At 32.0% G+C, this 57,671-nt stretch carries 53 protein-coding genes (2 of these 53 cut by a window edge); 30 read left to right on the top strand and 23 right to left on the bottom strand.

Features of this window, described 5'->3' with window-relative positions; all coding sequences use genetic code 11:
• From BUB65_RS07265 to mreB, 8 genes are all read left to right on the top strand, one after another.
• On the top strand, positions 1 to 749 hold the 3' portion of the coding sequence (locus tag BUB65_RS07265) for an ABC transporter permease subunit (RefSeq protein WP_073073676.1). The gene continues 46 nt to the left of window position 1, outside the view; the window shows 749 of its 795 coding nt (coding positions 47-795); the start codon falls outside the window, past its left edge; the stop codon is at positions 747 to 749.
• Positions 750 to 851: 102 nt separating this feature from the next.
• Positions 852 to 2,858, top strand: a complete 2,007-nt coding sequence (locus BUB65_RS07260; protein ID WP_073073675.1) for an alpha-amylase family protein — start codon at positions 852 to 854, stop codon at positions 2,856 to 2,858.
• A gap of 13 nt (positions 2,859 to 2,871) precedes the next feature.
• The gene (gene pulA, locus BUB65_RS07255) at positions 2,872 to 5,403 is read left to right on the top strand and encodes a type I pullulanase (protein ID WP_073073665.1); all 2,532 of its coding nucleotides are present in this window, start codon (positions 2,872 to 2,874) and stop codon (positions 5,401 to 5,403) included.
• 56 nt (positions 5,404 to 5,459) lie between these two features.
• On the top strand, positions 5,460 to 5,819 hold the full coding sequence (locus BUB65_RS07250) for a response regulator (protein WP_073073663.1): 360 nt from the start codon (positions 5,460 to 5,462) through the stop codon (positions 5,817 to 5,819).
• Positions 5,820 to 5,924: 105 nt separating this feature from the next.
• On the top strand, positions 5,925 to 8,657 hold the full coding sequence (gene ileS / locus BUB65_RS07245; RefSeq protein ID WP_073073660.1) for an isoleucine--tRNA ligase: 2,733 nt from the start codon (positions 5,925 to 5,927) through the stop codon (positions 8,655 to 8,657).
• 48 nt (positions 8,658 to 8,705) lie between these two features.
• Positions 8,706 to 9,212, top strand: coding sequence for a TIGR00725 family protein (locus BUB65_RS07240; RefSeq protein WP_073073658.1), 507 nt, complete (start codon positions 8,706 to 8,708; stop codon positions 9,210 to 9,212).
• A gap of 1 nt (position 9,213) precedes the next feature.
• Positions 9,214 to 10,077, top strand: coding sequence for a DMT family transporter (locus BUB65_RS07235; protein WP_073073656.1), 864 nt, complete (start codon positions 9,214 to 9,216; stop codon positions 10,075 to 10,077).
• A complete protein-coding gene (gene mreB, locus BUB65_RS07230; RefSeq protein WP_073073653.1) occupies positions 10,070 to 11,077 on the top strand; it encodes a rod shape-determining protein in 1,008 nt (335 codons plus the stop codon). Before BUB65_RS07235 ends, mreB begins: the two co-directional genes overlap by 8 nt.
• 52 nt (positions 11,078 to 11,129) lie before the next feature.
• Here mreB and BUB65_RS07225 read toward each other — a convergent pair whose 3' ends face one another.
• The 3 genes from BUB65_RS07225 to BUB65_RS07215 form a co-directional block, all read right to left on the bottom strand.
• The gene (locus BUB65_RS07225; protein WP_143606726.1) at positions 11,130 to 12,374 is read right to left on the bottom strand and encodes a Glu/Leu/Phe/Val family dehydrogenase; all 1,245 of its coding nucleotides are present in this window, start codon (positions 12,372 to 12,374) and stop codon (positions 11,130 to 11,132) included.
• A gap of 178 nt (positions 12,375 to 12,552) precedes the next feature.
• Positions 12,553 to 14,427, bottom strand: a complete 1,875-nt coding sequence (gene mnmG / locus BUB65_RS07220; protein ID WP_073073649.1) for a tRNA uridine-5-carboxymethylaminomethyl(34) synthesis enzyme MnmG — start codon at positions 14,425 to 14,427, stop codon at positions 12,553 to 12,555.
• 733 nt (positions 14,428 to 15,160) lie between these two features.
• Positions 15,161 to 16,915 (bottom strand): ABC-F family ATP-binding cassette domain-containing protein, encoded by a 1,755-nt coding sequence (locus BUB65_RS07215; protein WP_327192019.1) that lies wholly within the window; start codon positions 16,913 to 16,915, stop codon positions 15,161 to 15,163.
• Between the two features lie 108 nt (positions 16,916 to 17,023).
• Between BUB65_RS07215 and BUB65_RS07210 the strand changes: the two genes are divergently transcribed.
• The 12 genes from BUB65_RS07210 (at position 17,024) to BUB65_RS07155 (ending at position 25,082) form a co-directional block, all read left to right on the top strand.
• Positions 17,024 to 17,836 carry an Mrp/NBP35 family ATP-binding protein gene (locus BUB65_RS07210; RefSeq protein ID WP_143606718.1) on the top strand — a complete coding sequence of 271 codons (813 nt, stop codon included), beginning with the start codon at positions 17,024 to 17,026 and terminating at the stop codon, positions 17,834 to 17,836.
• Positions 17,837 to 17,851: 15 nt separating this feature from the next.
• Positions 17,852 to 18,622, top strand: coding sequence for a 5'/3'-nucleotidase SurE (gene surE / locus BUB65_RS07205; RefSeq protein WP_073073645.1), 771 nt, complete (start codon positions 17,852 to 17,854; stop codon positions 18,620 to 18,622).
• A complete protein-coding gene (def, locus tag BUB65_RS07200) occupies positions 18,600 to 19,097 on the top strand; it encodes a peptide deformylase (protein ID WP_073073643.1) in 498 nt (165 codons plus the stop codon). Before surE ends, def begins: the two co-directional genes overlap by 23 nt.
• A complete protein-coding gene (locus tag BUB65_RS07195; protein WP_073073641.1) occupies positions 19,094 to 20,647 on the top strand; it encodes a DEAD/DEAH box helicase in 1,554 nt (517 codons plus the stop codon). Before def ends, BUB65_RS07195 begins: the two co-directional genes overlap by 4 nt.
• 26 nt (positions 20,648 to 20,673) lie before the next feature.
• A complete protein-coding gene (locus BUB65_RS07190; protein WP_234946846.1) occupies positions 20,674 to 21,144 on the top strand; it encodes an OmpH family outer membrane protein in 471 nt (156 codons plus the stop codon).
• A gap of 2 nt (positions 21,145 to 21,146) precedes the next feature.
• Entirely contained in the window at positions 21,147 to 21,854 is a 708-nt protein-coding gene (lptB, locus tag BUB65_RS07185; RefSeq protein WP_073073637.1) for an LPS export ABC transporter ATP-binding protein, read from the top strand.
• Positions 21,854 to 22,603, top strand: coding sequence for an NHL repeat-containing protein (locus BUB65_RS07180; protein WP_084728068.1), 750 nt, complete (start codon positions 21,854 to 21,856; stop codon positions 22,601 to 22,603). The genes lptB and BUB65_RS07180 overlap by 1 nt, the downstream gene beginning before the upstream one ends.
• Positions 22,596 to 23,204 carry a TIGR03936 family radical SAM-associated protein gene (locus tag BUB65_RS07175; protein ID WP_073073632.1) on the top strand — a complete coding sequence of 203 codons (609 nt, stop codon included), beginning with the start codon at positions 22,596 to 22,598 and terminating at the stop codon, positions 23,202 to 23,204. The genes BUB65_RS07180 and BUB65_RS07175 overlap by 8 nt, the downstream gene beginning before the upstream one ends.
• 38 nt (positions 23,205 to 23,242) lie before the next feature.
• Positions 23,243 to 23,800 (top strand): elongation factor P, encoded by a 558-nt coding sequence (gene efp / locus BUB65_RS07170; protein WP_073073630.1) that lies wholly within the window; start codon positions 23,243 to 23,245, stop codon positions 23,798 to 23,800.
• A gap of 14 nt (positions 23,801 to 23,814) precedes the next feature.
• Positions 23,815 to 24,165: an Asp23/Gls24 family envelope stress response protein gene (locus BUB65_RS07165; RefSeq protein ID WP_073073627.1), complete on the top strand. Its 351-nt coding sequence runs from the start codon at positions 23,815 to 23,817 to the stop codon at positions 24,163 to 24,165.
• A 1-nt stretch (position 24,166) separates the two neighbouring features.
• Positions 24,167 to 24,595: a transcription antitermination factor NusB gene (nusB, locus tag BUB65_RS07160; protein WP_073073624.1), complete on the top strand. Its 429-nt coding sequence runs from the start codon at positions 24,167 to 24,169 to the stop codon at positions 24,593 to 24,595.
• Positions 24,596 to 24,677: 82 nt separating this feature from the next.
• Positions 24,678 to 25,082, top strand: a complete 405-nt coding sequence (locus BUB65_RS07155) for a hypothetical protein (protein WP_143606716.1) — start codon at positions 24,678 to 24,680, stop codon at positions 25,080 to 25,082.
• A 54-nt stretch (positions 25,083 to 25,136) separates the two neighbouring features.
• Here BUB65_RS07155 and BUB65_RS07150 read toward each other — a convergent pair whose 3' ends face one another.
• From BUB65_RS07150 to BUB65_RS07135, 4 genes are read right to left on the bottom strand one after another with little or no spacing between them, the layout of a single operon-like run.
• On the bottom strand, positions 25,137 to 25,958 hold the full coding sequence (locus BUB65_RS07150; RefSeq protein WP_073073621.1) for a purine-nucleoside phosphorylase: 822 nt from the start codon (positions 25,956 to 25,958) through the stop codon (positions 25,137 to 25,139).
• Positions 25,959 to 26,007: 49 nt separating this feature from the next.
• The gene (gene pduL / locus BUB65_RS07145; protein WP_073073618.1) at positions 26,008 to 26,595 is read right to left on the bottom strand and encodes a phosphate propanoyltransferase; all 588 of its coding nucleotides are present in this window, start codon (positions 26,593 to 26,595) and stop codon (positions 26,008 to 26,010) included.
• A 4-nt stretch (positions 26,596 to 26,599) separates the two neighbouring features.
• Positions 26,600 to 27,682 carry a ribosome biogenesis GTPase YqeH gene (gene yqeH / locus BUB65_RS07140; protein WP_073073605.1) on the bottom strand — a complete coding sequence of 361 codons (1,083 nt, stop codon included), beginning with the start codon at positions 27,680 to 27,682 and terminating at the stop codon, positions 26,600 to 26,602.
• 2 nt (positions 27,683 to 27,684) lie between these two features.
• Positions 27,685 to 28,965, bottom strand: a complete 1,281-nt coding sequence (locus tag BUB65_RS07135; protein ID WP_073073603.1) for an ArsB/NhaD family transporter — start codon at positions 28,963 to 28,965, stop codon at positions 27,685 to 27,687.
• Positions 28,966 to 29,238: 273 nt separating this feature from the next.
• Here BUB65_RS07135 and iorA point away from each other — a divergent pair, with 273 nt between their 5' ends.
• Together iorA and BUB65_RS07125 are read left to right on the top strand one after the other, a co-directional pair.
• Positions 29,239 to 31,173 (top strand): indolepyruvate ferredoxin oxidoreductase subunit alpha, encoded by a 1,935-nt coding sequence (gene iorA, locus BUB65_RS07130; protein WP_073073602.1) that lies wholly within the window; start codon positions 29,239 to 29,241, stop codon positions 31,171 to 31,173.
• On the top strand, positions 31,166 to 31,771 hold the full coding sequence (locus tag BUB65_RS07125) for an indolepyruvate oxidoreductase subunit beta (protein WP_073073599.1): 606 nt from the start codon (positions 31,166 to 31,168) through the stop codon (positions 31,769 to 31,771). Before iorA ends, BUB65_RS07125 begins: the two co-directional genes overlap by 8 nt.
• A 33-nt stretch (positions 31,772 to 31,804) precedes the next feature.
• On the opposite strand, the gene BUB65_RS07120 is transcribed toward BUB65_RS07125, so the two are convergent.
• Positions 31,805 to 32,614: a PHP domain-containing protein gene (locus BUB65_RS07120; protein ID WP_073073597.1), complete on the bottom strand. Its 810-nt coding sequence runs from the start codon at positions 32,612 to 32,614 to the stop codon at positions 31,805 to 31,807.
• A gap of 96 nt (positions 32,615 to 32,710) precedes the next feature.
• Between BUB65_RS07120 and BUB65_RS07115 the strand changes: the two genes are divergently transcribed.
• Genes BUB65_RS07115 through mutL form a run of 3 tightly spaced genes read left to right on the top strand, consistent with a single transcriptional unit; the run spans position 32,711 to position 36,226 of the window.
• Positions 32,711 to 33,190 (top strand): metallophosphoesterase family protein, encoded by a 480-nt coding sequence (locus BUB65_RS07115; RefSeq protein ID WP_073073594.1) that lies wholly within the window; start codon positions 32,711 to 32,713, stop codon positions 33,188 to 33,190.
• Between the two features lies 1 nt (position 33,191).
• On the top strand, positions 33,192 to 34,559 hold the full coding sequence (locus tag BUB65_RS07110; RefSeq protein WP_073073591.1) for an alpha-amylase family glycosyl hydrolase: 1,368 nt from the start codon (positions 33,192 to 33,194) through the stop codon (positions 34,557 to 34,559).
• The gene (mutL, locus tag BUB65_RS07105) at positions 34,559 to 36,226 is read left to right on the top strand and encodes a DNA mismatch repair endonuclease MutL (RefSeq protein ID WP_073073588.1); all 1,668 of its coding nucleotides are present in this window, start codon (positions 34,559 to 34,561) and stop codon (positions 36,224 to 36,226) included. The genes BUB65_RS07110 and mutL overlap by 1 nt, the downstream gene beginning before the upstream one ends.
• Here mutL and BUB65_RS07100 read toward each other — a convergent pair.
• The 11 genes from BUB65_RS07100 to BUB65_RS07050 all read right to left on the bottom strand — a co-directional run bounded on the left by BUB65_RS07100 (position 36,223) and on the right by BUB65_RS07050 (position 48,638).
• Positions 36,223 to 36,999, bottom strand: a complete 777-nt coding sequence (locus tag BUB65_RS07100; RefSeq protein ID WP_073073586.1) for a metallophosphoesterase family protein — start codon at positions 36,997 to 36,999, stop codon at positions 36,223 to 36,225. The two genes, mutL and BUB65_RS07100, sit on opposite strands and share 4 nt — an antisense overlap.
• Positions 36,996 to 38,045, bottom strand: a complete 1,050-nt coding sequence (gene arsB, locus BUB65_RS07095) for an ACR3 family arsenite efflux transporter (protein WP_073073583.1) — start codon at positions 38,043 to 38,045, stop codon at positions 36,996 to 36,998. Before arsB ends, BUB65_RS07100 begins: the two co-directional genes overlap by 4 nt.
• A complete protein-coding gene (locus BUB65_RS07090) occupies positions 38,020 to 38,394 on the bottom strand; it encodes an ArsR/SmtB family transcription factor (protein WP_073073581.1) in 375 nt (124 codons plus the stop codon). The genes arsB and BUB65_RS07090 overlap by 26 nt, the downstream gene beginning before the upstream one ends.
• A gap of 499 nt (positions 38,395 to 38,893) precedes the next feature.
• A complete protein-coding gene (locus tag BUB65_RS07085) occupies positions 38,894 to 40,975 on the bottom strand; it encodes a glycoside hydrolase family protein (protein ID WP_073073578.1) in 2,082 nt (693 codons plus the stop codon).
• Positions 40,976 to 40,980: 5 nt separating this feature from the next.
• Complete coding sequence (gene aglA, locus BUB65_RS07080) at positions 40,981 to 42,402, bottom strand: alpha-glucosidase AglA (protein WP_073073576.1); 1,422 nt, start codon at positions 42,400 to 42,402, stop codon at positions 40,981 to 40,983.
• Between the two features lie 4 nt (positions 42,403 to 42,406).
• Positions 42,407 to 43,291, bottom strand: coding sequence for a glycoside hydrolase family 130 protein (locus BUB65_RS07075; RefSeq protein ID WP_073073574.1), 885 nt, complete (start codon positions 43,289 to 43,291; stop codon positions 42,407 to 42,409).
• Between the two features lie 22 nt (positions 43,292 to 43,313).
• Positions 43,314 to 44,138 (bottom strand): carbohydrate ABC transporter permease, encoded by an 825-nt coding sequence (locus BUB65_RS07070; RefSeq protein ID WP_073073573.1) that lies wholly within the window; start codon positions 44,136 to 44,138, stop codon positions 43,314 to 43,316.
• On the bottom strand, positions 44,135 to 45,013 hold the full coding sequence (locus BUB65_RS07065; RefSeq protein WP_073073572.1) for a carbohydrate ABC transporter permease: 879 nt from the start codon (positions 45,011 to 45,013) through the stop codon (positions 44,135 to 44,137). Before BUB65_RS07065 ends, BUB65_RS07070 begins: the two co-directional genes overlap by 4 nt.
• Positions 45,014 to 45,023: 10 nt before the next feature.
• Complete coding sequence (locus tag BUB65_RS07060) at positions 45,024 to 45,998, bottom strand: LacI family DNA-binding transcriptional regulator (protein ID WP_073073570.1); 975 nt, start codon at positions 45,996 to 45,998, stop codon at positions 45,024 to 45,026.
• A 61-nt stretch (positions 45,999 to 46,059) separates the two neighbouring features.
• Positions 46,060 to 47,370, bottom strand: a complete 1,311-nt coding sequence (locus tag BUB65_RS07055; protein ID WP_073073568.1) for a hypothetical protein — start codon at positions 47,368 to 47,370, stop codon at positions 46,060 to 46,062.
• 14 nt (positions 47,371 to 47,384) lie between these two features.
• Positions 47,385 to 48,638, bottom strand: coding sequence for an ABC transporter substrate-binding protein (locus BUB65_RS07050; protein ID WP_073073566.1), 1,254 nt, complete (start codon positions 48,636 to 48,638; stop codon positions 47,385 to 47,387).
• 238 nt (positions 48,639 to 48,876) lie between these two features.
• Here BUB65_RS07050 and BUB65_RS07045 point away from each other — a divergent pair, with 238 nt between their 5' ends.
• On the top strand, positions 48,877 to 50,604 hold the full coding sequence (locus BUB65_RS07045) for a phospho-sugar mutase (RefSeq protein ID WP_073073564.1): 1,728 nt from the start codon (positions 48,877 to 48,879) through the stop codon (positions 50,602 to 50,604).
• A 29-nt stretch (positions 50,605 to 50,633) separates the two neighbouring features.
• On the opposite strand, the gene BUB65_RS07040 is transcribed toward BUB65_RS07045, so the two are convergent.
• Complete coding sequence (locus BUB65_RS07040) at positions 50,634 to 51,854, bottom strand: TrpB-like pyridoxal phosphate-dependent enzyme (RefSeq protein ID WP_073073563.1); 1,221 nt, start codon at positions 51,852 to 51,854, stop codon at positions 50,634 to 50,636.
• A 323-nt stretch (positions 51,855 to 52,177) separates the two neighbouring features.
• Between BUB65_RS07040 and BUB65_RS07035 the strand changes: the two genes are divergently transcribed.
• A complete protein-coding gene (locus BUB65_RS07035) occupies positions 52,178 to 53,500 on the top strand; it encodes a transglutaminase-like domain-containing protein (RefSeq protein WP_073073561.1) in 1,323 nt (440 codons plus the stop codon).
• A 15-nt stretch (positions 53,501 to 53,515) separates the two neighbouring features.
• A complete protein-coding gene (locus BUB65_RS07030; protein ID WP_073073559.1) occupies positions 53,516 to 54,547 on the top strand; it encodes an L-Ala-D/L-Glu epimerase in 1,032 nt (343 codons plus the stop codon).
• A 136-nt stretch (positions 54,548 to 54,683) separates the two neighbouring features.
• On the opposite strand, the gene BUB65_RS07025 is transcribed toward BUB65_RS07030, so the two are convergent.
• Together BUB65_RS07025 and BUB65_RS07020 are read right to left on the bottom strand one after the other, a co-directional pair.
• Complete coding sequence (locus tag BUB65_RS07025; protein ID WP_073073557.1) at positions 54,684 to 54,890, bottom strand: hypothetical protein; 207 nt, start codon at positions 54,888 to 54,890, stop codon at positions 54,684 to 54,686.
• 209 nt (positions 54,891 to 55,099) lie between these two features.
• Positions 55,100 to 55,978, bottom strand: coding sequence for an aldo/keto reductase (locus tag BUB65_RS07020; RefSeq protein ID WP_073073555.1), 879 nt, complete (start codon positions 55,976 to 55,978; stop codon positions 55,100 to 55,102).
• A 138-nt stretch (positions 55,979 to 56,116) separates the two neighbouring features.
• Between BUB65_RS07020 and BUB65_RS07015 the strand changes: the two genes are divergently transcribed.
• Positions 56,117 to 56,491, top strand: a complete 375-nt coding sequence (locus tag BUB65_RS07015) for a CoA-binding protein (protein WP_073073553.1) — start codon at positions 56,117 to 56,119, stop codon at positions 56,489 to 56,491.
• Between the two features lie 115 nt (positions 56,492 to 56,606).
• Complete coding sequence (locus BUB65_RS07010; RefSeq protein WP_073073552.1) at positions 56,607 to 57,158, top strand: prepilin-type N-terminal cleavage/methylation domain-containing protein; 552 nt, start codon at positions 56,607 to 56,609, stop codon at positions 57,156 to 57,158.
• A 9-nt stretch (positions 57,159 to 57,167) separates the two neighbouring features.
• Here the strand turns inward: BUB65_RS07010 and nagA are convergent, their stop codons facing one another.
• Positions 57,168 to 57,671, bottom strand: the end of a protein-coding gene (gene nagA, locus BUB65_RS07005; protein ID WP_073073549.1) for an N-acetylglucosamine-6-phosphate deacetylase. The gene runs 558 nt beyond the window's last position; 504 of the gene's 1,062 nt are visible here — the last part of the coding sequence; its start codon lies beyond the right edge, outside the window; it ends in the stop codon at positions 57,168 to 57,170.

Here is a 57,671-nt window from a genome sequence, read left to right as displayed (position 1 = left end):
TCTGGACTTTTGTTTTATTCTTTTTTGCTGCCCTTATAGCTCCATTCATAAATGGAGTCATGGAAGATGCTGATTCTTTAAAAGATTTTATCAATTCTCTCCCAAAATTTATGCTAAATTTGCTTAATATATCAGAAAATTTTATAACTCCGGAAGGATTTTTTAGTGCTAAAGTAATGTTCATGGCAGAAATCTTTGCGGGAATTTTTGCGATTATTCTCGCCGTTAATGTTTTTACATCTGAATATGAAACAAAAACAATAGAATATCTCTTGGTGAAACCCCTTACCAGAAATAAAATATTTTTCAAGAAATTTTTAGTACTATTCGTTTACTACACTATTTTTGCGTCTGTTTTTTGCTTGAGTGTTTTATGGCTTTTTAAAATTTATGTTCACTACGAATACAATTCTTCTATCCTTGCAGGTTTTGCTTTGTATTTATATGTTATTGAAATTTTTTTTGGAGCTCTAACTGTACTTTTTTCAGTACTGTTTCAAAAATCATTTATTACTATTTCTCTGTCATCAGGAATTTTTTTAATCATGTTCATCGCCGATATATTTGGAAACGCTATGAAAAAACTAGAATGGATAAGGTATTTTACATTGTTCAAGTACATCTCACTTGGTGATACTATTCAATATGAAAAAGTTTATATACTAAACTCGCTTTTTTTTATTTTAATTGGGCTTGCAGTCTTTCTTTTGGCAAGCAAAATTTTTAAAAATGAAGATATAATAATTTAAATAAAAATGTTGGAACTTTCATAACCTCTCCTTCAATAATTATACTTTGTATGTTATAATTTTTTTGAGTTTCATTGGAACCGTTTCAACGGAGGTGGATTTGTGTTAAAAGAGTTGGAAAGTTACTTGAAATCGAAAATAACTAACAAAAGAAATTATGCTATTCCAAAAATTTGGGTAAAAGGTTATGAAAAAATCTATGGAGATATTTTTGATGAAAAAAACGGGATTTACTATGTAGATCCCTACCTCTTTTTTTCAAAAGTTATCTCTTACATTCTTGAAAAATCGGGCAACATCGATTATTCCAAGCCTCTTTCTCATATAAAAAGAGAAACAAATTCTAACTGGATAAAACAGGCAGTTATATATGGCTCCTTACCGAGAATGACATCTGCTTTCAATCATAAAGGCTTTGGTACATTTGAAGAAATTGATATTTTAGGCTATAAAGAATCAGGAACATTTTTAAAAATGATTGCTCTTCTCCTATATCTGAAATCTTTTAATATCAACACTCTATACTTGCTCCCCATAAGTAAAACTAGTAACTTATTTAAAAAAGGAAGTATTGGTTCACCATACGCCGTTAAAAATCCACTGGAGATAGATGAATGTTATCATGATCCTTTACTTGAAAGTTTTAACGTAGAGGATGAATTTAAAGCACTTGTAGAAGCAGCACATATCTTGGATATTAGGGTTATCCTAGATTTCATTCCCAGAACTGCTTCAAGAGATTCTGATATTATTAGAGAACACCCTGATTGGTTTTATTGGATAAAAATCGAAGACCTTGCAACGTATAACCCCCCAAAAATAAAAGAACTTCCATTTAAAATCCCTGATGAAAAAGATCTAGAAATAATCTACAGAAACTTAGAAGTTAGAAAACATCTAAAAAAATTCGTAGACTCTCCAAATAAACTCAATCCACAAAAATGGGAAAAAGTAAAATCTATGGATGGAAATATATTAGTGAATATTATTAAAGAATTTGGAATAGTTACTCCTCCTGGTTTTTCTGATTGGGTAAATGATACACAACCTACGTGGGATGACATTACCTTCTTAAGACTGTATCTTGATAATCCCATTGCTTCTAAAAATTATGTTTCAGAAACACAAAAACCATATATTTTATTTGATGTAATTAAAGCAAGTAAATTTCCTGGCGAAAAGCCAAATACTGAATTATGGGAGTATTTATCAAACATAATTCCCAGTTACCAAAAAAGGTTTGGAATAGATGGGGCAAGAATAGATATGGGACATGCTTTACCCTCTAAGCTTCAAGAAATGATCATTAGTAAAGCAAAAGATTACGACCCTTCATTTGTGTTTATTGCTGAAGAACTTGAAATGAAAAATGATGAAAAAGCAAAAAATGATGGGTATCATATGATTTTAGGAAATACCTGGTACTCAGTAGCCCGAAGAGAAAAGTTTTATAAACTTGTTGAGGAAACTTCTGTCAATATGAAGCTTCCTTTCCTTTCATGTGTAGAAACGCCAGATACACCTAGAATTTCTGCCAGGGAATTTGGAGATAAATTGAAATTCCTTGCTACTTTTCTACTTTATTTCTTGCCAAATGGTGTACCGTATATAAATTCAGGACAAGAAATCGGAGAAATTCAGCCAATGAACCTTGGTTTAGATAACACAATTTGGGGAAAAACAGTTCTTTCACCAGATGACGAATTTTATGGAAAACTTGCCTTCTTCGACCATTACGTACTTCATTGGAATTCACCTGATAACAGTATTTCTGATTTTTTGAAAAGTTTGATGAAGGAAAGAGAAAAATACAAAAAGTTTATAAATGAAGGATATTTTAAATATGTTTATTTTAACTATCAAGATGGATTTTTAGCGAACTATTCATATTGGATTGATGACAAAGGGATCATAATAGTAGGAAATCTTGATTTGTCTTGGGAAAGAGAATTTGAGATTTATTTAAATGAAACATATGGAAAACAAATAAATGTTTCAACAATAAAATTATGGAAAAAAGATGGAGAATTTCCTATCTTTAGCCATAATAATGTTATTAAAATGAAGTTGGCACCTGGTGATTTTGCTCTTATAAAAATTAATATTTAAGGGAGGAAGTAGTATGAAAAAGTTTGTGTTTTTTTTATTTATCTTACTTTCATTAACTCTATTTGCAGAAACAACTATCATTGTTCATTACCATCGATTTGACAATAATTACGATGGTTGGAATTTATGGATTTGGCCAATGAAGCCTGTAGCCATGGAAGGAAAAGCCTATCAATTTACTGAAAAAGACGATTTTGGAGTGGTTGCAAAAATCGTACTTGATATGGATTTAGAACAGGTGGGAATTATTGTTAGACTTAATGAATGGCAAATGAAGGATGTGGCCAAAGATAGATTTATAGATATAAAAAATGGAAAGGCGGAGGTGTGGATTTTGCAAGGTGTAGAAGAAATATACACAACAAAACCTGACACAAGTCCAAGGGTATTTTTTGCTGCAGCTAAATCTAAAAATACCATTGAAGCATATCTTACAAATCCAATCGATACAAAAACATTCAAAGATATAAAAGTTACAGTTGATGGAGTTGAAAGGAAAGTACTAAGTATTGAAAAAGCCGATCCTACTGATATTTCAAAAACAAATTACATCAGAATTACTCTCAAGGATCAACTCACAGAAGATGATTTGAGAAAAAATGTTCAACTACACATTAAAGGATTCAAACCAGCAACGGTTTACATGTTAGATATATTAGATGATTATTACTATGATGGTGAACTCGGATATATCTATACACCTGACTATACTATATTTAGAACATGGTCTCCCGTTTCAAAGAAAGCCAGTGTATTATTATATAAAACCGGAGAAGATGAAACTCCATATCAAATAATTGATATGAAATACATAGGAAATGGTGTTTGGGAAGCAAAAGTAAACGGAAATCTTGATGGTGTGTTTTATAAATACAGATTTGAAAGTTACGGAAAAATAAGAGAAACAATCGATTATTATTCAAAAGCTGTTTATAAAAATTCAGCAAAAAGTGCTGTTATAGATCTTTCTAAGACTAATCCTCCAAACTGGGAAAAAGATGTAAGACCTTATATGGAAAAGCTAGAAGATGCAATTATCTATGAAATTCACATTGCTGATATGACTGGCCTTGATAATTCTGGTGTTAAAAACAAAGCTACTTACATTGGTTTAACAGAAGAAAACACTAAAGGACCTGGTGGAGTATCAACTGGTCTATCACATCTAGTTGAACTGGGAGTAACACATGTGCACATACTTCCAGTGTTTGATTTTTATACTGGTGATGAAGCAGAAAGAGATTTTGAAAAAAGCTACAATTGGGGTTATGATCCCGTACTCTTTACAGTACCAGAAGGAAGATACTCAACAAATCCTTACGATCCTTATGTAAGAATAAAAGAGGTAAAACAAATGGTCCAAAAATTTCATGAAAAAGGGTTGCGTGTCATACTTGATATGGTATTTCCACATACATTTGGCATAGGAGAACTTTCTCCATTTGATCAAACAGTCCCATACTACTTCTATAGATCAGATAAAACTGGTGCGTACTTGAATGAAACAGGTGTGGGAAACGTTATAGCCTCTGAAAGACCTATGATGAGGAAATATATAATTGATACCGTATTATACTGGATAAATGAATACCATATTGACGGCTATAGATTTGACCAAATGGGATTAATTGATAAAAAGACAATGACAGAACTAGAAAAAGCCGTACATGCAATTGATCCAACAATTATTCTGTACGGTGAACCTTGGGGAGGTTGGGGTGCCCCAATTAGATTTGGTAAAAATGATGTTGCAGGTACACATATTGCTGTATTTAATGATGAATTTAGAGATGCCTTAAGAGGTTCTGTATTTAACGCAAAAGTTAAAGGATTCCTACTTGGTGCTATAGGTAAGGAAACAAGAATTAAAAGAGGAGTAGTAGGAAGTATACACTACGATAACAGAATAAAAAGTTTTGCATCAGATCCTGAAGAAACAATAAACTACGTTGCAGCTCATGACAATCATACTCTCTGGGATAAAAATTATCTTGCTGCTCAACAAGACAAAAAATATAACTGGACAGATGAAATGTTAAGAAACGCTCAAAAGTTAGCTGGAGCCATTATTCTCACTTCTCAAGGTATTCCATTTATTCATGCTGGTCAAGATTTTGCAAGAACAAAAAAATTCAATGATAATTCTTATAACGCCCCAATTTCCATAAACGGTCTTGATTATCAGAGAAAATTAGAATACATTGATGTATTCGAGTATTATAAAGGGCTTATAAAGCTAAGAAAAGAACATCCAGCTTTTAGATTAACTTCTGCTGAAGAAATTAGAAACCACTTGAAATTCCTAAAAAGTAAAACTAGGCGTGTAGTATCATTTATGATTACTGGAAATGCCAGAAATGATAGTTGGAAGGATATTTTAGTAATATATAATGGAAATGTAAAACCAATAGTTTACGAACTTCCTTCAGGAGAATGGAATGTAGTAGTAAATGGTAAAAAAGCAGGAACAGATGTCATAGAAAAAGTATCCGGAACAATAACATTAGAAGGAATTTCTGCATACGTACTATACAAGAACCAATAATTTATGTTATAATGTGTTTAGTAATTCCTCTTCTAGAAGGAAAGGGGTGAAATATTATGAGTAAAAAAAGAATACTCGTTGTTGAAGATGAGGAAAATATGAGACTTTTAATAAAAGAAGAGCTTGAAGAGTCTGGATATGATGTTGACGAAGCAAAAAATGGCGAAGAAGCCTTAAAAATGTTTAGAGAAAAAGAGTATGATTTAGTTACTATTGACATTGAAATGCCCGGGATGAATGGCCTTGAAGTCGCTGGAAAAATTAGAGAAATAAAGAAAGATGCAAAAATTATAATTTTAACGGCTTACTCTCACTATAAAAATGATTTAGCCTCATGGGCGGCAAATGCTTATGTTGTTAAAACCTCAGATCTCACTGAATTAAAAGATACTATTTCAAAATTAATTAATAGCTAGGTCATGCCCTCCCGTACAACAAAAAAGGTGGCGGGAGGGCCACCTTTTTTATTAATAATGTTGATTAATGTTAAAATAAAAAGAAAAGATAACGGAGGTGATTAAATGGACTATAAAGAAACGTTGAACTTACCTTTAACAAACTTTTCCATGAGAGCTAAATTAGTTGAAAAAGAACCTAAAATGCTTGACCAATGGCAAAAAATTGATGATTATAACCTTGCTTTAAAAAGTAGAGAAGGAAGACCTAAATTTGTACTACACGATGGACCTCCATATGCAAATGGAAATATTCATATCGGAACTGCCACTAACAAGATTTTAAAAGATATTGTTATACGCTACAAAACAATGAGAGGATATTTCGCACCTTATGTTCCTGGATGGGACACTCATGGACTACCAATAGAACACAGAGTTTCCGTGGAACTAGGTGAAAAAATAAAAAACATGTCTCCAGTTGACATCAGGAAAAAATGTAAAGAATTTGCTTTACATTTTGTAGATGTTCAAAGAGAACAATTTAAAAGACTTGGAATAAGAGGTGACTGGGACAATCCTTATCTCACTCTAGATCCAAAATATGAAGTCCATATTTTAGACATATTTAAAACTCTTGTAAAAAACGGAAACATATACAGAGGAAATAAACCAGTATATTGGTGTCCTACTTGTAAGACGGCTCTTGCAGAAGCTGAGGTTGAATATCATGATCATTCTTCCCCGTCAATATATGTAAAATTCAAATTGGAAAAAGAGGAAAACACATATATCATCATCTGGACAACCACTCCTTGGACCCTCCCTGCAAATGTAGCAATTGCGGTGCATCCAGATTTTGATTATGTAAAGATTAAAGTTGAAAACGAATATTGGATTGTTGCCGAAGGACTTTTAAATAAATTTACCTCGGAAATAGAAGTTGACTACACAGTTGTAGATAAATTTAAGGGAAAAGATTTAGAATATAAAAAAGCTCAACATCCTTTCATTGATAGAAAATCACTCATTGTCCTTGCTGATTATGTTACTCTTGAAGATGGTACGGGATGTGTCCATACAGCTCCCGGACATGGTGCTGAAGACTATTTGACAGGTATAAAATATAACTTGCCAATTCTTTCACCGGTAGATGAAAATGGAATATTTACAGAAGATGCAGGAAAATATGCTAATTTGAAAATTTGGGACGCAAATAAAATAATAATAGATGATTTAAGAAAATCTGGTGCTTTAATAAAAGAAGCAAAAATAGAACATAGCTATCCTCACTGTTGGAGATGTAAAAATCCAGTTATCTTTAGGGCAACTCCCCAATGGTTTATATCAGTAGATGCAAATAATTTAAGAAACAAGGTATTAGAAGAAATTAAAAAAGTAGAATGGCATCCAAAATGGGGTGAAAATAGAATCACAGCAATGGTTAAGGATAGGCCAGATTGGACAATATCAAGACAAAGGGTTTGGGGAACACCTATCCCAGCTATTAAATGTAAAAAATGCGGAGAAGTTTTTCTTGATGAAACAGTTATCGACAACTTTATAAACGTAGTAAGTGAAAAAGGAACAGATGCTTGGTTTGAACTGTCTGAAAAAGAGCTTATACCTGAAAGCGTGAAATGTCCAAAATGTGGTAATAACACTTTTGAAAAAACATATGATACCCTTGACGTTTGGATCGATTCTGGATGTTCATTCGAAGCAGTAATTAGATCAAAAGGAGAAAAATTTCCCGTCGATCTTTACTTAGAAGGTGACGATCAACACAGAGGTTGGTTCCAAAGCTCTATCTTCATGTCTGTAGCCAAAACAGGTAAAGCTCCTTATAAATCGGTTGTTACACACGGATTCATAAAAGACGAACAAGGAAGAAAAATGAGTAAATCTCTTGGTAATGTAATAGATCCGAATGAAATTGTTGACAAATTTGGAGCAGATATTTTAAGACTCTGGGTAGCAAGTATAGATTTCTTTGATAATATAAGAGTTGGGAAAAACATTATTCAACAACAAGTTGAAACTTACAAAAAAATAAGAAATACACTCAGATACCTATTGGGTAATTTAAACGATTTTAAAGAGGAAAATATTGTACCTTACGAAAAATTATTACCACTTGACAAATGGGCAATTGGTAGACTTCAACAATTAATTGAACAAGTAACAAGACACTACGAAAATTTTGAATATTCAAAAGTGTATAGTCTTTTAAATAAATACTGCACTGTTGAATTAAGTGCAACTTATTTAGACATAATTAAAGATAGGTTATACGTCGAAGCAAAAGATTCAATATACAGAAGATCTGCCCAAACAGTAATTTACTATATATTAGAAGCCTTAATCAAAATGTTGGCACCAATATTGGTATTTACTGCTGAAGAAGCGTATCAATTAAGTCCTATCAAAAAATATGAAACAGTTCATATTGATTATTGGCCAGAAATTCGTAAAGATTGGATCGACCAAAAACTCCTTGAAGAATTTAATGTTTTACTTTTGATAAGAGATGATGTTCTAAAAGCATTAGAAAATGCCAGAAATAATGGTATTATTGGACACTCTCTCGATGCAAAAGTTATTCTTTCAGGATTAAACGAAGAAGTCCAAGGTATTTTAGAAAAATATAAAACTATCCTCGAGGAATTTTTTATTGTATCCAAGGTAGAATTTGGAGAGGGGAAGACCAAAGGAGAATTTGTAAGCGTAACAATTCAAAAAGCTGAAGGAGAAAAATGTAATAGGTGTTGGAAATATCATGAAGACGTTGGTAAAGATGACCAATATCCAGACATTTGTCCAAGATGTGCGGCTGTTTTAAGAGGTGAAAGAAAATAAAGATGCGGGGAGTTCTCCCCGCATTTTTGAAAGAGAGGTAATTGATTAATGAAATACGTTGCTGTTATTGGAAGTTCTGGAAACATAAACGAAAATCTTAGAAAAATCTGCAAAAAATTAGGAAAAGAACTTGGAAAAAGATATATATTGGTTACTGGCGGAAGAGATGGAGTTATGGAAGAAGTCGCAAAAGGTGTAAAAGAAGTAAATGGAAAAATAATTGGAATTCTGCCTTTTGACGAAAACGGAAATAAATTCAATTCACTCGAAATAAAAACTGGACTTGATTATCAAATGAGGTCCTTTATTTTAATCAAAAGTGCTGATGCAGTAGTTTCTATTGGCGGAGAAATTGGCACCGCTATTGATATTCTCATAGCATATGCCAACAAAAAACCTTTGATCTTGTTCAAAGGAACTGGAGGTTGGACTGACAGATTTCAAAAAGTTCTATTAGATGGAAAGTTCCTAGATAGTAGAAAATTAACCGAAGTAAAAATAGCAAACAACATAAATGAAGTTGTAAATATTCTAAAAAATGTTTTGGGGGAATGATATGAAATATATACCTCTTGCGATAGTTACTGTTCTTTGGGGACTTTCATTTATCGCTACAAAATTTGTCGTCGGCGAGATATCTCCATTAACTGCTGCCCTATTTAGATTTTCAATCGCTCTTTTAACTTTATGGTTCTTACCTAAACAAAGAAAAATCTCCTTATTTAATATTCACAAAATACTGGCTGGTTTTTGGGGAATCACCATTTATTTTGCAGCTGAAAATTTTGCTTTAAAACTTACAAGCCCTACAAACGCAGCAATGATAGTGTCAACAGCACCTATTTGGTATGTTCTGTTTACACAACTAGTACACAAAAGAAGAACAAGATTTATCCAATATATCGCATCTTTAATTGCTTTGATTGGAGTTGCATTAGTTATACTAAATGGTAGATTATTTTTAAAAGTAAATTCTTTAGGTGATTTGATTGCATTCTTGGCAGCTTTTTCATGGGTTTTTTATACTCATCATATAACAAAACTAGATGATCATTCTTCATTAACAGCTATTTTTGAAATTACTTTTTGGGGAGTATTAACCTTAATACCATTTTCAGCATTTGAATATTTTTATTTCAAACCCATTCTAAAATTCAATTTTAACTCGATTTTTGGTTTAATATATCTTGGCATTTTTTGCTCCGCTATAGGTTATTTTCTATGGAATAAATCTATTCAGATTCTTGGCGATAGAACTACAACTAACGCTGTTTATATCATTCCTGTAATTACTGCTGTGTCCGAATCTTTAATTTTCAAACGAATTCCTACTCTATTGCTAATTTCAGGTATAATATTAGTTGTAATTGGATTGTATGTATTTGAGAAGTATGAAGAAAGGGGAGAAATTCATGGGTAAAAATGATTTAGGCATAGACCTTGGCACTGCCAATTTTATCGTCTATCAAAAAGGCAAAGGAATAGTGTTGTATCAACCTTCAGTAGTTGCTATATCGAAAAAAACAGGAAAAATAGTTGCTATTGGTGATGAAGCAAAAGAAATGTTAGGAAAAACTCCAGAAGATATAATAACGGCTGTAAGACCTATGAAAGACGGAGTAATTGCTGATTATACTATTATTTCTGAAGTCTTACAAATATTCATCAAAAAAGTAACAAAAGGTTTTTTGTTTAAACCCAATATGGTTATTGGTATTCCTGCAAAAACAACAACTGTAGAAAAAAGGGCGGTATTTGATGCCGCGCTAAATGCCGGAGCCAAAAAGGTATATGTCGTTTCAGAGCCGTTAGCAGCAGCAATTGGTTCAGGTATAGATGTAACTAAACCTCGAGGAAATATGATTATTGACATTGGTGGAGGTACAACTGATATTGCCGTTATTAGTTTAGGTGGTATAGTGGTAGGAGATTCTATAAAGCTGGCTGGTGATGCCATGAATGATATTATTGTGAAAAGTATAAGAAAACTCTTCGGACTTATTATTGGTGAATCCACAGCTGAAGAAATTAAAATGAAAGTTGGAAAGGCGCATTCTGATATTGAAGATATAGAAATGGAAATCAAAGGAAGAGATGCCGTTACTGGATTACCAAGAATTGATGTAATTAATTCACAACACATATATGAAATGTTAAAACCATTGATTGAAAACCTTGTTTCGAAAATAAAAATTGTTCTAGAAAAAACTCCTCCCGAATTATCTGCAGACATTATGGAACAAGGTATTACCCTTACTGGTGGAGGTTCACTTTTGAGGGGAATTGACAAAGCTATTTACGATGAAATCGGCGTACCATGTAAAATAGCAGACGATCCTATGACTTGTGTTGCAAGAGGCACTGGCATATTATTAGATGACGAAGAATTACTTGAACAAGTTGCAGCTACATACGAATAATAATTACGACAAAAAGAAAGCCCCTTAAATAAGGGGCTTTCTTTTAAATCCATTAAATCCATCCTCTAGCTTTCATTGCTTCAATTATTCTACTTACCGATACAATATAAGAAGCTATTCTTGAATTTACCTCTTTTTCTTTCATTGTCTCGTATACATTATGAAATGCCTGCGTCATTACTTCATCTAGTTTTTCATGAACTTCTCTCTCTGACCAGTAATAACCTGTTCTATTTTGTACCCATTCGAAGTATGAAACAGTTACACCGCCAGCATTTGCAAGAACATCCGGGAGAATAAACGTCCCTTTTTTATACAAAATTTCGTCAGCTTCAGGAGTAATTGGCCCATTTGCAAGTTCTAAGATATATCTTGCTTTAATTTGTTCTGCATTTTCCTTAGTAATAACATTTTCAATCGCTGCAGGAATTAAAATATCAACATCCAATTCTAAAAGTTCTTCGTTTGTAATATTTCTTGCTCCATCAAAATCTCTTACCGTTCCTGTTTTCATCTTATGCTCTAATACTGGTCCATATGGCAAGCCTTGAGAGTTATATATTCCTCCTTTTGAGTCAGAAACAGCAACGACATTTGCTCCTGCTTCACTCAGAAATCTTGCAGCAAAAGAACCAGCATTCCCAAACCCCTGAACAGCAACCGTTAATCCCTTAAAACTTTCTCCTTTAATCTTTAATGCTTCTCTCAAAACGAAAAATCCTCCTCTTGCTGTCGCTGTTCCTCTTCCTTGAGACCCCCCAACAATCTTTATCTTTCCAGTTATTACTCCTGGTTGATAAGAACCAACTAACTTACTATATTCATCCATCATCCAAGACATGATCTGTGAATTTGTATACACATCAGGTGCTGGTATATCTTGATCAACTCCAATATATTTATAAATAGCATCGATAAAACCTCGAGATAATCTTTCAAGTTCTCCTTGTGAAAGTTCTTTTGGATTGACCTTTATTCCTCCCTTTCCACCACCATACGGAATTCCCACAACCGCATTTTTTATTGACATCCATGCAGATAGTGCCATAACCTCTTCTTTAGTTACATCAGGATGATATCTAATTCCCCCCTTCGTAGGCCCTAACGCATTGTTATGTTGAGATCTCCAACCCTTAAAAACCTTTATACTTCCATCATCCATCTTTACTGGTATGGATACTTCAATAATTCTTAAAGGATTTTTCAAAATCTCAAAGGCTCCTTCTGGTGCTTCTATATACTTTTTAACATTATCAAGTTGTTTTAAATAGTTTTCATATGGATTTTGCACTTCTATCCCCCCCATTTTTATGGTGTCCATTTTATTATACATATTAAATTGAACAATAAAAATCATTGAAAACTGTTGTTTTTTTATAATAAAAAATAATAATTCTGTTTAATTTTGTAAAATAAAATAATATGCATGAATAAAAAAATATAGTTGGCTTTGGTAGGAAGCCAACTATATTTATCTACTTTTCTAAGTAAGCTATTAAATTTGCTATATCGGAAGGAGTCACCCCAGGTATTCGCATTGCTTGCCCAATTGATCGTGGAGAAATCTTTTTAAGCTTTTCTCTTGCTTCAGTAGAAAGATTTGGAATTTTATCAAAATCCAATTCAGATATATCAAGATTTTCATATTGATCAAATATTTTTATATCTTCAAGCATTTTTTGAATGTATCCTTCGTACTTTAACATAATTTCTATTTGTTCTACGAGCTCAGAATCTTCAATGGGGTTTGGATCAAGTGATTTTACATCACTGTATTTTACCTCAGGTCTTTTTAATATGTTATACAATTTTGTTCCTTCTTTTAAAGGAGATGTCCCCAACCTAACTAACAAATCATTTACCATATCCGATGAAGGAATTTTTACTTCTTTCAACCTAGTTATTTGCTCTTCAATATTTTTCTTTAGTTTCAAAACTTTTTCGTAGAACCACTTTGGAATTAAACCTATTTCATATCCATAATTTGCAAGCCTTAAATGTGCATTATCATGTCTTAATAAAAGCCTGTATTCTGCACGAGATGTTAATAATCTATATGGTTCATCCACACCTTTAGTAGTAATATCATCGATTAATATCCCAATATAGCTTTCAGATCTTTTAAGAATCAATTGTTTTCCGCCTAATATTTTCATCGCAGCATTTATTCCTGCAATAATTCCTTGCCCAGCTGCCTCTTCATATCCACTTGTTCCATTTATTTGACCCGCGAAAAATAATCCTTCAATTTTTTTAGATTCAAGCGTTTGATACAACTGCGTTGGATCGATATAATCATATTCTATAGCATACGCTGGCTTTACTATTATCACACGTTCTAAACCAGGAATCGTTCTTAACATTTGAATCTGCGCAGCATAAGGTAAACTAGTTGAAAGACCGTTTAAGTAGTACTCCTCAGTATATTGCCCTTCAGGTTCCACAAAGACCTGGTGAGTATCCCTATTAAATTTAATTACTTTGTCCTCAATAGATGGACAATATCTTGGACCTACACTATGAATCAATTTTACATCTCCGTATAGCGGAGAATACACAAGATAATCTTTGATAACTTTATGAGTCTCAGGATTTGTATGTGTAAGCCAACATGGGAAATTTTTGGATAGTATCTTTGGCTCATCAAAAAACGAAAACGCTCGTGGAACATCGTCAGTGTCTTGTCGAACCATTTTTGAAAAGTCAATACTGCTTTTTAATACCCTTGCAGGGGTACCAGTTTTAAATCTAGACAGTTTAAAACCAATATCTTGGAGTGATTTGCTCAAACCTTTCGCCGGAAAGTCTCCCATTCTTCCAGCTTCCATTGTATCTCTTCCTATAAAAATCTTCCCTCTTAAAAAGGTCCCCGTTGTTAAAATAACCGCTTTTGCATAATAATCTATTCCGAAAGAATCAACAATTCCTTTGATTTTTCCCCTTTCTACCAATAATTTCTCTACTAATCCAAATCTTAATATTAAATTTTCTTGTGTTTGGAGCTTTTTTTTCATTACATGGGAATATTGATACTTATCAATCTGAGCTCTTAAAGCTCTAACAGCAGGTCCTTTTCCCGTATTAAGCATTCTAACATTAATCATGGTTTCATCAGTAGTCCTAGCCATTTCTCCACCAAGAACATCTATTTCTCTTACAACTATACCTTTGGCCGGACCACCTATAGCAGGATTACATGGGGCCCAACCAACATTATCAGGATTTGCAGTTAACATTAGTGTTTTCAAACCAAGCCTTGCCGTTGCAAGAGCTGCTTCTATTCCGGCATGACCTCCTCCTACCACAATTACATCAAAATGTTTATCATCATCAGGTCTTTTAAAATACAATATCAATACCTCCTCACAGTTTTTAGGTATTCCTAAATATTAAGTATATCACAAACTTTTATTTTCGTAAGGAAAAACGCATGATTTAATATTTAAAAATTTGGAAAAAGAACAATAAAGTTATTTGCAATAGCTCTTCCTATTGCTTTACAATAACTTTTACTTACAAGCGTCAATTTTGTAGACACACTAATGATTGGCAAACTGGAGGAAACTGCCATAGCAGTCGTAAGTATCCGGAGATGCTGTATTTCTTTTGCAATTTTGGGGAAAAAATGATATAAATGGCCTATCAAAATTTACTGTATTAACTATATCTATAGGTTTTTCCTTAAACTCCAAGAAGCATTCAAAATCTCAGAGGAAATAATCAGGCTTACTGAAATCTTTGCAATTATCTCAGGAGCACTACATCCCTTTTAATCTTGTATACCAGTAGATTTTTCGATGTATCTTCCAAAGTAAGACAGTTAGTGATAATAACTGTAACAATTTCAAAAACTTTAAATATTGTAGTTTTTTAAGAACAGGAAGGGATACCAGATTTTCTTTTTTAGTTGAATCTTCTACTTTGTGGTTTTGTAGAATTTCTCTTGCAGGGGTTGCTGGACTAGCATTAAACTTATCTTTTCCTATTGTTTTTCTTCTCACCTTGACTGATGATATAGCAAAGTTTATAATTTTGATATTTAGATACCAAAGTAAAAAATGGCTCAGAAATGTTGTAGAAGAGTTATAATTGTTCTGTTAAGACTTCTAATTGATGTCTTAACTTTTCAATCTCTTCTAAAATTTTCAAAATTTTCTCTTCCAAATTTTCCTTTTCTTTAGTTAATCTCATGGCTTTTATATAATCTGAACCAACCTTTACTAGTTCTATATCAATCTTTTCAAGTTGGTTGGAAAGTTCTTTTTCCTCTTGAACTAATTTATCTATTGTCTCACCTATTTTTTTTACCTTATTTTTTATCCTTTTTCTTTCTATAAAAGTATTCGAAGATTTTCTCGTACGATTATTTTTTTCATGTTGAATATCATATTCATCCAATGAAGAAATTTCATGTAATGTTTTATTTCTAATCATAAAATACCTGTTACAAACATTTTTAATTAATTCTTCATCATGAGAAATAAGAATTACAGAACCTTCATATTCTCTTAATGCTTTTTCTAAAATTTCTGTCGTTTCCAGATCCATATGATTTGTTGGTTCGTCTAAAACTAGTAAATTCGGTTTTTTTAACAACACCTTTGCAAGAGCAAGTATTTGTTTCTCTCCCCCGCTCAATTCTAAAACAAGTTTAAAAACTTCTTCGCCTTTAAATCCAAATCTTCCAGCATATGCTCTTATAATATAATCAGGTTCCATCTTCATTTCACTCGCTAATTCTTCAAACACTGTATTTTCTAAATTAAGATTCTCAACAAATTGATCAAGAAAAACTGCTTTTACATTATGACCAAACTTTATTTCACCACTCCCTGCTATCTTTCCGTTAATTAATCTTAAAAGTGTACTTTTCCCACTTCCATTCGGTCCCAAAATGGCCACTTTTTCGCCATTATAAATTGTAAAAGAAATGTCTTTTATAACATCTAGAAAACTTGCCCCTTTTACTTCTAAAATTACATAACCAGCAGGTTCTGGAACAGGAATTTTTACCTTTTTTCCCGATTCTTCTTCTAAAAAAAGGGTTTTCTCTTCAAGTTCCTTTAGCCTTTTTTCTAAAAGCTTTTCTTTGCTTTTTGCTTGTTTAATAGACTTTTCTCTCCCCCATTTTTTATACCTCTCAATCATTGTTTTTAACCTTTCAATTTCCCTCGTTCTATTCTTCAATTCTCTCTCCTGATGTAAAAGAAGGTTTTTCCTTTCTCTTAAATAATCATCAAAATTCATATTAAAATCCCAAATTTTTTCATTGTTTATCTCTAAAAATCTATTACAAGTATCTCTCAAAAAACTTCTATCGTGAGAAATAATCAAATAACCTCCATCAAAATTTCTTAGTAAACTTTTTAAAAAATGAATACCAGATATATCTAAAAAATTCGTTGGTTCATCTAAAAGTAAAAAATCTGGATTTTCCAGGAAAATTCTACCAATATGAAGTCTAGTTCTTTCCCCTCCACTAAAAGTTGAAATATCTCTATTCCAATCCTTTTCATTGAATCCCAAACCTTTTAAAATGCTTCTTGCTATTCTTTCTTTTTCAGGTGTATCCGCCACCTTTAAATAGTACTCAAAAGGGGTTTTTGCATCAAACACCCTAAATTGATCAAGGTATAACACTTTCCCTGTGGTCACAATTTGCCCAGCATAATCGTTGTATATACCCGCTATTGCTTTCAAAAGAGTTGTTTTACCCGAACCATTTTTTCCTATTAATGCAACTTTTTCTTTATCTGATATATTCAAATTTATATTTGAGAGCAAGGTTTTGCCAGGAAAAGAAATCGATAAATTGTTTAGAACTATCAAATTAACCACCTCGCGTTACAAATTATACCATACAAAAAAAATACTATCTTAACTTAGTCTCTACTATTTATGTGATATAATTATTTAAAGCAGATAAATAAAGTCGGAGGTGCCTGTATGGTTAATCCACAATTTAATTTAAACAATGAACAAAATAAAGTAAAAGAAAAAATGAGCAAAGTAAAACACAAGATTGCCGTATTAAGCGGTAAAGGTGGAGTTGGAAAAACAACAGTAGCAGTTAACCTTGCAACAGCATTAGCTGAAAGTGGTTATAAAGTGGGACTGCTAGATCTTGATATTCACGGTCCAAATATCGTTAGAATGCTTGGAGATAAGCATCCAACAGTTGAAGATGAAGAAATGGTTCCCGCAGAAATTTTGCCTAATCTAAAGGCTTTATCAATAGGAATGTTAGTTGAAGCAGGAAAAGCCGTAATATGGAGAGGACCACTCAAACATAGTGCTATAAAACAATTTTTGGGAGACACAAAATGGGGAGAACTTGATTATTTAATATTTGATTTACCACCTGGAACAGGAGATGAAGCTCTTAGTTTATTTCAAACTTTAGGAAAAATTGATGGTGTAGTTATAGTTACAACTCCTCAAAAAATATCACTTGATGACGTAAGAAGATCCATAGACTTTGTACATTCCATGAACCAAAAATTAATTGGTATAGTCGAAAATATGTCGTATGTTAGATGTCCAAAATGTGGAGAAAAAATCGAAATCTTTGGAAATGGCGGAGGAGAAATTTTAGTAAAAGAATATAATACGGAATTACTCGGTAAAATACCTCTTGATCCTAAAGCTGCTCAGTTAGCAGATGAGGGGAAACCTATAACTTTATATTTAAGAGAAACAGAAATTGAAAAAGTATTCAGAAACATTGCCGAAAAAGTAGTACAAATTGTTGAAAAGTAATTTGAGGTGGAACGCATGAAAATTTTAATAACAAATGATGACGGAGTTACCGCTGACGGCATTTTATGTCTTGCAAGGTTTTTAAGTAAAGAACATGAAGTTACAGTTGTAGCCCCCGAAACAGAACAAAGCGCCGTAGGCCATGCTATAACTATTAGATTTCCATTGTGGTTAAGAAAAGTAGATATAAAAGAACCATTCGAAATATATTCTGTCTCAGGTACACCAGCAGATTGTGTAAAAATAGGAATTGACGTGGTGCTAAACGAAAAACCAGATCTTGTTATAAGTGGAATAAACAGAGGAAATAATCTTGGCACAGATGTAATATATTCCGGGACAGTAAGTGGTGCTCTCGAAGGAGCTATTGCTGGAATTCCTTCAATTGCAATTTCAAGTTATGATTTCAAAAATCCTATGTATGAAACAGCTGCACGTTTTATTCTTAAATTCCTTAAAGAATTCGACGTTAATTCTATTCCACGTTTTTCCGCTTTGAACATAAATGTCCCTTCTATACCTTACGAAAAATTACGTGGTTGGAAATTAACAAAACAAAGTAAAAGAATGTACGAGGACTATTTTGAAAAAAGAGTTGATCCTTCGGGTAGTGATTATTATTGGATGAAAGGAAATATTGTTGAAAACGATCCAGATCCAAAAGCTGATTATAAGGTGCTGAAGGAGAATTTCGTTTCAGTCACTCCTATTTCTCTTTTCATGACAAACGAAAAATATCTAAGCAAACTGGAGGAAATGTACAGTGAAAATAAGATTGTTTGGTGATCCTATTTTAAGAAAGAAAGCAGAAAAAGTCACCGATTTTGAATTTGTAAGAAACTTAAAGGAAGAAATGTTAAAAACAATGTATTTGGATGATGGGGTTGGGTTGGCGGCCCCGCAAGTTGGTGTTTTGCTACGTTTCTTCGTTATGGATGAAGGAAATGGCCCCATGTTTATTATTAACCCTGAAATAATTGAACATTCTGAAGAAAAGGAACTTGGAGAAGAAGGATGCCTAAGTTTACCTGGAATTTTCGCAGATGTCTCAAGATATAAATGGGTTAGATTAAGATATCAAGACGAATATGGAAAAGTTCATGAGCGGTTGTTTGAAGGATATCCTGCTCGAATTGTTCAACATGAGAGTGATCATTTAGATGGCGTTCTCTTTATCGATCATCTGCCATTAAACGTTAGAAAACAACTGACTCCTGAGCTAACCAAAATTATGAGGATGAGATTGGAGGAAACTAAGTGAATTTTGAAGATTTTAAACTAAGTAAAGAAATTTTAAATGCTATCTACAAAAAGGGATTCGAAAAACCGACAGTTGTTCAAGAAAAGGTAATTCCATTACTACTAAGTAGAAAAAAGAACCTAATAGTTCAAGCAAAGACTGGAACAGGTAAAACCGCATCGTTTGGTATACCATTAATAGAACTTTTAGAACCACAAAAAAATATTCAAGCTATAATTCTAACACCTACTAGAGAACTTGCACTACAAGTAGCCGAAGAAATAAACTCACTAAAAAAACGAAATTTGAAAATTTTACCAATATATGGAGGTCAATCAATTAACTACCAAATTAATCATCTTAAACGCGGTGTTGATATTGTTGTAGGAACTCCCGGAAGGGTTCTAGACCATATAGAAAGAAAAACTTTAGATATATCAAAAGTTTCGTATTTTATACTAGATGAAGCTGACGAAATGTTAGATATGGGATTTATAGATGATGTCGAAAAAATATTGAAAAATACACCTGAAAACAAATTCTTTCTAATGTTTTCTGCTACTATTCCGCAAAGAATAGTCTATCTAGCAAAAAAATATATTAAAAATTACGAAGTTATAAAGGTAGTCGATAAAGAATTAACAACCAACTTAACTGAACAAATATATATTGAAGTCAACGAAAATGATAAATTTGAAGCATTGTGTAGAGTTATTGACATCGAAGAAGAATTTTATGGTTTGGTGTTTTGCAGAACGAAACTTGAAGTTGACAAAGTTTCTGGAAAATTAAATGAAAGAGGTTACGATGCAGAAGCTTTACATGGAGATTTTTCCCAATATCAGAGAGAAAGAGTCTTAAGAAAATTCAAAGAAAAAAGAGCAAATATCCTGGTCGCTACTGACGTTGCGGCAAGAGGCATAGATATAGAAGGTTTATCCCATGTTATAAACTACTCAATTCCTCTTAATCCTGAACATTATGTACATAGAATTGGAAGAACAGGAAGGGCAGGAAAAGAGGGAATAGCGATCACTTTCGTTACTCCTAGAGAATATAGACAACTATTCAGAATCAAAAAATTTTCAAACGCAAAGATAAAAGAAGGAAAAATTCCTTCAATTGATCAAATTATAAATACTAAAGCCCAAAAAATAAAAGAGGAACTTTTAAAAAAGAATCCCAAATTAAATGAAATATATTTTAAATTAGCTGACGAACTTTTATTGTCAGGGGATATAAAAGAAATGTTAGCAAAATTGTTGTATAGGGCGTTCCAAGGATTAGATCCCGATTCATATGAAACAATATCCCACAACACAAAAAAACATAATTCTCAGAACGTAAGGCTCTTTATTGCGAAAGGAAAAAATTCTGGGATGACAAAAAGAAACCTTACTGATTTCATTGTCCAAAACACAGGTATAGATAAAAAAGTGATACGAAATGTAACTATCCTGGATAAATTTTCATTTATCACTGTTCCATACAAAGAAGCTGAAATAATTCTTTCCGTATTCAAAACCAAAGGCAGAAAATCAATAGTTTCAAAAGCAAAAGTAAAAAACTAGGAGGTGTATTTATGAAAAAGTTGGGTATGCTTTCGATTGCTTTAGGATTATTATTATCATTTGTTTTACTATTCGCTGGAAGCGATAGTAATCAAGGACCTAAACTAGCTTACATTGATTCAACTAAGGTTTTACAATCATACGACAAATGGATTGAACTTCAAACTAAATATCAAGAAGATTATCAATTTTATGCAAAAAAACTTAATGAACTTGCCGCCGAAATTAATAACTTGAAAAACAGTGGAGCTTCTCAAGAAGAGATAGATGCCAAAACTAAAGAATATCTCCAAAAACAACAACAATACAATCAGTTATTAAGTGATGAGTATCAACCAAAATTTGCTAAAATTGAACAAGAAATACTCTCAAAGATTGCTGAATTTGCTGAAATCATGGGATATGATTTCGTTTTTAATAGCAAATCAATGTCCTATGCTAGTCCAAATTATGACGTTACAGCTAAATTTATCGAATATCTGAAATCAACTAAATAACTATGAAAATTGTGTGTGAAAATGTTGTTAAAAAATTTGGAAGAAAAACTGTTTTGAAAGGTATTACACTTCATGCAAGTAATGGAGAAGTTGTAGGTTTGCTTGGACCAAATGGTTCAGGCAAAACTACTTTGTTTAATATAATTTTAGGTGTTGTAATACCTACTTCTGGAAAAATCTATATAGATGAAATTGATGTAACTAATATTCCCATTCACAAAAGAGCTCTTATGGGAATTACTTATTTGCAACAGGAAACCTCCGTTTTTCGTGAATTATCTGTTCAAGATAACTTGAAATTAATTCTCGAGTTTCACAACGAACAAAATATAAATGAAAAAGTTGAAAAACTTCTTAAAGAATTTGGTATTTACAATCTAAAGGAACAGTTTGCTTCTGATTTATCCGGCGGAGAAAAAAGACGATTGGAACTTGCGCGAATGATGACACTCTCACCAAAATTCTTACTTCTAGATGAACCGTTTGTCGGTATAGATCCAAAAACTGTAAAAGAAATTCAAAAGATGGTACTGTTATTAAAAAAAAGAGGATTAGGAGTTATTATTACAGATCATAGTGTTGAAGCTTTAATAAATGTAGTTGATAGACTATACGTAATTCACAAAGGGAAAATTATCGCAGAAGGGAAACCAGAAAAAGTTTTCGAAAAACGAATTGTGAAAGAGGTGTATCTGGGAGGGGATTTTTGATGGTATTACTTACTATTATTTTTACTATTTGGGGGTTACTTGGGCCTGAAAGTATCGCAATAGATAACAATGGAGGATTTTACATTTCACAAATGGGTAAATTATATGAAACTGATGGTAGTATCATTTACCAAATCAGTGATCAAACAAAGAAATTTTTTCAAATTACCGACCCCAAAGGTATTCTTCTAGAAAATAACATTTTGTGGATAGCAGAAAATGATAGATTAATCATGCTTAATACCCTTAATTCAGATTATAAGACATTCACATCTGTTAGTGGGCTTGCAAAATATCTTAACGATATTGTCAGATTTAATGGAACTCTTTATGTTACTGATACATACAGTGACATGGTTTACACATTAAAGAGTGACATGCTACAGCCAGTCTTTACTCTTTCAAGACCCAATGGAATTACAACTGATGGAAAATATTTATACATTGTTTCTTTCACAAATCCCGCTATCGTTTACAAAAGTGATGGTAAAAGAATCCTTGAAAAGATCACTCTACCAGATATAAATCTCGGTGATGGAATTAGTTATGATAAAGAAAATGATATATTCTTTATCTCTGGATTTGGTTCTGGAAATGTAGTCGCTTATAAAAACTGGAAAAAAGTAGGAGAAATTGATAAGTTTTCAGGCCCTTCTGATATCTATTACGACTCTGAAAGAAAAACTCTTTATGTTCCAGATTTAAAATCCAACAAAGTATATATTTTAAAGGTGATGTTTGGTGAGTAAATCCTACACCATACTTTTAAAAAAAATAGGTCTTTACAGGTACGTTTCTGCACTTGATACAATAACCATGATCGAAAGAACATTTAGACGTAGTAAATTGAATCTGTGTTATACTGAAGGCTACCATCCTAAGCCTAAATTTTCATATATTGATCCTGTACCAACTGGGGTAATTGATTTGGCATTTTATTTGAATGCATTTTTTAATGAAACATACGAAACTGATTATATTTTTGAAAAAATAAAATCGGTTCAACCAAAACATTTGAAAATAGAAAATGTTTTTGCTAACACAATTAATTTTTCAGAAATTAATAAATTTCAATTTTCGTTAATTATAAAAAAACCTTTCAAGTTTGACCGTAGGCAAATTATTGAAAAGAAAACAAAACGCGGAATACGATTAATAAGTTTAGAAAACTTAGAAAACGTCGAAATATTTGAAAAAAAGGACTATATTGTGTTAAACTATATAATTGGTAAAGTTAATTTATTTAACCCTTATCAACTATCTGATAATGTATACTTAGCAATTAGAAAAGAAGCATTTATAGACAACATCCCCCTTTCGAAGTTGTTAAACAAATCTGATGAAGTATAGTGTGATAAATCAAAAGAAACTATTTGGGAGGTGCCTTAATGGTTGATGTAGGTTCACTATCAAAAGGAATGTACATAAAAGTTGAAGGAGAAATTTACAGAGTAGTTGATGTGAACAAACATTTTAGAGCACGCGGGTCGGGATTAATTAGAACAAAACTAAAAAGCATTTCAACAGGATTAATTAGAGAAATTAATTTCAATAGTGGCGAAAAAGTCGAAGAAGCAGATATTACGTTTAAAAAAGCTTCCTATATCTACAATGATGGTGAAATGTATTATTTTATGGACAATGAAACTTTCGAACAATATGGTATTCCTTTACATGAAATAGAAGAAGAGAAAAACTATTTAGTTGAAAACACCGAAGTAGATTTAATTATGCACGATGGAAAGCCTATAGGAATTCAACTTCCAACAAGTGTTGTTCTCGAGGTGGTTGAAACTGAACCAGGTTTTAAAGGTGACACAGTGTCTGGTGGAGGAAAACCTGCTGTTCTTGAAACCGGGTTAAAAATTACCGTACCTTTCTTTGTTGAAGTTGGCCAAAAAGTAAGAGTTGATACTCGTACCGGAAAATATATTGAAAGGGCCTAAAGGAGGTGTTTTATATGGAATTTGAACAAGGAAATATAAATATCAGTGACGAAGTTTTAAAAGAAATTGCCTTTAGAAGTTTTCTCGAAATTTTAGAGATAAGTCCAAATGAAAAAGAAACTAAAAAACTAAAGAAAAGTATAGAAATTGAAAGGACTCCAGATGATAGCGTAATTGTTTATGTAAGAACTGCTGCACCATACGGACAAAGTATAGTAGAATTCGGAAAAAGAATAATGAAAAATATAACAGAAAATATTCAAAGAATGACTGAAATACCCGTCACTGCTGTTAATGTAACAATAACAGATGTGGTTGAAAAAATTGAAGCTTCTCAGCAAGAAATGGAAGAGGAGGAAGAATAATTTGGCAACAAGGCGTCATAGAATGAGAGAATATATTTTCAGAACGTTATTCCAATGGGATTTCCAAAGTGATGAAAATTTAGAAAAAATAGCGAAAGAAGAATTAACTCACCTTCGGGATAAAAAAGTTCAAAGACAAGCTTTTGAATATATTCAAGGAATGAAAGATAAAATAAAAATAATCGATGATATAATTCAAAAGTATTTAGAAAATTGGGAAATTGATAGACTTTCTGCTGTTGATCGAAACCTTCTCAGATTAGGAACTTATGAACTTATATATATATCAGATGTACCTATTGAAGTCACTATAGATGAAATGATAGAATTGGGAAAAACTTATGGGACAGAAAACAGCGGGAGATTTGTTAATGGTGTGTTAGATAAAATTGCTAAGGGGGAAGCTCCAAAAGAAAAATTCGATTTGTAACGGGGAGGTAGGGGAAATTTCATATATAGAATTTTTAATTGTTTTTATTTTAGCATTGGAAATTAGTGTTGTCTCTTTCTTCATGATCGATGCAACACTTGAATGGTACATAACTCTTAAAAAAGACTACTCGAAATCTCTTGAATTTTTTCATGTAATTAATTATATAAGACATGATTATTACAATAGAGGTATTTCAAAAATTCATTATATTTCGTCACGTAGAATTTCTTTCGATGAAATTGTTGATGGAAAGAAAAAGAAAGTGTTATACCAAATATTAAAGACAAATGAAGGCATTCTTATAAAAAGGCAAGTTTCGGGAATCTACGGCAAAAAAGGAATCAATTATTTAGGACCTTATAAAATGGAACTTGAATTTAGAAATTCTCCCAAGTTTATAATCTTAAGCACACCACGTGGTGAGTTTATCCTTCCTAAATATATCCCCAATAAAGAGTTTATACTAGGAATTTCTGTAAAATAAAAAAGATGCCCGACTGTTTGTCAGGCACCTAACTTTCTTCACTTTATTTAATTTTTATAACTCCTTCACAAGTTCTGAAATAATTCTTACAATCATACCTCCTGTTTTATTAGCTACTTCTAAAACCTCTTCTGCTGTAAGTGGTTTGAGATCTTCATGAACTGCTTTATCGGTTATTGCAGAAATTCCAAGAACCTTTAATCCTCCATGATTAGCAACTATTACTTCCGGAACAGTTGACATCCCCACTGCATCGGCACCCATCCATCTAAGCATTTTTAGTTCTGCAGGTGTTTCAAAATTTGGTCCAGCTACAGCTACATAAACTCCTTCATAGAACGGAATGTTTAACTTCTTTGCTACATTAATAGCTTTATTCCTCAATTCTTTATCATATGCATTTGACATATCAGGAAATCTTGGACCCCACTCATCTACATTTGGACCAATTAAAGGGTTATCTCCCATCATATTAATATGGTCTGTTATAAACATTGGCCTTCCTATTTCAAATTCTGGATTCATTCCCCCAGCCGCGTTTGTAACTATAAGAATTTCCACACCTAAAAGTTGCATTACCCTAATTGGAAAAGTCACAGTTTTCATATCATAACCCTCATAATAGTGAAATCTTCCATTCATTAACATAACATCTTTTCCATTTAATTTTCCAAAAATAAGTTCTCCTTTGTGACCTGGAGCAGTTGAAACAGGAAACCCAGGAATCTCACTATAGGAAATTCTCATGGGTTGTTCTATGCTTTCAGCAATCCCATGGAGCCCTGAACCAAGTATAATAGCAATTTTAGGAAGTTCATTAATCTTTGTTTTCAAGAATTCAACTGCATGATTTATTCTTTCAATATAGTCTTTCATAGTTCCCCTCCTTTTTCGGCATTTCGTACCATGTCTATTCTACCATATTTTATTCTTCTAAGATATATACTTTATCTCCCGTTTTTAATAACGCAGCATTTGCTTCATCAGTATCAACATGAAATTCTAAAGCATATTTTTCACTTACTCTTATAAGAACATCATCAAAAATTACTCTTCTTCCTGGTTTATCTACTACAACTCTGACTATATCTTTATCTTTTACATTATACAATTCAGCATCTTTTGGGTGCATATGAATATGCCTCTTAGCAATTATTACTCCTTTTTCTTTGATTACACTTCCTTTAGGTCCTATAATAACTATTCCTGGAGTTCCTTCAAGATCTCCAGAATCTCTTACAGGGGGCATTACTCCAAGTTTAAATGCATCTGTTAAGGAAATTTCAATTTGTGTTTCTTTTCTTTCTGGACCTAGTACCCTGACTTTTTCAATCGCTCCTTTGGGACCTGCAATAATTACTGTTTCTTGACAGGCAAATTGACCTGGTTGCCCCAAATCTTTGATGGGTGTTAATTGATAATCTTTTCCAAAAAGAATTTCCACATCTTCTCTTGAAAGATGGACATGTCTGTTACTAACTCCTGCAATAATACCAGGTTCTTTAATTTTCATTTTTTTAACCTCCTCTTTGCGGTTTTAGTAATCTATCTCTCACTACAATTTTAATATTCTTTGGTACTTTTAATTTCATCTTGAAAGGTCCTCTTTTAACATTTATAAATGATAAACCACATATTACCAATTCTTTTTCTTCATCTAATTCAAAAATTTCTTTTTTCCATTTTATGTTTTTAATCTCACTTTTTTTACACGGTGGAATTAACAAATCACCTGCTCTTTGAATCATTAAATCTTCCGCTTTTTCTATCCTTGTTTCATGAAATTTGACATTTTCAGGAGCAAATATTTGAAAAATTGGCAATTTGTCCCCCTCATATTCTACCTCTATTTTACAAAAAGCACTTACTAATATAGCTCTATTTACATCAATTTTAAAAGTCTTTCTAGTCAAACGTTTAGTATTTAGAATTTTTGCTTGACATTCTGGACTTAAAAGATCAACTACTCTATCATTTGTTAATATACCCGGAGTATCTACCAAATAATATTTTGAATTACTAATTTTTCTTTTTAACAAACCTAAAGTCGTTCCCGGAAATGGGGATATAGTTGGAGAAGTTTGTGTGAATTTTGAGATTAAAGAAGATTTTCCAACATTTGTTACTCCTATAACAAGTATATCTTCTTTTAGAGAAGTTAAAAATTTTTCAAGTTTCCTAACCCCAAAATTATTCTTACTACTCGTTAAAAAGATATGTTTTGAATCAACTCCAAGTTTGTTTTTTAACCATTCTTGTGCTTCCTTGGAACTTAGAGATCGTGGCATTAAATCAAACTTTGTAATTACAAAAAACACTTCTTTACTTTGAAGTTTTTCTATTATTTCTTCCCTGTATGTTCCTTCAAAATCTGTTATATCAACAACATAAAATACCTTGTTAAAATCTTTCAATAACTCATCAATTTGATGAATAAATATTTCTTCTTTTATTGGTATTGTAAGTTTCCCATAATGTAAGATTTTATAACATCTCTGACATAATGGTTCTTCTTCTAATTCAAAGACATGCTTTGGCACATAACCTGGTTTACTCGAATCAACAGTTTGTAATTCTATTCCACATCCTCGACATTTCATGTTTAACCTCCGAAATACACTTTAATTAATACATAACCTAAACCTATTAATGAGGTGACCAAAAATGGTTTAAATGCCCACTTCATATATTCTCCAAAACCGAAATTTCTACCAATTTGTTTTGATAAAAGATTAACCCCAACTATATTCTGGACAGCCCCCAAAGGAGTTAAATTGGTAGCAAGATTTGCACTAACTCCATATACCCACCAAAATTGCGTTGAAAATCCACTATTAACCAATATTTTCAAAACAGGTGCAATTATCAAAGTTCCAGGAACAGCACTAAGCCATGGTATTGCTAAGGAAACAAAACCAAAAATTACAATGGTTGCTAGGAAATAATTGCCTGACAAAGGCATAAACAATCCAGCCAACAAGTTAGTTATTCCTATCTCTTCCAATGCATATGAAAGAATGTAAAGACCTGCATAGAAAAATAAAGTATCCCAATCAATTTCGCTTGATATATCATTGAACTCTTTCTTATGAAACAGCATAACTAAAATAGCTCCAAGAAGTGCTATAAATGAAAGATCAATATTAACAACATTATGAAGCGCAAATAGTACTATCACCAAAAAGAAAACAGAGATTGTAAATTTTAAAGACTTTGGATCAACTATTGCCTTTCTTTCATCAATATCCGCAAGTTTTTTCAATTTACTTAAGATTCCTTCATCAATTTTTGTATATTTTCTGAACATTAGTATAACAGCTATAAAACTAATTATTGTAATTAAGCCCATGTTTTTTATAAAATCGTTAAAACCAAGTCCACTTACAGAACCTAAAACTAGATTCAAGGGACTTCCAATCAAAGTTGACATTCCACCAATATTATCTATGATAATAGTTAAGATTAAGAAAGGAACAGGATCAAGACCCAAAGTATCAGCAATAAGAAAAATCATTGGAGCAATCAAAATTATTGTAACTAGATTATCTAAAAATGCAGAAGAGATTGCAACTAATAACATAAGACCTACTACAGTCCAAAAAAATCTCTTTCCACCTATTTTAACAATTCTAATAGCCAAAAATTGAAATAACCCCGTTTTTTTCAAAAATTCCACAATTACAGTCATACCAGCAAGTAACCCCAGGGTATTAAAATCTACAACTTTACTAATATTTTCTGGTTCAAGACCTTCCACTAACTTCAAAGCAGCTACAATTAACGAAAGCCCAAAAACAACGGGAGCTTTATACTTTTTTCCAAAAATAATATAATAATATGCTATTCCAACAATTAATAGTGCTATGATTTTTTCAAATGTCATTTAAACACCCCCTTGGGGACTATCTCCTTCACTAATTATACAACTTATTAACATATTAGCTTGTTAAAATATTTATAAAATTGTGTGTTAACTTCTTTGCATACATTTCATATGTTGTAACATTTGTCACTCAGGAAAACTCAGATAGCACTCAAAAACTTTATGTAATACTTTACAATTAGCCTCAATAAATCAAAAATACATTTGATTTATTTACAAAAATATTAGAAAATATAACTGTATTAACAAAAAAACTAAAGTAGGAGTGGTAAAATGGCTAAAGTGACTGATTTGGTCTTGCTTAATAAACCTGGTGAAAAAATTCTACTTCTAGGAAATCACGCAATTGCAAGAGGTGCTTTAGAGGCTGGGGTAGCTGTATTTGCCGCATATCCAGGAACTCCTAGTTCTGAACTTACCGACACTATAGCCACTATTGCACAAGATGCCGGAATTTACATGGAGTATTCCACAAATGAAAAGGTTGCTTTTGAAACAGCTTTATCCGCTTCGTGGAGTGGCCTTAGATCCATGACAGCTATGAAGCATGTCGGACTAAATGTTGCTGCAGATACATTTATGAGCGCTATTGGTATGGGCGTTGAAGGTGGCTTCGTTGTAATGGTTGCAGATGATCCAAGTATGTGGTCTTCTCAAAATGAACAAGATACAAGAGTTTTTGCAAAATTTGCTAATGTCCCTGTTTTAGAACCTGCAAGCACTCAAGAAGCAAAAGATATGACTAAATATGCATTTGAAATCAGCGAGAAGTTTAAACACATAGTAATTTTAAGAACAACTACAAGAACTTCACATATGAGAGGAGATGTTAAACTCGGTGAATTACCAAGTGCCATTGTTAACAAAATCAGACGGCTTGGTAACTTCCAAAAAAACTCTCAAAGATTCGTTGATATACCAGCGCATTCGAGAGCATTTCATCCAAAAATTCTAGAGAATTTAGAAAATATTAGAAATGAATTTGCAAATTCCCCGTTTAACTGGATTGAAGGAAATGGAAACATAGGAATTATCACTTCTGGACTTTCATATGCGTACGTAAAAGAAGCTCTCTTGTGGTTGAATATCAAAAATATCAGAATTTTAAAACTGGGAACTCCTTTTCCTGTACCATTCAAATTAGTAGAGAAGTTTTTGGATGGACTTGAAAAAATTTTAATTGTAGAAGAGTTAGAACCTGTTGTTGAAGAACAAATAAAAATATGGGCCTACGATAAACAAGTTAATGTTCCCATACATGGTAAAAATATTGTTCCAAGAATATATGAAATGGACACAAAAAGAGCAGTTGAAGCAATCGCAAAATTTTTAGAGATAAATACACCAATTGATTTTAAAAGTTTAGAAAAAAAATATAAGGACATTCAATCCCTACTTCCTCCAAGACCTCCTTCACTATGTCCAGCGTGTCCACATAGAAATTCGTTCTTTGCAATAAAGAAAGTAACAAAAAACAAGGCAATATTACCAAGTGATATAGGTTGTTATACATTGGGTGTCTTACCCCCTTTAAATGCCGTAGATACTACCGTTGCAATGGGAGGGTCAATTGGTATAGCTCATGGTTTAAGTATCGCATTAAATGGAGCAATTAACGAGAAAATATCAAATGATTCGCAATTAATTGTTGCAACTATTGGTGATTCAACATTTTATCATACTGGACTTCCAGCAATTGCAAATGCAATATATAACAAATCTGATATTATCATTGTAGTGTTAGATAATGAAATTACAGCAATGACTGGAGATCAACCAAATCCAGGAACAGGAGATACTCCACACGGTCCAGGAAAAAGAATACCAATAGAAGATGTTGTTAAAGCTATGGGGGCGGATTTCGTAGAAGTTGTTAATCCATACAACATCAAAAAAACTATCGAAGTTGTACAAAAAGCACTGGAAGTGAAAGGTGTAAGGGTAATAGTCTCAAGACAAGTTTGTGCACTTCATAGAATAGGACAAGCTAGAAAAAAGGGAATAAAACTCCCTGTTTTCAAAGTAAATATCAATAAATGTACTGGTTGCAAAATATGTATTAATACTTTTGGGTGTCCTGCCATATCCTGGGACGCTGAGAACAAAAAAGCAAAAATTGATCCTACAATGTGTTGGGGTTGTGGAAGTTGTGTGCAAATTTGTCCATATGGCGCTTTCGAAGTGGTAAAGGAGGGAAATAATGGTTAAAGAATACAACATAGTTATAACTGGTGTCGGAGGACAAGGAATTTTAACTGCAGCAAACTTACTCGGTTGGGCTGCTTTAAGAGAAAATTATAAAGCTAGAGTTGGAGAAGTACACGGTATGAGTCAAAGGTTCGGAAGTGTAATTTCATACGTAAGATTTGGAGAGAATGTATATGGGGCAATGGTTCCTGAAGGAAAAGCTGATGTAATTTTATCATTTGAACCAGTAGAAGCCTTAAGATACATAAATTACCTAAAAACTGGCGGACTTGTTTTCACAAACTCCCGCAAAATTTTACCTGTTCAAGTTTCAATGGGACTTGCCAATTACCCTTCACATGAAGAGATTAAAAATATTGTAGAAAAAAAGTTCAATGCAAAATATATTAGCTTTGACGCCGAAACACTTGCAAAAAAGGCTGGAAATATAATTACTACTAACGTTGTTTTAATTGGAGCCCTTACTCAAACTCCTGGTTTTCCGTTATCACCCGAAACAATAAAAGATGTAATTAAAGTCAGCGTTCCACAAAAAGCAATTGATATAAACATTAAAGCATTTGAATTTGGAATATCAAAAGCAAAAGGACTTTTATAATTTAACTCCCCCCCTTTGAGAGGCAGAGGGGGGTTATGAACATATCCTCAAAAAATCTGTTACTAGTTCCTTCTGAATTTCTATTCCTAAAGATATATCAGGAGTATTTTTTCCGTGAAAATCTGAACCTGCTGTCTTTATTAAATTATACTTTTTACAAATGGCTTCGTACTCTTCTATCATACGGGGAGTGTGTTTAGAATAATAAACTTCCATTCCAGAAAGTCCGTATGATTTAAGTTTTTTTACAAGTCTTTCTAATTCTTCTTTTTCCAACCCTGTTTGGTATGGATGGGCAAGTACAGCTATCCCACCTGCATCATTGATTAAGCTAATTGCTTCATCCATTTTAAGCCTTTTTTTATCCTCGTATAATATCGCACCTTTTTTTAAATATTTTTCAAACGCTTCCCTTAAATCTCCAACATACCCTTTTTTAACCATTAAACTGGCAAAATGTGGTCTTCCTATCAATTCACCATTTGCTTCTTTTATAAGTTCCTCCATTGAAATATTAAATCCCAGCGTTTGCATCTTTTCTAAAATGATTTTATTTCTTTGAAGTCTATATTCCTTCAATACATTAAGTGTCTTATTTAATTTTTCATTATTTACATCAAAATTGTAACCTAATATGTGTAAAGTTGTTGGAAATTCAGCACTTATCTCAACCCCCGGAACAAAGTACACTTCTGTTGAAATCAGTTTCTTAATACCATCTATAGTATCATGATCAGTTATTGATAAAATTTCGACATTTCTTTCTTTTGCTAATGTCAAAATTTCATCTGGACTGAAAGTCCCGTCCGAAGCAGTAGAATGCACATGTAAATCTATCTTCAAAATATCACCCCTTATTTTTATTATTAAATTATAACACCAGTTATTTTAATTTTCTACTATCTAATTATGTGTTAAAATTACTTAGAGGTGATTTAGATGAAAAAATATCTTGTAATTTCAGATCTACACATACCCACACGATGCAAAGAAATTCACCCAAATTTAATTGAATTAGCTAAAAAATGTGATGGGATTTTCGCACTCGGCGATTTTGTTAATATCGACACTGTGATATATTTACAAAGTTTAAATAAAAACTTTTTCGCAGTTTCAGGAAATATGGATGAATATGATGTGAAAGATTATCTACCATTACAAAAAATTGTTAAAATAGGGAAATTTAATATAGGTATGGTACATGGCTCCGGTTCACATTTTAATATTCATAAAAGAATAATCAACTGGTTTCCAAATGATACTAATATAATTCTTTTTGGACACAGTCATAGCCCTACTGATTTATTATACGGTGGTAAACGCTTTTTAAACCCTGGAACTGCAATGAAAACATATGGTATATTAGAAATAACTGATAAAGACATTTATTTTACTATCAAAAAGCTTAAGGAGGAATAATATGATCGGATACGAAATTTACATTCGTTCTTTTTATGATAGTAATAATGATGGTGAAGGAGATTTTATTGGCTTAGCAAAATCCGTTTCTTATCTAAAAGACTTAGGAATAGATTTAGTCTGGCTAATGCCTCATTTTACCGCTCCAAGTTACCATGGATATGACATTATAGATTTTTTTAATACTAATCTCATATATGGCAATTTAGAAGAATTCAAAATAATGGTTGATGAACTACACAAAAATGATATAAAAATTATTGTCGATCTTCCTTTAAATCATGTATCGTCAAGACATCCTTGGTTTAAAGCTGCTCTTTCTGGAGATCCAGAATATAAAGATTATTTTCTTTGGGCTAGAGAAAATACTAACCTCAACGAAAAAAGACATTGGGATAACGAACCATTGTGGCATCCATACAAAGGAAAATGGTATTATGGTGTTTTTGGAGGAGCTTCTCCAGATTTAAACTATGATAATCCCAAAGTTGTTGAAAAAGCACTTGAAATAGTAGAATTTTGGTTAAAACTAGGAGTTGATGGTTTTAGATTTGATGCCGCAAAACATATTTACGATTACGATATTGAAAATGGGAAATTTCATTACTTTCATGATAAAAATGTAAAATTTTGGGAAAAAATAATGAGAAAGGCTCGTGAAATAAAGCCAGATGTGTTTGCAGTAACTGAGGTATGGGACGATCCAGAAATTGTTATTGAATACGCAAAAACAATTGGTTGTTCTTTTAACTTTTATTTCACAGAAGCTATTAGAGAGTCAATTACTACAGGTTCAACTTATAAAATATTTGATTGCTTTACAAGAACTCTTTCAGATAACAGAAAAATATATATATCTTCTAACTTCACTAGTAATCATGACATGACAAGGCTCGCCTCTGTTATCCAATCGGAAGAACAAAGAAAAGTATTTTTTGCAATACTCATGACAACTCCTGGAGTTCCTTTTATATATTATGGCGATGAACTTGGAATGAAAGGAATATACGACTCACACTTTACAGAACATGTTCTCGAACCATTTCCATGGTATGCTTCTCTTTCATCAGACGGACAAACTCTTTGGAAATCCATTGGCTTTAATTATGCGTTTACAGGTGTTTCAGTTGAAGAGCAAAAGTCACGAGAAAATAGTTTGCTAAATTATGTAAAATATTGGATCAGATTTAGGAAAGAAAATTCTTGGATGACATATTCTTGGTTAGAAGATATTAAAACTAGTTCTTTTGGTATAGCATATACAATTACTGACGGTAACAACTATGTTAGAGTATATCATAACCTTGCAGGTCATGAAGAAGAAATTGAAGGTATAAAATTAAAACCATATGAAACGAGGGTTAAATAATGCAAAGAATAAAAAAACTCCCACCTTCGGTAATCAGTAAGATTGCGGCAGGAGAAGTAGTTGCAGGTCCATATTCTGTCGTTAAAGAACTTATTGAAAATTCAATAGACGCGGGAGCAACCTCTATTGAAGTAGAGATCATTTCTGGCGGAAAAAGTTACATTAAAGTAAAAGACAATGGCTCTGGTATGTCAAAAGATGATCTTTTACTTTCCATCGAAGAACACACAACAAGCAAGATCTCTAATTTTGAAGATATTTATAATTTACAAATGTATGGTTTTAGAGGAGAAGCTTTAGCTTCAATTTCAAAAGTAAGTCGAATGGTAATAACTTCGAATAATTCTAAAGAATCAAATAGACTTGAGATAATAGGTGGAAAAATTAAAAAAATCGAACCTTATCCAACTAATGAAAAAGGAACAACAGTGGAGGTTTTTGACCTGTTTTTCAACATACCTGCAAGACGAAAATTTCTAAAATCTCCCCACGTTGAAAAAAGATTAGTCACAGAATTTATTGAAAAATTCATCTTATCAAACCCAAATATCCATTTTGTTTTTAAAGCTGATGGTGAAGTAATTTATAACGTTTTACCATCAAGTTTAATTGAAAGATTCAATCTGATATTCCCTGAAGTTAAAGAATTTACAGAAATTTCAGGAAAATATACGCATGGAATAATTTCTTCTCCTAATTACAACAGAAAAAACAGAAGCGGTCAAGTTTTCTTTGTACAAAAAAGATATATTATGGATAAGATGCTTTACTATATCTTTGAAAATGGGTATGGAGAAGCTTTAATTAATCATCCATATGGTGTGTTGTTTATAAATATTCCTCCTCACTCAATAGATGTCAATGTTCATCCACAAAAACTTGAAGTTAAGTTCTCCGACCCAAATTTAGTCTATTCTGACATTATAAGGGCCGTTAGAGAAGGTATTAAAAAATTTGTTTCAAAACAAATATTCATATCTGAAAAAAAGAAAAAACAATCGCTTAAAAATTACTTTGAAAAACAACCTTCTCTCATTAAAGAACCAAAAAAGGACTACTCAACGATAGACCAAATTACTACTTTGTTCAATGTAACACAAAAAAATGTAGACTTAAAAAAAGATGTTTTAATTCTAAAAAAAAGATATGTACTCTTTGAAGGAGAAGATGGTATATACATCATGGATTTTCACGCAGCTCACGAAAGAGTATTGTATGAAAATATCTTAGAAAAACTTAACAAAAATATTGAAACAATTAATCTAATTGTTCCAATAACCATTAAACTTGGGAAAAGTTTAAAGGAATTATTAAAAGAGAAACTTCATGATTTTGAAACATTAGGTTTTTCCATTGAAATTCTAAATGATATTATTAAAATTAAAGCTATCCCTTCTTTTATTAAAATTTCAGATTTTGAAGATATCTTTAAGGAAATCCTAAATGAACTCCGGATCCCCAATCAAAATCCTAAAAACATGAAACATATAATTGCAGATAAAGCGTGTAAAGCTGCCGTAAAAACGGGATACGACATTAAATACAATGAAATTAAAACTCTCATTGAAGAAGTTTTAAAAAGAGGTTTGACCACTTGTCCACACGGCCGACCTTTGTTTTTAAAACTCTCATTTAACGATCTCGATAGATATTTCGAAAGAACTTAAACTTTGAAAAAATAATCTTTCTTTTTGTTTTTTCCTTCTCCCATATCAAAAGTTTCGCCTAGAGAAAGAACTGTTGCAAGTTCAACTGGTAAACCTACTTTTATGATTTTTTCTACAGTTTTCCTAACATTATATTCAATAAATTTAAAACTATATTCAAACACTCCGTTGTTAACTGTCAAAATCATGTATGTTGCTCCAGGCTTTCCATTTTTTGTCCTACCTACGCTTCCCGGATTTAAAATAGTTTTTCCCAATACGTGCTTGGCCATAACAAGATGGGTATGGCCGTTAATTATTACATTCTCTTTTACTGATCGTACAATAGTTTTCAATCTTTCAGGATCCGTATTTGGTTTCACATATTCCAAAAGTGGATTTAAAGGGCTTCCGTGAACTAAAAAAAACTTTACTCCTTCTATCTCTATCGATAATTTCTTTGGAAGATTCCTCAAGAAGTTTTTATTTTCTATACTCACTGTCTTAATAGTCCAAAAAAGAGATTCATCACCTACTTCAGTTTCTCTTCCTGAATTATACGAACAACCACAATTGTCTTTTTCAAAACCAACTGCTTCATCATAATTTCCTAAAACTGTAATAATGTTTTTGTATTTTATTGTTTCAATTACTTCATTGGGATTAGGACCATATCCAACTAGATCACCTAAGCAATATATTTGTTCAACATTTTCTTTTTCTATATCTTTCAAAACACTTTCAAAAGCCTCTAAATTTGAATGTATATCTGAAATGAAAGCTACTTTTTTCATTTTGTTACTCCTTTCTTAACAAATTTATTTTTTGTCATATTGGCTATTCTCACCAATGTTAACATCACAGGGACTTCCACCAACACGCCTACAACTGTTGCCAAAGCAGCCCCAGAATTAAATCCAAACAGGGATATTGCAACTGCTACTGCAAGCTCAAAAAAATTACTAGCACCAATCATTGCTGCTGGTGCAGCAATAGAATGAGGTACTTTCCAAAAGCAAGCCCAAAAATATCCAATTGCAAAAATTAAAAATGTCTGTATTATTAATGGAACAGAAATTAAAAGCATATGTACAAAGTTCTTTTCAATTGTTTCTCCTTGAAAAGAAAAAAGTAATATTAAAGTAAGTAAAAGCCCAACAATTGAAATTGAAGAAAATTTTGGAATAAAAATTTTTTCAAGATAATATTTACCCTTTACTTTAATAACATAATGCCTTGTAATAATTGCTGCGACCAACGGAATAAGAACAAATATCATTACAGAAAATAATAAAGTACCAAAAGGAACAGTTATATTTCCAACCTTTAAAAGGAAAGAAACTATCGGAGCAAAAGCAAATAAAATAATCAAATCATTTATAGCAACTTGAACCAATGTGTATAAAGGATCACCGTTAGTTAGATAACTCCAAACAAAAACCATTGCCGTGCATGGAGCAGCTCCAAGCAAAACTGCTCCAGCCATATATTCGGAAGAGAGCTCTGGATCAATAATATTTCCAAAGACAATTTTTAAGAAGATATAAGCTATAAAATACATTGAAAATGGTTTTATTAACCAATTTACTGTTAATGTAATAAACAATCCTTTTGGATTTTTGCCTACATTTTTAATACTTGAAAAATCAATTTTTAACATCATTGGATAAATCATAAACCATATAAGAATGGCTATCGGAATAGAAACATTGGCGTATTCCCACTTACTAAGAGTTTTAGGGATTTGTGGGAATATTTTCCCAAGTAAAAATCCACTTAAAATACACAAAGCAACCCATATGCTCAGATATTTTTCAAAGAATTTCATTTTTTTCTTCATTTTTTACCTCCGTTTTGCATCTGCCAGGTGTTTTTAAATACTCTTCTAATTTTTCAAAATCAGATTTAAAAGGTTCGATCTTTGATAGTTCATTAAAAATTTCTTCTATAAACTTATATTTTTCACACATCTGTGGATTAATTTTATAATAAGTCCAATATGAATCTTTTCTTTTTTCAACAAAGTTTAAAAATTCAGCTTGCCTTAAATGTTTGGAAATATTTGATTGCGAAATTTTCAAAACATTTTCTATATCACAATTACAAAGCTCTTTATTCCATATCAAAAACAATATTCTTGCTCTTGTTTCATTAGAAAAAAGTTTTATAATTTCAACAACTTCAATCATCATTTCACCTCATAACCAAATGACCATATGGTAATATAATTTTACTATAAACCACAATCTTTTTCAACAGAATAAAGAATTAAATATTCCTTTAATAAGTATTATTAAAATAGTTTTGAAAGTTTAAAAGATTTTTGTATACTTATATCGTATAACTTGATGTTTCTTAGTTTTATAAAAGTTCAATATTAACTACGTGGGATGTAAAGCCTGATGATTTTAAGAAAAACGGAAAAATACTATTGTTCAATATTAACTATGTGGACATAAAAATTAAAAGACACAGGGACATTATTCCCCTGTGTCTAATAGGTTTTAATTATGTGGAATGTAAAGGAGAAAATCCAACATTTGAACAAAATTAACTAGATAATTTCAAGGTTCAAAAAAATTGTATTTTCTTATTCGTGTGGTTCATCTCTTAATTTTTTGCTTTTTACTCCTTTATTTTTTGTTTATTACTCGCGAAAGTGGTACTAAATATACACTTTTTATCAAACTAAAACTCTCCAGTTATTGCAAAAAGATGAACATTAATTTCATCTGGCAAAATTATCTTTTCAACCTCATCATTTGTCTCGAGTTTTATCACCTTAAAACCACATTTTATAAACTGTTTTTCCCCTGTTGCAAGATATCTGAAATCTTCTGTAATGTCCAAATTATTCGAGCACCAATCTGGAACTTTTACTGTGTAAATCTTTTCCCCTATCTTAAAATTAACTTCATAATCCCCGTGGTTTGCAGAAACTAATAAGTATAAATTTTTGATGTATACGCTATCAAAGGTTATAATCTGACCATTACATCTTATATTATCGTTTCCTTTAAAAGAAATCTTAAATGGTATGTTATAATTCTTAACTTTATTTACAATGTCTTTTGATAAATAGCTACCTAAAACTGAACCAAGGTTATCAAAATTTGCTTTTTCTTCAAAGGGGGTTCCTATACCATTATTGTTGAAGACAGGTTCTAAGTCAAATAAAAGGAAGTTATTGTTAATTTCATAATTAACTTTATAATCTTTGTTTTTCTTGATTTCCGGTTTTTTTAATGTTTCTTTTTTTATAATCAAACCATTTTTATACAAAACAGTAATACTTGAAGTTGAAATACCAAACTTTTCAGGAATCAAAATTACTTGATCAACTATACCTTCCCCCTTACAAGTTAATCTGAAAGATTCCAAGTTTATTTTTCCCATATAAACGTAATTCCCCTCTAAATCTTCTGTTAATTTGCCATCTGAAGACGAAATTATACAGGTGTATTTTCCTTCACCTACTACTATCACATCGTATAACGATTTTGTAACTTTAAATTTTAACCTAAGATTATCTGAAAAAGAAATAGCACTTGAACCACTATATCTTCCATCAACTACTATTTTTACATCGGATATACCCCAATTACCTGATTCAGCTTCTAACACCAAGATAGGATACAAATTTACTATCTTCTCTTCAGAATACTTTCTCAACTGCTCTGGTAAAGTTTCTAAATAAAGCATTGTTCTTAATGCAGAAATGGTTGACTCTGCTCCAGCGTTATAATTTATATGTCCAAATTCCATTCCATCGAATCCTTCACCATTTGGACCATACATTGGTTTGCCAAGTCTATTTAAACCTTTGTACCACCCAGCAAGGAGCGCAGATAAAATACCTATATCTTCTTCTTTTGTCAGTAGATAATACTTGATAGCACCCACTGTTATGCTTTCAACTGCATAAGAAAGTTCGGGAAATAACTTTACGTTATCTGAGATTGAATATATAAAGCCGGTTGATAAAAACAAGGGACCTTCTATTTCTAAAGCTTTCCTTGCGATTTTTAAGTATAGTTCATTTTTTGTGACCTTATAACTTTCAACCAATGCTTCTACATATCTATTTCCCCAACCATGCCATGAAATTTTTTCGGGATAAACACTGAAAAATCCATGGTTATATAGTTTTAAAATTGCATCAGCGGAATTTCTAATATCTTGTTCAACATTTATGTTTAAATCATACAACCCAATTAGACCCAATATATATACAGCTGTTTGATCACCTACTCCGTTTAAGAGGCCATTTTTTACATACTTTGACAATAATTTATAAGCTTTCAAAGCTTTACTTAAAAATGTACTATCGTATTTTGCAATTTTTGTTAACGCCCAAAAAGCTCTCACAGCCCACCAAGAATGTTGTTTTGAACTTGTTATCCCGGTTTTGTTTATTGTCCCATCAACATATACGAAATTGTAAAAATCTCCATCGAAATCTTGCATTTGAACGAGAAATTTTGCTGATTTTCTTGCAATATTAAGGTATTTCTCATCTTTAGTATATTCATACAACTCCACATAAAAAACCACTGCTCTTGCAACATCATCTACACATATATTTCCCTCACCCGCAGCTGAAACCTTAATATATGTATCTCCACTTTTGTTTGCATAAACCCAATACCCATGAACCTTTTCTCCGTTTAATATAAAATCTTCACCCAAAAATTCTAGATGATCTATTTTAATTTGTGAAAAAACAAGTAAACTAAACATTAGAATAAGTATAACTACTAATTTTTTCATAACTATTACCCTCCTAAATAATGCTTTCTCATTTCAGTATTCTCAGGAAGGTTTAATATCTCGTTTAAAACTCCCTCAACTTGCTCTTCGTTTTTTGTTCTCGGATCCCTAAATAAAAATTCTTTTAATAAATTGAAATCCCCTGTTAAAAAAGCTTCAACTGCTATTTCCATTCTTACTATCCTTGGTTGTAAGTAAAACTTAATTATTCTTTCTGACAACTTTGGTTCTATCTTTTCTGGATGTATACCAGTTGAATCAACTAATGCAGGAATTTCTACAATGACGTCATTAGCTATACCTTCGATAACTCCATTGTTGGGAATATTAACAATTAGTCTTTGTTTTTTGTTGTTAACAATCGAATCTATAAACGGAACATGCTGCTCACCACTTAATCTTCCCGGGTTTATAATACTATCAATTTCCTCCTTAAATATATCCACATGTAAAAAGTTTTTATACAGATTGTAATCTAGTAACTTGACTCTTGGATTTTCAGAAACGTAATTTGAAAGCTCATTGATTATTTCAGAAATCGTTCTTATGTTTTCTTGATACCATTTCCAACCAACTTCCGAATCAGCTCCTCCAAATTTTCCATACCACTTTATCTTCGTTTCCAAATTATAATGATATTTCCAAGAAGAATTTCTAACTGTATCTCCTATGGGCATTTGTCCATAAAATTTATACATATCAATGGCTGCAGGTGAAAGTTGATCATCAAAGGGATGTTTTGGTTCATATTTGTTTTTCTCAATCCAATTATTCAACAATTCATATCCGTCATTCCCGTCATATAAGAATTTATTTAACCATATTCCATGATTTACTCCCGCAATTTGCCACTCTACTTTTTTCATATCCAACCCTAAAGTTTCCACAATATGATGAACTCCGTAATGGCCGTGACAAAGTCCCACTACATTTATAGGGACAACCCTAGAAATTAAGGTAGTACCTTCAAAAACAGGATTCGCTGCTTGTAAAAGCCAACTATCCTTTTCTGCCTTTTCCTCAACCAATTTTGCCACTCTTAAAAATAAATTCAACTGATTGTAATTTGAAATCGTAAAATAATCAGACACCATATTAAATTCCTGCGAGTCAATTCCTCTATAATATCCCCACTTTTCACTGATTTTTCTGACTCTCTCAAGATATTCATGCCCTCCAACAAGAGCCGTATTTATAACAAATCTTGCACCATTTATTGCCTCTTCAAGATTTTTTGTTGTTCTAAATCTTAGATTTGTTCCCATTTCCTCGTTAAGCTTTTTTGCAAGTACCAATACAGATTTCAATCTTCTTTCATTTATATCCATTAATGATACTTCTACTTCTTTAAAAGTCTTTGTTAAATCACTTATAATTCTCAAAGAAAAAACGGCGCTACCAGCGCCAATTATCGCTATTTTGAACATACTTTCATCCCCTTATCCATTTTTCAACTTGTTCAACATCAATCGTAGCAAGTGCTATATAATTGTCAGCACCTCCATAATAAACATAGTATTTATCTTTATATCTCACCATAGCATCAGAAAATACAACATTTGGAACTCCACCAAAAATCTCCCATTCTTCTTCAGGTTCTAAAATAGGTTCTTCAGACCTTTTTATTACTTTTGTTGGATCATTTAAATCTAATAAAATAAAACCTAATCTGTAAGTATATCTAGGCCCATTTTGCACACCATGGTAAAGTAATAGCCAACCATATTCTGTTTTTATTGGTGGAGCTCCTGCCCCTATTTTTACGTCATCCCAATAACCTTTTCGAGGAGAAGCTATTTTTACATAATCACTCCAATGAATTAAATCATCTGAAAATGCAAGCCATATATCTGGCTCAAGCCTGTGAATAAGAACGTATTTTCCATTAATTTTTTCTGGAAAAAGTGCCGCATCCTTGTTTGGGGTTTCAGGTAAAATTGGACCAAACCTTTCGTATGTAATGAAATTTTTAGTTCTTGCCATCGCAACTTTTATTCCAGTAGGAGCATATGCTGTGTAATTTATATAATAATATCCTTCAAGAAATGTAATTCGAGGATCTTCCACTCCATACAATTCTTCTTGAATAGCAGGACTAAATACTGGCTTTTCAAACCTATTCCAATTTACTCCATCTATACTTACAGCATATCCTAACCTCGAAACCATATCTTCTCCCTGAGCTCTGTAAAGCATGTGAAACAACTCTCCGTCAAAAACTACCGCAGGATTAAATACAAACCTACTCTCCCAAAGATGATTTGGATTTGGACCAAATAAAGGATTTCTTGGATGTCTTTGAAGTTTTAGCTCCATATCAGCTACCTCCTTCTATTCACTATTTTAACGATACTGAAATTCCTTGTAAGAAATATTTTCTAAAAATAAGAAAAATTAAAACCATTGGAATAGTTTGAATTACTGAACCGGCGAGTATAGGTCCTACATAGCTACTATATTCATGATTGAAACTTGCAAGCAAAACCGAAAGGGGCATTTTATTATAATCTTTCATAACAATCAAAGGCCACATAAAATTATCCCAAGCGCCAATAAATGTAAAAAGTCCCACTATTGAAGCAGTTGAACGTGCAAGTGGAAACATTACTCTCATAACAATCCAAAAAGTATTCGCTCCATCAATTTTGGCAGCCTCTATATAATCATCTGGAATTGATTTGAAATTCTGTGCAAACATGAAACTTCCCCATGCACTTATAATTGAAGGTAGTATTATTGCGGAATAAGTATTTAACAATCCGAGATTTTTTATTAACACAAACAAAGGAACTATAAACATAAAACCCGGGAAAAGCATTTGAAAAAGAATAAAATTAAAGATAGCTTTTTTTCCTTTAAAAGTTAATTTGGATAACATATAACCGAAAAATGCCGATGTCAGAACTACTGCAAAAGTTATAGTAACAGATATGAATATACTATTTAATAATGCTCGCAAAAATGGCCTTTGTAATTTATCTGTCATAAGAAAGATTAATCTATAATGTTCTAATGTAAATTTGGTCGGCCAAAATCGGGTATATATTTCATTTGTTGGTTTAAAAGATGAAAACAAAAGCCAAAAGTATGGATATATCCATATTAAAGATGAAATGAACAATAAAACAAAAGTAAAGTATGGGAAACTTTTTTTTCGTTTCATACCAATGACACCTCTCTTTCAACCAAAAAACGAACAAGAAGAACACAACCATAACTTAATAAACCAGTAATTACTGCAAGACTCGCAGCATATGAGGGATTCATTCTCTGAAACGCTGTCGTATAAATATGCATCATAAATGTCAAGGTTCTTCTCATTGGACCTCCGCCTGTTATCATATATGGTTCTGTGAATATTCCAAATGTTAAATTTACTGCAAAAACAAGCACTGTGGTTAAAGCGGGGTTTAACAATGGAAAAGTTATCTTCCAGAATTTTTCCCAATTATTTGCTCCATCAAGTTCCGCAGCTTCGTATAAAGATTTTGGAATAGCATTGAGACCTGCGAATAGGATCAATCCATAATAACCTACAAATTTCCATGTCACCATTATTGCTATTGATAATAAAGCAAATTGCGGATCACTAAACCAAGGAATCGTAAAGCCAAAACTTTTGTATAAAAAACTATTAATTGGTCCACTCTCTGAAAAAAGATTCGAAAATAATATTGAATATGCTACCCCAGAAGAAACATTTGCAACTAAAAAACTTAAAGCAAAAAATGTTCTAAAAAGACTTACTCTGTACAAAGCTAACGCGAACAGCAGCGATAAAACAACCACCATTGGAATAAAATAAACCATAAAATTTACTGTATTTAAAAATATTCTCCAAAATATAGGATCAGAAAATAACCTTATAAAATTTCTAAAACCAACGGGTCTCGGGGTTCCAAAAAAATTCCACTTAGAAAATGAAAGGATAACTAACCAAACAAAAGGGTAACCCCAAAATAACGCTGTATATATTAAATAAATGGATGAAAAACTCCATCCCAGATAATTTTCTCTCCTTCTTATTTTCGAAGTCAATTTATCACCCCTAAATTGAACTTTTTCTTTTTATAAACTTTGTGAAAAGGGATACCATTACGGGATGAACATTATGACCAACTAATAACTCGTATATTCTTGTTGCAGCTAGAGATCCCATTTCATCTTTAAAAACTTTTAAAGTTGTCAGTGAAGGTTCAAAATCTTTTGCACTTATAATATCATCAAATCCTATTATTGATACTTCATCAGGCACTTTTATATTTCTTTTTTTCAGTTCCTTAATAATCCTCATAGCCGTTATATCGTTAGAAGCAAAAATTGCTTCAGGTATATCATTTTTTCGCAGCATAAATTCTATTACATCATCCATATTATTCTTCACATCATCATATTCGTAATATTTTGGAAGAAGTCCTGCTTCTTTCATTGCACTTGTATATCCATCATATCTTCCTTTAAATCCATATGAATTTAAAGGACCATGTATATGAAATATCTTTCTTAATCCTTTTTTTATCAAATAACTTGTTGCATAATATGCTCCGTCAAATCCATTAGTAACAATACAATCTACTTTTTCTCCAGGAATATAATGATCTAACAATAAAAACGGTTTTCCTAATTCTCTATACATCTCTACAACTTCCTTGGTTGTATCTCCACCCACAAGAATATATGCATCACATTCCGTAGGAGAAAATAAATTCATTTTACAAAATTTTAATCCATATTCTTCTCCTATTTGCTCTAAAGCAGTTAAAATTACTGTATAAAACTCAGGAACAATCTTTTCTTTTTCCATATTCTTTAATCTTTCACTTTCACAAATTCCAACTAAAAATCTTTCCCTATGCCTTGCTAGGGCAGAAGCAAGTATTTTTGGTTTATAATTTAATTCATTAATCGCTTTCCATACTTTCATTTTTGTTTTCTCAGAAACATTTCCAACATTATTTATTACTCTAGACACTGTAGCCGTTGAAACTCCTGCCTTTTTTGCAACATCCTCTATTGTTACCATTCAAATACCTCCCTATAAGGTAAAACTGTGGGGAGGAAAAATCTCCCCACAACCATTGTAATTACTCATTGACTATTTTTATGCTCCTAAAAGATTTACTTTTTTCTTCTAACCATCTTATCCAACTTTCAAGATCACCAGCTTTTGATATGCTATAGAGTCTCACAAAATTCACCTTTTGTCCGGCATAATATCTATTAGGCCATAATTTCATTTCTGTTGGATAAGCACCTTTTGTAGCTGCAAATGCCTCAAATTCCCCAGGAATCCATTTGAAAACTCCATCTCTAAATTCTTGAGATTCAAAGACCCAGGTATTGCCATTTATCCAATCCTCGAAATTATCTTTAACAACAGGTATTTCCGGTAAAATTTCTGCTACACCTAATCCATACTTTTCAGAATAATTTCCTCTCCATCTTTCCTGGGAAGCAAAAATGTAAGTTGCGCCCCACCACAATGGTTTCATAGAATCCATAGCAGGAAATACAATATATGGTACATTGTCTACAATTTTTATTGCATTTCTTTGAAGCCAGTACTCATACGGTGTAATATTTAATTGATCTGCCCAAACCAACTTCCTAAATACTGGTAAAACGTGAACTGCTTCACTGTCAACACTGGTAAGAACTCTTGTAACCATATGTTGGAGTTTCATCAAATCTGCATAATTTTTAAATGAAACATTGTTATTAACCAATATATCGTCATTTTTAAATACACGAGTAACTATATATTGATTGAGTCCAGAAAACGTAATAGATCTGAGTTGTGCATATACGCTTACCGCAACTGGGCCGGGAATAACTTTTACCGAAATTGGCTCAAATGCATATGAAACCTCTTCGAAATGTTTACCTAATTCACCATTCACATAATATGTACTATTCGCAAAGCCTGCTACTCTTAAAACACCTATTTCATCCAAAATTGTCCCTTCTATTTTTCCAAATTTTGTCACATGTACAAGACCATGATCATCTACTTTAAATTGTTCACCGTTTTTTCCAGTAACTACCCAGTCATTACCATCTTTGTTAACAGAAAAGTAATTTTCAAAATTCACAACTGCAGTTTCATTTTCTGGTATAATTATCTCACATTCTCCTTTGCCAAGGAAAACTAAATAATCATTTCCTGAAATTCTTCCATTTCCATCGACATCATCAATTTGAAATGGAACATATAAGCCACCCACTTTTACCCTTATTCCATCCCAATATAGATCTACATCGTCAGGAACGTAATCGAGAAAATCGGACATTTTCATTGTAATTGGTACTTCTACACTACCTGCATGAATTTTTAAAGTGAAAGGTAAAACTAAAACACCAATGAATATAAGAGCAAAAATCAACAATCTTTTCATATATACCCCTCCTCTTAATAAAGTATCTTGTTAATTTCTTTTACACATCTTTTCAAAGCATCTTCAGGTTTACTTTTTAAATACATTAAAGGCTCAATCAAGTAAGTGGTCATTGCATCCTGTACATCAATAGTGTTAGTAATAAGGGCTGGTGGAACAGCATTTCCAACTTCTTTGGCATAAGCTGCAAAATATGGATCTTCATCCATGAATTTTTTAAACAAAGGATTTGTTATAAGATCTTCTCTTGCAGGTGGCATTTTGGTAAGTTCAATCCACCTTACATCATTCCTAGGATCACTAAATACCCATTTAATAAATTCGAAAATTTCTTTTTTGTGTTTCGAACTACTAAACACTACTAAACCTTTTGTATCAGCAAAAGTTTTGACAGATTCTCCTTTATAGTTATCAGGAACAGGCGGAGGAGAAATCCAAAGGTTTTCATATACTTCTGGATATGTATTCTTGGCCCAATTTATTGACCACGGACCTTGCAGAACACCTAATGCTTTCCCACTAGAAAGTGAAAATTGATTACCCATTTCTACTGCTGTCCATTTGTTCTTAAACATTGTATAGATAAAGTTAGCCACTGCTTTTCCATACTCATCGTTAAAGATTGCTCTGTATCTTTTTGTATCAATATAAGATTTTCCTGAACTTGCAGCATAATAATATGTTATAAAGTCAAACCATCTGTCCCACCAATTTCTACCTTGAACAACCTGCATTGCATATCTATCTGGTGGATTGGCATATTTTTTCGCAATTTCATAGATATCAGAATATGTTCTAGGAGGTCTATCAAAACCTAGTTCCTGAAGCTTGTCTTTTCTCCACCACATCAAAATTGGATTGGAGTAAATCGGAAAGACATAATAATGACCATTCAACTTCCAACCTTCAATGATGTTTTTCATTTTCCTAACTTCAACTAAATCAAAAAATTCTTTACCAAACTCCTCATCTAAAGGAACAATAATACCTTGTTCAGCAAGTTGGGCCGCAAATCCACTAAAAATATTCGTACAAAAATCCGGGGCACTTCCAGCGGCAACCGCAGTAAGTATAGCTTCTTCGGAACTTCCTGCCGCAGGAATGGTTTTCCAATCAATCTGAGCATTTGGATGGTTATTGTTCCATTCCTCAATTAAAGGTTTCCAAAATTGCTCTTGCAAAGGATTTGGCGCTGTCCAAAAAACAATCTTCGTGGAAAACACAACTAAACTTAACAGAACTAAGATAATAATTACAAAATTTCTCATTTTCCCACCTCCTTATTATTGTAAGCGTTTACATGCTTGTTAGTAAATTACCATATTTGGCACAAAAGAAACAAATAAAATTCCTCGTAAATACAGAAAATTAACAAAAATTATCCCCAAAAATCTTTGTTTTTCTAAAAATAACTTAATTTTTCTGTAAGCGTTTACACTTTTGATTACTGTAAAGACTTAATAAAAAACTTTAATGTGTTAAAATATATTATAAGGAGGTGTTGAAATGAAAAATTATCTTGAAGAATATAAAAGATGGCTTGAAAGTCCATATATAGACGAAGAAACTAAAAAGGAACTTCGGTTAATTGAAGGAAATGAAGAAGAAATAAAAGAAAGATTTTTTAAAGATCTTGAATTTGGTACAGCAGGGTTAAGGGGTAAGTTGGGTGCTGGGACTAACAGAATGAACAAATACATTGTTGCACGAGCAACACAAGGGCTTGCAGATTTTATAAATTCTAAAGGTAAAAACTTAGCCCAAAAAGGAGTTGTAATTGCATATGATGTAAGGCACTTTTCTAAAGATTTTGCCAGGATCTCTGCTGAGGTTCTTGCGGGTAATGGTATAAAAGTTTATATTTTTAACGACATTAGACCAACCCCCGAATTGTCATTTGCTGTTAGACACTTACACGCCACAGCTGGCATAGTTATTACAGCAAGTCATAATCCACCGGAATATAATGGATACAAAGTATATTGGGATGAAGGTTCTCAGATTTTAGATGACGTTGCAATACCTGTTCAAAAGAATATTCAAGCAATCAAGGATTTCGGTGTAATAAAAAAAATACCATTTGATGAAGGAATCTCAAAAGGGTTAATCGAAATGATAGGTAGAGAAATTGATGAAGAATATTACAAAAATGTGTTAAATCTTGCTTTAAATGAAGAAATTGATAAAAATATCAAAATTGTTTACACACCATTAAATGGTACAGGTAATATTCCAGTACGTCACATATTAAGCGTAAGAGGGTTCAAAAATGTCTTTGTTGTCAAAGAACAAGAATCTCCAGATCCTGATTTTAAAACAGTTGGATACCCTAATCCTGAAGATATCAAAGCTTTCAAACTTGCTCTTAAACTGGCTCATGAAAAAAAGGCAGATATAATACTTGCCACCGACCCAGATTGTGATAGATTAGCTGTAATGGTATATCATAATGGTGAGTATGTTCCACTTAATGGGAATCAAACTGGAGCTATCTTAATTCAATACCTTTTAAGCCAAAGAAAGAAGAAAAATCTATTATCTTCGAAAAGTATAATAATCAAATCCATTGTTACCGGAAACCTCGGAAAGCGAGTTGCAAAAGAATTTAATGTTGAAACTTTCGAAACATTAACTGGTTTCAAAAATATCTGTGGACTTGAAAACAAACTTGAAAAAGAGGATTATCAATTTGAATTTGGATATGAAGAAAGTATTGGTTTTGTTACAGGAACCTTTGTCAGAGATAAAGATGGCGTCATTTCTGCTATGTTGCTTTCTGAAGCAACAGGATATTACAAAAAATTCGGAAAAACCCTTGTAGATGTATTAAATGAATTATATGAAAAATATGGATACTACCTTGAAAACAACTTTTCTTTAATATTCGAAGGCATTGAAGGTATGAAAAAAATAAATAAAATCATGAGCTTTTACAGAGAAAACTTCCCAAAACAAATTGGAGAATTAAAATTAGTAAAATATATTGACTATTTGTATGGAAATATATACGATAGTGAAGGAAATAAAATAGGTGAAGTGAATAAAGACCATATTCTTTCTTCAAATGTTCTAAGATTTTTCTTTGATGATGGAAGTTGGTATGCTGTAAGACCATCTGGTACAGAACCAAAGCTCAAGGTATATATATATTCCTTTGACAAAGACAGGAAAAGATCTGAAGAAAAACTAAAACTCATAGAAAAAACCTTTAAAGAAATAGTTAAATCAGTATAAAAAGCCACCTCTCGGTGGCTTTTTATCATTTATACATATGCAGCTAAATCAAATAAACCATGTCCAGAAAGTGTAAAAACAATTACTTTTTCTTTATTTTCTTCCTTTGCTTTTAACGCTTCTTTTATTGCTCCAGCTATCGCATGAGCAGATTCGGGAGCAGGTATAATTCCTTCCAACTTTACAAAAAGCTTTGCAACTTTAAAAGTTTCCTCTTGACTAAAAAAACTAGGTTCTACCAAACCATGTTTGACAAGTGCAGAAATAATAGGAGCTGCCCCGTGATATCTTAGCCCTCCAGCATGTATTTTAGGTGGGACAAAATCCTTACCAAGTGTGTACATTTTTAAAAGAGGAGTTAGACCTACACTGTCACCATAATCGTATCTGTATTCACCTTTTGTCAAAGTCGGGCAACTTTCAGGTTCACATGCTAGAAATTTTAAGTTCTTTCCAGATAATTTTTCAGAAACAAATGGAAGAATTGTTCCTCCAAAATTTGAACCTCCTCCATGACATCCTATCAATACATCAGGTTTTAATCCTATCTTTTCAAGTTGCTTCTTTATTTCTAATCCTATTATTGTTTGATGCAAAAGCACATGGTTCATCACGCTTCCAAGAGCGTATTTTGCATCTTCTTGCTCTATTACTTTCTCCATTGCTTCACTAATTGCAATTCCAAGGCTTCCCGGATGGTTTTCTTCATATCTCCTGCCCGAAGTAGTCAATCTACTTGGAGAGGGAACAACTTCACCTCCAAAAAGATTTATTAATTGTTTTCTAGCAGGTTTTTGCATATAACTAACTCTGACCATAAATACTTTTATACTCAAGTCAAATTTCAATCCAGCATATGAAAGAGCACTCCCCCACTGTCCTGCTCCTGTTTCTGTGTAAAGCTCTTTGGTTCCTACAAGTTTGTTGTAATACGCTTGTGCAAGAGCCGTATTAACCTTATGACTTCCCGTAGGGCTTACTCCTTCATATTTATAGAAAATTTTTGCAGGCGTTTCCAAGTATTCTTCAAGAAAATTAGCTCTAATCAACGGTGTTGGTCTAAAGACTGCATATTCATTTAATATTTCATCTGGAATTTTAATAAATCGTTCGTTTGACATTTCTTGTTCCAACAAAGGATATGCGAAAATTTTCAGTAATTTTTCTGCTGGCATTGGTTTGTTTGTTTCGGGATCAAGAGGTGGATCAAGTTTGAACGGTAGATCTGCTTCATACCTCCTTTTTAAAATTTTCTTTTAAAAAAAAAAGCCGGGCATATTTGCCCGGCAATTGTCCTTTTAAAAATAGTTCTTTACCACAACAAAGGTGGTGGACAATTGCCACTTTTCCACCACCAAACAAAACTTTTACCATGAATTGAACTAACATACATTATTTTCTTTGAAAGTTTTTCCTGCATATCTTTACCTTCCTTTGCATGTTTTCAATATTGTAACATAAAGCAACAAATATGTCAACAAATTATATGAAATGCAAAAATAAAAACAAAAAATTTGTTTTGCTAACTAATCCAGTGTTATAATTAAAACAAATGAGCAGAGGGGGGATAAAGATGGATTTTCTAACTACTCCTTTACCAGAAGACATTAGAAAACTTATCTGGCTTGGCATGTTCGAACAAGCAAGAAATTCAATAAAGGAAAGAATGAAAAAACCTATTCCAAAAGAAATGAAAGAAAGATTAAAATTCGAACTTTTTAGATTAGAACTTCTTGAGAAATCTTATCCCTACACCAAAGACGAAGCTGTAAAACTTTTTAAAAAACTTTTCAAAGGAGTTAAAAAATCTGATTTTGAAAATTTACTAAAGAATGGTTACTTAGATTTTAGATACATTAATGGCGAAATTAAATTTCAGGAAAGATTTCACTACAATATTGGTTTTTCTCTTGAAGAATATAGTAAAAAACAAAAAGTCGATCCTGAACGCAAGAAAATACGCAAGCTAACAAACGAATCTGTTGAAAGACTTTTAAATACCAAAGAACCAAAAAAATACTTTGTAAAAGCAAGAGTGTCTATAAAAAGGAAGAAACCTCTTAATGAAAAAGTCTTTGTTTGGCTTCCGTTTCCTTTAGAAAAGTATCAACAAAATAATGTAAAATTAATTAAAACAAGTCATGATTACAAACTTGCTTCTAGTAAATCTCTTCAAAGAACAGTCTATATGGAAGGGAAAGATACAGATGAATTTTGGATAGAATTTAGTTATATAGTTTCTGAATGGATTAAAGAAAAATTCAAATTTTTTAAACCCCTTCCCACAAAGAAAGATCTTTCCGAAAAATCTCCTCATATTTTGTTCACTCCTTATCTTCAAAAAGTTTTAAATAAAATTTTAAAGGGAACTAATAAAGACAATGATTATGAAATTGCAAGAAAAATATACGATTTCCTTACTCTCAATGTACGTTACTCATACGTATTACCATATGCTTTATACGATAATATTCCAGAATATGTCACAACAGTATTTAGAGGAGATTGTGGTTTTTACGCTTCAACATTTATTACCCTTTGTAGAATGGCAGGCATACCAGCAAAATGGCAATCTGGCTGGTTCGTAACACCATTGGGAGCTTCTCCACATGATTGGGCATTAATTTATTTGAAAGATTCTGGTTGGGTTCCAGCTGATTTATCTTTCGGTTCCAGCAGGCGCAATAACGAAGAAATGAGACAGTTTTATTTTACTAACTTAGACGGTTACAGAATGTTTGCAAATTTAGATTTTCAAGCAAGTTTCAGTCCAAAAAAGAAATATTTCAGAAATGATCCATATGATAACCAAATCGGTGAGATGGAATCTGAACACAGTTATATTATTGATACTGAATCAAAAATAGAAATATTAACATTTGAAGAAATCAAATAAAAGGAGGAATAACATATGGGAAAAATAAAGTTAATAAAATTCAAATTGACTACATTTAAATATGAAAAACCATTTCATATAACTGGAAGTATTTCTAGTCAATCCAACAACATTGAAGTATCTATAGAATTAGATAGTGGTGTAGTTGGATATGGAGAAGCTTCTCCCTCATTTAGAGTAAATGGCGAAAAAGTTGAAGCATTACTTTCCTTAGAACCAATTATTAACGAAGCATTAAAAGGACTGGATGTTCAAAACTACAGACAAATTTTTGATATCACCGATAAATTTTTCGCATCCCCAAGTATAAAAGCAGCTGTTCAGTATGCAACCTTGGATGCTTTTTCAGAAGAAATAGGTGTTCCTGTATATAAAATTCTTGGAGGATCCAAAAACAAAATAGAAACAGATAAAACTGTAAGTATTGGCTCCCTAGAAGAGAGAGTATTGGATGCAAAAAATATTTTCGAAGAAGGATTTAGAATAATAAAAATCAAAGTTGGAGAAAATTTAAAAGAAGACATAGAAGCAATGGAAAAAATTTATGAAGTTTCAAAAGGAGCAAAATACATAGTTGATGCAAATATGGGGTATACTCCAAAACAAGCTATAAAGTTTGCAAAAGAAATCTATAAAAAAGGGATAGATATTCATGTCTTTGAACAACCTGTTCCAATGCATGATATTGAAGGATTAAAATTTGTCAGATTTAATTCACCGTTTCCTGTGGGAGCAGATGAAAGTGCAAAAACAAAATACGATGTTTTAAGATTAATCAAAGAAGAAGCAGTTGATTATATCAACATCAAGCTTATGAAAAGTGGTATATCAGATGCCTTAGCAATTGTTGAAATGGCAAAAGCTGCAAATTTACATCTCATGATCGGATGTATGGGAGAATCAAGTCTTGGAATAAACCAGAGTGTTCATTTTGCTCTTGGAACAGGTGCTTTTGATTTTCACGACCTTGATAGCGCTCTGATGCTTAAAGAAGATAAATTTAGAGGAAAATACAAAACTGAAATACCCTATCATATCGCAATATAAAAGTCCGCACATGCGGACTTTTATATTTCCAATTTACCTGATAATGTAATTCTAGCTCTTCCCACTATTTTAACTTTTAAATATTCTGATCTTTATTTTTATGAAAATTTTGGATCTTCTATTTTAAATCTCTATTTTAAATTATTTTATAAACTCTTTCCTTCTTTGCAATCCCATAGTGATGCAAATAATATAAAAGCATGCCATTTGCTGTAGCTGTTGTAGATTCCTCTTCAATTCTATACAAATGCACAAAATCTTTAGCATTTACAATTCTGCCTTTTGTATAACACGATACACAAAAATTATACTCTTTTGATTTTATAAAATGCAATTTCTTCAAAACACCAAAAGAAGCAATTGTAGCATGACTGCAGAGATTTATCTCAGAAACAGGGGTAAAATAGTCTATTTTAAATTCTGTTTCAGAAAATCTAATTTCAGTTGCTAAAAGTTATTTTTCATAATCAGCAAATTTATTTCTTTTAAAAGGTTCTTTTGTAAATGCCTCCACAACAAAGAATCCTTAATTCCGCCCTCAAAAAATTCACTCTATGGAACATCGTATCCTGTTGAAGCTTTTAAAATGTAAAACCATTCTTGTCTATCAAGCTCTAATTCTAAAGCTTCAACAGCAACCTTTACTCTCTCGAACTTACCACTTCCAACTACGGGGTATATCTTAGAAGGATGTTTATACAAAAATGCATATATGATATGCTCAACCGAAGTTCCATGATTTTCTGCAACTTTTTTCAAAGCTTTTAATACTCTTAAATTTCTCTCATTGTTAATCTTAAAAATTCTTCCACCTGCAACCGGAGACCATGCCATTGGAATTATATTTTTTTCTAAACAATAATCAAGTGTTCCATCGAAAAATGGGTTAACTTGTAGAGGAGAAATTTCTATTTGATTGTAAAGGATCGGTTCTTTAACCTTTGATTTAATAAGAGACATTTGGTGAGGATTGAAATTTGAGACACCAAAAGTCAGTACCAAACCATTTTCTCTTAAATACTCAAACGCTTCTGAGATTTCCTCTGGATTCATCAAAGGATCTGGTCTATGAATTAAAAGAACATCTAAATAATCCGTTCGCAAATCTTTAAGTGTTCTTTCAACAGATTTTAAAATGTGCTTTTTTGATGTATCATAGTGCTTTATATAAATTTGAGGCTTTTTTTGTGACAATAGCACTATACCAGTTTTAGATATTATTTGCACTTTTTTTCTTAAAGATGGTTCAATCTCAAAAATTCTCCCAAATATCTCTTGAGCCTCATAATCCCCATATATATCTGCCAAATCAAATGTCGTAACACCAATATCAATTAATTGATGTATAAAATCTAAAAACTCTTTTAATGAATAACCCCAATCCTTTATTCGCATGATTCCATGAATTACTCTACTCAACTTAACTTGCATATTTTCATCCTCTTTCATTTTTTATTTTATTATACATCATAATTCTCGAAAAAACGGTAAAATATTATGAATTTTAAATCATTCCCATTCTTGATATAATATTAATGTCAAGAAAATTCTAAAAGGAGGTATTTTAAAATGAATTTGAAAACAATAAAGAAAGTCGCTGTAATTGGTGCAACAACCAACAGAGAAAAATATGGAAATATCATCATTAGAGATCTAAAAAAGAAAGGATTTGAAATTATTCCAGTTACACCAAAATATGATGAAATAGAAGGAATTAAAACTGTAAAAGAAGTTAAGGATTTACCCAAAGAAGTTGATCTTCTTGTATTTGTTGTTCCCCCAAAAGTAGGCCTTGAGATTACTAAAGAAGCACTTAAATACGGATTTAAAAATTTGTGGTACCAACCAGGAGCTTATTCTGAAGATATAAACGAGTATTTGAAAAAAAATAACATAAAAGCTGCCCACGATTTGTGCATAATGGTAGAAACTAACAAAAATTAAAAGAGACTAACAATTTTGTCTTTTAACGTATTTTTTAGCCTTTTTTTGCGTTTATTCCATATTTTGTTATAATTTTCAAAAAAGCTAACCTCAAATACCATTGGAGGAAGAGTATATGGAAAAATACAAAAAAAAACAATTCAAAAACGGTTTTACATTAATCGAATTATTAATTATCTTAGCTATTATTGCTGCTCTTATGCTCATAGTTGCTTTTTCATATCCAAAAATTGTTGAACGAAGTATAATAAATACTTTAAAAGCAAACCAAAAAGTTTTGATGGAAGCAGTTGTATCTATAGTTTTTGACTCTACACTTCCATCCTACGAAAATGCCACCAATCCCTTTTACCTTAGGAATGAATTGAAAGCAAAATTAACTAATACAGGTATCAAAATCTACAACCCACTGAACAAAAACAGTGAAATAATAACAACTCTTCAAGTAAGTAGTGCTGAAAGTGCTGCTGTAGTTATTTCACAAAGAAAAATTAAAATAGCAAAGGCAATAGATAATCCAAACAAATATTTGTTCCCACTTAATGCAGCAGAAAGTAGCAAAGAAAAGTTTAACGGAGCTTTGATAATACAGATATGTGAAGATGGTTATATCTTTTACGCTTATCTTTATGAGAAAATATATAACTTAGAATTTTTACAATTTTGAGCTTACATTTTAAACTATTGTTTTTTTCACATTTAAATCTTCGTCTAAAATTACAATTTTTGCCGGATAACCCCTTCTTATTCTTCCTCCTTTTATTCCAAGTAGCTTAAGAGAATTATATGATGTTACCATTGAAAGTTCTTTTAAAGAACAATTTGTTGCCTTTCTAAAATTTTTTACCCCTTCAATATATTTTAAAGTACTTCCAGCAAGTGACCCATTTTCAAGCCTTGCTACTCCATTTTTTACTTTTACATTCATTTCTCCAAGGTTATATATGCCATCTTCTAAACCTGCTGCTGGAATACTATCAGTAACTAGCATTATTCTCTTTGGACCTAATATATTATATACAAGTTTTAAAAACTCGTTGGACAAATGCATATTGTCAACAATGAGTTCTACATAAAATTTATACAAAAAAACCGCACCAATCGGGCCCACATCTCGATGATGAAATCTTTTTAAAGCATTTGGAAAATGGGGAACTCTATTTATTCCTTTTTCAAACGA

This window comes from Thermosipho atlanticus DSM 15807, assembly GCF_900129985.1.
GTDB classification, from domain to species: Bacteria; Thermotogota; Thermotogae; order Thermotogales; family Fervidobacteriaceae; genus Thermosipho_A; species Thermosipho_A atlanticus.
This window is presented reverse-complemented; position numbering and strand designations above follow the sequence as displayed.

Excerpts from the sequence above, each read along its gene's own strand:
- BUB65_RS07100 (WP_073073586.1), bottom strand. The coding sequence starts at position 36,999 with ATGAAAAAAGTAGCTTTCATTTCAGATATACATTCAAATTTAGAGGCT.
- BUB65_RS07250 (WP_073073663.1), top strand. The coding sequence starts at position 5,460 with ATGAGTAAAAAAAGAATACTCGTTGTTGAAGATGAGGAAAATATGAGA.
- iorA (WP_073073602.1), top strand. The coding sequence starts at position 29,239 with ATGGCTAAAGTGACTGATTTGGTCTTGCTTAATAAACCTGGTGAAAAA.
- BUB65_RS07050 (WP_073073566.1), bottom strand. The coding sequence starts at position 48,638 with ATGAGAAATTTTGTAATTATTATCTTAGTTCTGTTAAGTTTAGTTGTG.
- aglA (WP_073073576.1), bottom strand. The coding sequence starts at position 42,402 with ATGTTCAAAATAGCGATAATTGGCGCTGGTAGCGCCGTTTTTTCTTTG.
- surE (WP_073073645.1), top strand. The coding sequence starts at position 17,852 with ATGAAAATTTTAATAACAAATGATGACGGAGTTACCGCTGACGGCATT.
- BUB65_RS07010 (WP_073073552.1), top strand. The coding sequence starts at position 56,607 with ATGGAAAAATACAAAAAAAAACAATTCAAAAACGGTTTTACATTAATC.
- BUB65_RS07135 (WP_073073603.1), bottom strand. The coding sequence starts at position 28,965 with ATGACATTTGAAAAAATCATAGCACTATTAATTGTTGGAATAGCATAT.
- yqeH (WP_073073605.1), bottom strand. The coding sequence starts at position 27,682 with ATGAAATGTCGAGGATGTGGAATAGAATTACAAACTGTTGATTCGAGT.
- BUB65_RS07030 (WP_073073559.1), top strand. The coding sequence starts at position 53,516 with ATGGGAAAAATAAAGTTAATAAAATTCAAATTGACTACATTTAAATAT.
- ileS (WP_073073660.1), top strand. The coding sequence starts at position 5,925 with ATGGACTATAAAGAAACGTTGAACTTACCTTTAACAAACTTTTCCATG.
- arsB (WP_073073583.1), bottom strand. The coding sequence starts at position 38,045 with ATGAAGAAAAAAATGAAATTCTTTGAAAAATATCTGAGCATATGGGTT.
- BUB65_RS07060 (WP_073073570.1), bottom strand. The coding sequence starts at position 45,998 with ATGGTAACAATAGAGGATGTTGCAAAAAAGGCAGGAGTTTCAACGGCT.
- efp (WP_073073630.1), top strand. The coding sequence starts at position 23,243 with ATGGTTGATGTAGGTTCACTATCAAAAGGAATGTACATAAAAGTTGAA.
- BUB65_RS07180 (WP_084728068.1), top strand. The coding sequence starts at position 21,854 with ATGGTATTACTTACTATTATTTTTACTATTTGGGGGTTACTTGGGCCT.
- BUB65_RS07125 (WP_073073599.1), top strand. The coding sequence starts at position 31,166 with ATGGTTAAAGAATACAACATAGTTATAACTGGTGTCGGAGGACAAGGA.
- BUB65_RS07110 (WP_073073591.1), top strand. The coding sequence starts at position 33,192 with ATGATCGGATACGAAATTTACATTCGTTCTTTTTATGATAGTAATAAT.
- BUB65_RS07240 (WP_073073658.1), top strand. The coding sequence starts at position 8,706 with ATGAAATACGTTGCTGTTATTGGAAGTTCTGGAAACATAAACGAAAAT.
- BUB65_RS07035 (WP_073073561.1), top strand. The coding sequence starts at position 52,178 with ATGGATTTTCTAACTACTCCTTTACCAGAAGACATTAGAAAACTTATC.
- pduL (WP_073073618.1), bottom strand. The coding sequence starts at position 26,595 with ATGAAAATTAAAGAACCTGGTATTATTGCAGGAGTTAGTAACAGACAT.
- BUB65_RS07155 (WP_143606716.1), top strand. The coding sequence starts at position 24,678 with ATGATCGATGCAACACTTGAATGGTACATAACTCTTAAAAAAGACTAC.
- BUB65_RS07150 (WP_073073621.1), bottom strand. The coding sequence starts at position 25,958 with ATGAAAGACTATATTGAAAGAATAAATCATGCAGTTGAATTCTTGAAA.
- BUB65_RS07070 (WP_073073573.1), bottom strand. The coding sequence starts at position 44,138 with ATGAAACGAAAAAAAAGTTTCCCATACTTTACTTTTGTTTTATTGTTC.
- BUB65_RS07210 (WP_143606718.1), top strand. The coding sequence starts at position 17,024 with ATGGTTAATCCACAATTTAATTTAAACAATGAACAAAATAAAGTAAAA.
- BUB65_RS07190 (WP_234946846.1), top strand. The coding sequence starts at position 20,674 with ATGCTTTCGATTGCTTTAGGATTATTATTATCATTTGTTTTACTATTC.
- BUB65_RS07090 (WP_073073581.1), bottom strand. The coding sequence starts at position 38,394 with ATGATTGAAGTTGTTGAAATTATAAAACTTTTTTCTAATGAAACAAGA.
- mutL (WP_073073588.1), top strand. The coding sequence starts at position 34,559 with ATGCAAAGAATAAAAAAACTCCCACCTTCGGTAATCAGTAAGATTGCG.
- BUB65_RS07085 (WP_073073578.1), bottom strand. The coding sequence starts at position 40,975 with ATGAAAAAATTAGTAGTTATACTTATTCTAATGTTTAGTTTACTTGTT.
- BUB65_RS07020 (WP_073073555.1), bottom strand. The coding sequence starts at position 55,978 with ATGCAAGTTAAGTTGAGTAGAGTAATTCATGGAATCATGCGAATAAAG.
- BUB65_RS07015 (WP_073073553.1), top strand. The coding sequence starts at position 56,117 with ATGAATTTGAAAACAATAAAGAAAGTCGCTGTAATTGGTGCAACAACC.
- lptB (WP_073073637.1), top strand. The coding sequence starts at position 21,147 with ATGAAAATTGTGTGTGAAAATGTTGTTAAAAAATTTGGAAGAAAAACT.
- BUB65_RS07055 (WP_073073568.1), bottom strand. The coding sequence starts at position 47,370 with ATGAAAAGATTGTTGATTTTTGCTCTTATATTCATTGGTGTTTTAGTT.
- BUB65_RS07115 (WP_073073594.1), top strand. The coding sequence starts at position 32,711 with ATGAAAAAATATCTTGTAATTTCAGATCTACACATACCCACACGATGC.
- BUB65_RS07235 (WP_073073656.1), top strand. The coding sequence starts at position 9,214 with ATGAAATATATACCTCTTGCGATAGTTACTGTTCTTTGGGGACTTTCA.
- BUB65_RS07075 (WP_073073574.1), bottom strand. The coding sequence starts at position 43,291 with ATGGAGCTAAAACTTCAAAGACATCCAAGAAATCCTTTATTTGGTCCA.
- pulA (WP_073073665.1), top strand. The coding sequence starts at position 2,872 with ATGAAAAAGTTTGTGTTTTTTTTATTTATCTTACTTTCATTAACTCTA.
- BUB65_RS07165 (WP_073073627.1), top strand. The coding sequence starts at position 23,815 with ATGGAATTTGAACAAGGAAATATAAATATCAGTGACGAAGTTTTAAAA.
- mreB (WP_073073653.1), top strand. The coding sequence starts at position 10,070 with ATGGGTAAAAATGATTTAGGCATAGACCTTGGCACTGCCAATTTTATC.
- BUB65_RS07045 (WP_073073564.1), top strand. The coding sequence starts at position 48,877 with ATGAAAAATTATCTTGAAGAATATAAAAGATGGCTTGAAAGTCCATAT.